Genomic DNA, 57,671 nt, shown 5'->3' on the forward strand with positions numbered 1-57,671 from the left:
GCACTGGCCGCGCAGCGGACAGAGGATTAACACGCGCCGCCGGGGCGGCCGGGGAGCAATTGAGACAATGGCTCTACAGACGCAGTGTAGAACCGCTGTCCCAGCTGTTCGCACTGGCCGCGTAGCGGACAGAGGGTTAACACGCGCCGCCGGGGCGGCCGGGGAGCAATTGAGACAATGGCTCTACAATCGCAGTGTAGAACCGCTGTCCCAGCTGTTCGCACTGGCAGCGTAGCGGACAGAAGATCAACACGCGCCGCCGGGGCGGCCGGGGAGCAATTGAGACAATGGCTCTACAGACGCGTCCTGGAACACCATCGCTCGACGGAATCAACGATGCTCGACGCCGAGATTCCTTCGAATTCGAGTAGGTCTTCGGGCGACCCGCTGATCGGTCGCTTGCGAACGGCCAGGCAATTGACCGGCGTCGAATGATCGGAAAGGCTAGTTAGAATCGCTTCGCCGAGTCCGCCTTCGGGGAAATGATCCTCGACAGTGAAGATGACGTTTGTTTCGTCGGCCGCCCGCCGGATGGTGGCATGGTCCAGGGGTTTGATGCTGTACAAGTCGATCACCCGCGCGCAGACTCCTCGGTCAGCCAGCGTGGCTTCCGCGGTCAAACACTCATGCAACGTGATCCCTGCCCCGATCAAGGTGACTTGGTCGTCGTCGCTGTGGCGGAGCACCTTGCTGCCGCCGATGCAAAACGATTCGTCGTTACCATAGATCACCGGGGTTTTGCCACGTGTGGTTCGCAGGTAAGCGATGCCTTCATGCTCGGCCATGGCATCGACGAGGGCTTCGGTCGAGACGGCGTCGCAGGGGTAGAGCACGACGCCGTTTTGAATCGTTCGAAACATGGCGATGTCTTCGAGCCCCATTTGTGAGGGGCCGTCTTGGCCGATCGAAACGCCGCAGTGTGAGCCGACGAATTTGACGGCGGCATCCGAGTAGGGGCACATTCGGATTTGGTCGAAGGCCCGCGTCAGGAAGGCGGCAAAGGTGGAAACAAAGGGCGTCTTGCCGCGCAACGCCATTCCCGTGGCCACTCCGACCATATTCTGTTCGGCAACAAACATCTCGAAGAAGCGTGCGGGAAACTCGTCACGGAACCGTTTTGTGCGCGTCGAATTACAGACTTCGCCGTCCAGTGCGACCATCCGCGGAAACTTCGCCGCCAATCGCGACAACGCATTCCCATAGGCGTCTCGTGTCGCAACGTTGTCGTCGATTTTGTAATCGATGCGTTCGGCTTGCCGGGACGCGGGCGGATCCGGCTGATACAAGTTCGGCGGCGCGATCGTCCCACGGATCTGCTCGTTCGCCGTTCCGAAACCGGCCAGGATTTGATCGACGTCGTCTTCATCGACGGGCTTGCCATGGTGCCCGCCTTCGTCCTCCAAGGATGAGATCCCTTGACCCTTGATCGTGCGTGCGATGAACATCGTCGGCCGATCGGAGTTCCCATGATCGGCGTTCAATTCGTCAAAGGCACGCAAGATTTGGTCGTTGTCGTGGCCGTCGTCGATCAGAACGCACCGCCAGCCGAACGCCTCGATCCGCTTTCGGTAGGCATCCAGGTCGTGTCCATGCATCGTCGCACCGCGCTGGCCCAATCGATTGACATCCAGGATTCCGACCAGATTGTCCAGCTTGTAATGCGAGCCGATCTGGATCGCTTCCCACTGCGCCCCTTCGGCCATCTCGCTGTCGCCCAGGAGTACAAAGGTGCGGCTGGGAGATTTGTCCAGGTAGCGTGCGGCCATCGCCATGCCGAGCCCGATCGACAGGCCTTGGCCGAGTGATCCCGTAGCGGCCTCGGTGAGCGAAAACCGCGCAGTCGGGTGGCCTTCCAGCCGACTGCCGAACTCGCGATAGCTCAACAAATCATTGGGATCAATTTTTCCGGCGGCAGCCCACAACGCGTAAAAGAGAGGTGACGCATGCCCCTTGGAAAAGATCAATCGATCGTTGGCAGGATGATCGGGCTGGTCGAGGTTGAACCGGAAAGCCCCGCCAAAGACCAGGTCCACCATCAACTCAACCGCCGATAACGAGGACGTCGGATGCCCCGATCCCGCCTCGGACGTGCAGCGGACGATCCACCGACGGACTTGTTGACAAATTTGCTCCAGGTGTGAAGTGTCGCGTTGCATTGCCGTTGACATCAAAATCCCCCTCGCGCTCAGCTGCGATTCGTCGTGTGAAAAAGATGTCAATCTCGGCTGCAAATGACGCGCCCGGCGAGTGACAAACGCTCGCACAGAATCAACTCGGCATCCTCAGCACAGAATCGGTGGACGTGGAATGCAACTTGCACCTCATCCGATCGTTTTTGCAAGCCTCGAATCAACGACTTCCTCGGAGCTTTTTTAAGGATTAGGACGATGAAAACGGTGACCACAGAACGACTAAAAACGCTGAAAGCGGAAGGCAAAGATTTCTTGCTCGTTAACACGCTTGATGCGAATCATTTCGGGCAGACGCAGATCCCCGACTCGATCAATATTCCCCTGAGCCAAGACAATTTCACCGGCAAGGTCTTGGACGCCGCGGGGTCCAAGCAAAAACTGGTCGTGGTCTACTGTGCCAGCGCCGACTGTGACTCATCAACCAAGGCCGCGAAAGAACTCGAAGAAGCCGGGTTCAATGTTGCGGACTACGAAGGTGGTGCGGCAGCCTGGAAAGCGTCCGGTGAGCCACTCGCGGTCTAAGGGGGAAATCCGATGTTTGTCAAAGAAAAAAAGTCAGGTCACCTGATCCGGGTCACGCAAGCCGACCAGCTTGAAAGCCCCTTGGAAGCAGAGGTCACCGGGCGGATCCAGGCCGGCGAAGAGGAGCAAGATGAAGCTCGGTTCGCCAAATCGGACCTCATCTTCCCCTCCGGCGAATCATTGCCGAAGTGCTGGACCGACGCGAACTACCAGCTTTGTCGGTGAATCGCCGTTGGCACGAAGCAGCCGTGCTCGGGCGGTCTCGCATCTAGGGCGGTCTCGCATCTAGGCCAGTGCGATCCCACTCGGGACGGCGATTGGTTGAGTGCAACTTTGGGCCACATCCAGATTCTCTCCCTCTGGGAGAGACGGCGTTTGCGCAGCAAGCAAACGCCAGAGAGGGCCCGCGCTAGCAGAGTCGCTTCTGCCTCCGGAACACGAAAGTCTTGGCGACTTCCGCTACGAACAAATCCGTCACGCATACCGTCGACGTCTCCCATGGCAGCCCACGTCATCGGACAAGACGCGATCGGTCGCGTCTGCGATCACTGGGATTCATCAAGTGTAAATCCGATCTTGACCGTCACCTGCCAATGCTCGATCTTTCCGTCGCTGATGTTGCCGCGCGTTTCAGCGACTTCGAACCAGCGCATGCCATGCACACTTTTGGCGGCGCGTGCGACCGCGTTCTCGACGGCATCTTCGATCGACTTCGTCGATGAACCAACAATTTCAATCTTCTTGTAGACGTGATCGGACATGATCAGGGCTCCCGAGGTGGAAGAATTGGATTCGTTACTGCTCGTGAAATCGGCCGCAAACGCCATGCCATTGTAGCGGACGTTTTTGGGGAGGAGCGACGCCGCGTTTTAGGGTGTGCGCGCAAACGCGGCCCAGGGTGTGTATCATTGGGTGCCGCGTTCGTTGTCCAGCATGGAGTTGAAAGCATGAATGATTCTTCAGTCCCGGTTGTCGTCGAGCAATCGTTTGACGCGTCCCGAGAATCGGTCTGGAAGGCCATCACCGAGCGGGAGCAAATGGTTGAGTGGTTCTTTGAGAACATTCCCGAATTCCGCGCCGAGTCCGGCTTCGAAACCCAGTTCGATATCGACGCCGGCAGCCGAGTCTTTCGGCATCAGTGGAGAATCACCGAAGTCGTCCCGGAGCAGAAGATTGTCTACGATTGGCGCTACGAAGGATTTCCAGGCACGGGCAAAGTGACCTTCGAAGTTTTTGAGGAGGCCGAAGGATCGAAGCTGCGGGTGACGAATGAAGGCGTCGAATCGTTCCCCGATGACATTCCCGAATTCACGCGTGAGAGCTGCCAAGACGGCTGGACGTACTTGCTGCAAACCAGTTTGAAGCAATACCTGGACGGCTGAGGCCCACAACGTGCTGCAACAGCCAACAGGTGGTGAAACATGATTCGCAACGTCGTCGCCATCGTCGCGGGCCTGATCGCCGGCAGCATCTTCAACATGGCCCTGGTCAGTGTTTCCCACGTCGTGTACCCCTTGCCCGATGGGATTGACCCGAACGATTTCGAAGCGTTCCGGACCCATGTCGAAACCAACGGGATGCCGACCGGGGCATTACTGATCGTGCTGGCGGCCCATGCCGGTGGCAGCTTTGTCAGCGGTCTGGTGTGCGGGTTGGTTGCAAAACGAGCCTGGTACATCGCCGCTGGCATACTCGGGATCCTGTGGATGTGCGGCGGCATCAGCATGTTGATGATGCTTCCGGCCCCGATCTGGTTTGCGGTGGTGGACATTGTTTTGTACGTGCCCGCGGCGCTGCTGGGCGTGCGACTTGGCGGCGTAGGGACGGGCACGGTACCGCAACCTTCCGCGGCGGCCTCGAGTTAAACTGGTTTCGGCTGCTGAATGGACAGGCCGGAAGCCTGTCTCACATCGCGGGGCCTGGCGCCCTGCATTGCCGCCCAGGTCATTTGCGATTCCCCAAAGGTTCCTTGAGATGAAATCCTGCGTTCTATTCGCCTTGTTTGTCCCGGTCGCGACGCTACTGGCTGCCCAATCACCTTCCGGCGGCGGGTATTTTGGGCCGGCCGATGGCGATGGATTTCGCCCCATTTTTAACGGCACGACGCTGACCGGTTGGTCGTGCGTCGACATGAGTTACTGGTCTGTTCGCGACGGCGCCCTTACGGGTGAATCGACCGCGGAGAACCCTTGCACGAAGAACAAGTTTCTGGTCTGGCAGGGAGGCGAGTTGTCGGATTTTGAGTTGAAACTGAAGTTCCGCGTTCAAGGCAACGGTTGCAATTCCGGCGTCCAGTTCCGCAGCGTCTTTCGCCCCGATGGGTTGGCCGTCGGATACCAAGCCGACATTTACAACAGCGGTCCGTATCTGGGCGGGGTTTGCGACGAGATGCATCATCGTGACGGCCCGGAATTGTTGAGCGCCAACGGAAAGAAATCAGTGATCGACAAGAGCGGCAATCGAACCGCCACCGACATTGGGCCCCTGGTTAAAATGAACCTCTGGCCCGAGTGGAACGAATACCACATCATCGCCAAAGGCACTCAAATCACGCTGCGAATCAACGGCCAAACGGCGTCACAGTTGATCGACGAAGAAGAAGCCCACCTTGATTTGAAGGGAATGCTCGGATTGCAATTGAGATCCGGCAAACCCATGACGGTTCAGTTCAAAGAGATCGTCGTTCGCGATTGACGCGATATCCCTACCCTGGATGGATGCCACTCAATTCCCGGAAAAACCGAAATTCTTTTATGATCCGCGTAGCCTGTTTATTTCTATTGGGGCTGTGTATCGCTCAATCCACAATTGCGCAACGAATTGACACCCCGCACGCGATCAACACGCAAGCCGCAGGCGAACACCCTCCATCGGCATCCGAGGCTGCCGATCGGATCGAGGTCCCCGCCGGTTTTGGCGTCACGTTGTTTGCCGGTGAACCCGATGTTCATCAGCCGATCGCGATGGAGATCGATGATCGTGGTCGATTGTGGGTCGCAGAATGTTACACCTACGAAGGCAGCGAGTACGACTTGCAAAAGCGTGATCGTATTTTGATCTTTGATGACACCGATGGTGACGGACGATTCGACCGGCGGAAGATCTTTTGGGACCAAGGCCAACGATTGACCGGGTTGACGCTCGGCTTCGGCGGCGTTTGGGTCACCAGTGCCCCGAACTTGTTATTCTTGCCCGACCGCGATCACGATGATCGCCCCGACGGGCCGCCGCAAGTCATGCTGGAAGGGTTCAGCGTGCTGGCGCGGCACAACATGGTCAACGGTTTGCGTTGGGGACCCGACGGATGGCTGTACGGTCGGCACGGCATCACGGACACCTCCCACGTCGGCACTCCTGATACGCCAGCGGGCAAACGAACGCCGCTGAATTGTTCGATTTGGCGGTTTCACCCCCAGCGGCATGTCTTTCAAGTCGTCACCCATGGCACGACGAATCCTTGGGGGCTGGATTACGATGATCACGGCCAATGGTTTTTTACCAACAACGTGATCAATCACTTGTGGCATGTGATTCCTGGCGCCCACTACGAACGCATGCACGGCGCGGACTTCAATCCGTATCTGTACGGATTGATCGAACCCACCGCGGACCACTTCCATTGGGACACCGCCGGCGGAGTCGGCGATTCCGACAACAAGAACCGCAAACAGTACGACGGGCGTCATGACGACCACGGCGGCGGCCATTCGCATTGCGGTGGGATGATTTATCTGGGCGACAATTGGCCGACGCAGTACCGCGGACGGATGCTGATGTGCAACACGCACGGGCGGCGGGTGAACGTCGACCGATTGGTGCGCCGCGGCAACAGCTACGTCGGCGAGCACGAACCCGATTTCCTGATTGCCAACAACCCGTGGTTTCGCGGTGTCGAATTAAAGTACGGCCCCGACGGTGGCGTTTTTTTGACCGATTGGTCGGATCTGGGCGAATGCCACGACCGCGACGGTGTGCATCGGACGAGCGGTCGGATTTACAAGATCACCTACGGGGAACCGCAGCGGCAACGTCCCGATCTAAGTCAGTCATCCGACATGGATTTGGTGCACTACCAGCTTCATCGCAACGACTGGTTCGTCCGACATGCTCGGCGCCGGCTGCAGGAGCGCCACCTGGCGGGTGAAGATCTGTCGCGAGCAGCGGACGCGTTGCGTGCGATCTTTGCGGATAATCCCGACGTCACGCGACGACTGCGCGCGATGTGGGCCTTGTACAGCATCGACGCGGTGGATTCTGATTGGTTGACCCGGCAGTTGCACGATCCCTCCGAACACGTCCGTGGCTGGGCGGTCCGATTGCTGGTCGATCGCGGTCAGCCCGGGGGCGACACCGCGACACAGTTGGCCGAATTGAGCGAGCATGAAACCTCCGGCTTGGTACGACTCTCGTTGGCGTCGGCCCTGCAACAGCTGGATCTTGCCGATCGTTGGCCGATCGCCATTCATCTCAGTCAATTTGCGGAAGATGCCAACGATCGAGTTCAACCGCTGATGATTTGGTACGGAATCGAACCGGCGATCACGGGCGATCCGGAACGAGCACTCCGATTGGCGTTGGCGACGAAAATTCCGTTGCTCCGGGAATACGTCGCACGTCGTTTGAGTTCGTCGATCGACCACCAGTCGTTGATCGTCGACGCGTTGATCGATCAGGCTTCAACGTCCGACGCGGCGCACGCGTCGGACTATCTATCCGGGCTGGCCGCGGCATTGAAAGGTCGGAATCGCGTCACGCCGCCGGCGAACTGGCAGGAAGCATCGAGGGTTTGGGCAGGGATGAACGAAGCTTCGGTAACGGAGCTCGTGCGTGAGTTGTCGGTCGTGTTCGGTGACGGACGAGCGGTGGACGAATTGCTGCTGATCGCCAAGGACACCGGCGCCGGTCCGGCGGCGCGGCGTGACGCGTTGGCGATTGTCTTGGACAGTCAGCCGAAGGGATTGTCACCCACGTTGTTGAAATTAAAAACAGACCGGGTCGTCGGAGCCTTGGCGATCCAGGCTTTGGCGCGCTACGAGCAGCCTGAGATTGGGAAACAGTTACTCAGCTACTACCGCAACGCGAAACACGAGCACCGCCCCGCGATCATCCGCACATTGGCCTCACGTGCTAGTTACGCGGCGATGCTGCTTGCCGCCGTCGAAGCAGGCACGATCGATCGAAGCGACATTTCTGCCGCGGCCGCCGGCAACATCGCGGGGCATGGCGACCAGGCATTGACCGAGAAGTTGGAAGAGCTTTGGGGGGCAGTGCAAACCAGTCCCAAGGAAAAGGTTCAGCTGATCGAGTCGTACCGTGCTCGCTTGACACCCGAACGATTGGCCGAAGCCGATCTGGATGCCGGACGATTGGTGTTCGCAAAGGTCTGCGGCACTTGCCACAAAATGTTTGGGGAAGGTAAATCCGTCGGACCTGATTTGACGGGATCCAATCGCGACAACTTAAGCTACTTGCTGGAAAACATCATCGACCCCAGTCGCATTGTCCCCGCCGACCTACGGCAGTCGGCGGTCTTGTTGTCCGATGGCCGCGTGATCAACGGATGTATCACCCGGCAAGACGAACATACCGTGACGATCCAGACCATTGACGACGTGCAGCGAGTGCCGCGCGAGGAGATCGAGCGGATCCACAAGTTGACACAAAGCTTGATGCCCGACGGAATCCTGCAACCGCTGTCAGAGGCTCAAGTCCGCGATCTCTTCGCATTTCTGCAATCCACCTCCGACCATCCGACACGACACAGGATTCCACAATGAAACCGGTCCTCCACGCCGCCTTGCTCGCCCCGCTGCTGTTGCTGACGCATGCTTGGTCTGTGACGCCCTGTAACGCCGCCGACCCGCCGAACGTTATCGTTTTCCTGGCCGACGACCTCGGTTGGGGCGACCTGGGATGCTACGGGCACCCGAAAATCCAGACACCCAACCTGGATCGATTTGCGTCCGAAGGGGTGCGCTTCACACAAGCCTATGCCGCATGCGGAGTTTGCTCGCCGAGCCGTTCATCGATTTTAACCGGCCGCACGCCCTATCGAAACGGCGTTTGGCGTTGGCTGCCGGTGGGCAATGAGGCGCATTTGCGGGAGAGTGAAATCACGATCCCGGAGACCCTGCGTCCGCTGGGTTATCAAACGATGCACAGCGGCAAGTGGCACTTGAACGGGTATTTCAATAGCGACGAACAACCACAACCGGATGATCACGGATACGACTGGTGGTTCGCGACGCAGAACAACGCTTCGCCGTCGCATAAGGATCCGATCAACTTCGTTCGCAACCGAAAGGCGGTCGGCCCGCTCGAAGGCTTTTCGGCTCCACTGGTTGCCGAAGAAGCGTCGTCGTGGTTGAAGCAACAACGCGATCCGAACCGGCCGTTTTTCATCACCGTTTGGACACATGAACCGCACCTGCCGATCGAAAGCGATCCGAAATTTCAGCAACTGTACAGCGAGATCGACAATCCCGGCATTCGCCAGCACCACGGCAACGTCACTCAACTGGACCATGCGTTCGGCAACTTGATGAAGACGGTCGATGAACTCGGATTGCGCGATAACACGTTCGTGATCTTCACCAGCGACAACGGGCCGGAAGGATCTGGCAAAGGCAACCTGAAGAACCCACAATCACAACAAAACCGCACCTGGGGTTCCACGGGAGGCTTGCGTGGTCGCAAGCGCGACAGCCACGAAGGCGGCATCCGTGTTCCGGGGATCGTCCGATGGCCTGGAAAGATCCGGCCGGGCACGGTCAGCGACGTTCCCATCATCGGTTCGGACATCTTTACCACCGTGCTGGAGATCGCCGGCGCGCCGGTGCCGAGTGACCGCACGATCGATGGCGTGAATCTGTTGCCGGCTTGCGAGGGCAAAGAACTTGAGCGATCCGTGCCGCTGTTCTGGCGCACCCACATCGCTCCGCCGGCCAGTCACGCGGCGATGCGGATCGGCGACTGGAAAATTGTTGCCGATCAAAAACTGGAGCGGTTCCAGCTGTACCAAATCGCCAAGGACTGGAAAGAAGAAAATGATTTGGCTGATGAGATGCCCGAAAAGTTGGCGGAGATGAAAGCGAAGTTCATGGAAGTCTGGGAAGGCGTCGAGAACGAAGGGCCAAAAGAATGGTGGGTCAACCAGCCCGAGGGCGGCAAACGCAAGAAAGGCCCCAAGTTGTCCGACGGCACCGACAAGACCGGAGACTTTGACGTGGTCAAGGGCGCGACGGTTTCCCGCAGCGAGCTCGGTTACCTGTTGGACAGCGGCCAAAGCGAAGGGTTTGCGCTGCAAAAGCTGGACGTTCCGGTTCAGGAATCTGCGACCTTTCGAATCCAATATCGCTCGGTGATCGACGACGTGACGAAAAACGCGTGCTTCTGCTTTGGGGCGGAACCGGTGAACGATCGCTTGCACAAAGCCGGCACGTTGATCGGGATGGGCCGCCACGGGGCGTTTGACGGCAGCTGGGCCAACGTCAAAATCGGCGCCAGCAAGCTGGGTAACTTTGCCCCCACGGACATGTTTGATGCCACCGTGACGATCGATTTGGACCACGGCAAGTTGATCTTGAAGGTCAACGAGACACGGATCGAACATCAATTGCCCAGCAATTTGGAAAGTGTCGACTATGTCGGCATCTACGCCAAAAACACCAAATCGGAGTTCTCCAAGATCACGCGGGTGAAGTGATCACCATGAGAACGTCAGCAACGATCTGTCCCATCATTCGAGCGTCACTGGCACTTGCATTGGCCGTCTTCACGACCATCGCGGTCGCGCGGGACGTGGATCGACCGAACATCCTGTTCATCGGGATCGATGACCTGAGACCCGAATTGGGATGTTACGGAGCGGACTATATCCATAGTCCCAATATCGACCGGCTGTCGCGCCAGGGTGTGCGGTTTGAACGAGCCTATTGCCAATGGGCCGTTTGCATGCCGTCACGGGCAAGTCTGTTGAGCGGTTTGCGGCCGGATGCGTTTCAGGGAAAGTCGAATCAGTTTCGCAAATTGGTGCCAGACGTTGTCACGCTGCCCCAGCATTTCAAGAACCACGGCTACTTCACGCAATCGTTCGGCAAAATCTATCACGGGGCTTGGGAAACCGCATACGTCGGCAACAGCTATCAAGACCCGGTGTCGTGGTCCGCGCCGCGTTTCGCATCCAGTCCCCGCTATTACTTCAGTGACGAAGGGGTTCGCATCGCCCGGGAAATCTTTCAGCGATCCAGAGACAAATTCCTGGCCGGCGTCGCAAAAGACCCCAGTGATCCAGACCAATGGACCAGACACTTCGTTCGGGGGTTGGCGACCGAAGCGCCGGATGTCTCGGATGACCTGCCCGGCGACGGACAAATCGCCGTCGCGGCGCTGCGAGCACTGCGAACGAGACACGATGCACCCGAGCCGTTTTTTCTGGCGGTCGGCTTCATGAAACCGCACCTGCCCTTTGTCGCGCCCCGACGCTATTGGGATCTTTACGACCCCGACACCATACCGCCGGTGAGTGTTCCCGAACGTCCGGTCGGTGCCCCCGAGTTTGCGGTCCAGTCTGGCGCCGGCGAAGTCAATCAATATGTCGACCGGTCGCGGGGGTTGGTCAGCCCGGAAAGGACGCGTCATCTGCGTCACGGGTATGCCGCCTGTGTCAGCTACATCGATGCCTTGGTCGGTCGGTTGCTGGATGAACTGGACGGGTTGGGGATTCGCGACAACACGCTGGTCGTTCTGTGGTCCGACCACGGTTACAAGTTGGGCGAGTTCGGGGCCTGGGCGAAGCACACAAATTTTGAATTGGACACGCGAGTTCCGTTGATCATCAGTGGGCCCGGATTGCCGCAAGATCGACGCTGTGACGCCCTGGTCGAACTGGTCGATTTGCATCCGACGCTCAGCGAACTGGCGGGGTTACCGATTCACGCCGGTGTGCAAGGGGAAAGCTTTGCCGCCAACGTCCGCGCCCCAGCCGCCCCGGGCCAGGAGATCGCCGTCAGCCAATATCCCAAAGCCGGCTACATGGGCTATACGATTCGGACCAAGAGCCACCGCTACACCGAATGGCGACCGGTAAACGCGACCGACGAAGACGCGGCGTATCGCGAGTTGTACGCTTATGGAAGCGACGGGATTGAGCGCGAAAACCTCGCCGACCGACCGGAGCATCACGCGGTCCAGAAAGCGCTCAAGCAGCGGTTGAATGAAGCAATCGCCTCGGCAACCGAGAATCGGAGCTTGTCCAGCCTCTCCTGTCAGGGCTTACGTGGGGCGAAGGAATGATCGGAGTCCTGCGGTGGCGTCGTGATCGAGCAAAAGCGTTGGACGCCAACTATGCTAAGCTGCCCAGCTTGGTCTCGCAGTTCTTCCGGATTCCGTTTTCGATTCTTATCGCATGATTTACAAGCCACGTCGTCACCCCGGCAATCGAAATGCTGTAGCTACGAAACACCGTTATCAAGTTCCACTGAAGCTTGAATTGCTCGAACCGCGACGTTTGCTTGCTCAATTGTTGTTGTCCACGCCGGATGCAATGGAAAGCGACGACCATGTGACGGTCAATGTCTCCTTGGCGGAAGCTCAAGCGGAACCGGTGGAAGTCCTCTTTGACACGATCGATTCCGACGCGATCGGGGGGCGGGACTTTGTTGCGGTGACGGGGCAGCGACTGACGTTTTCACCGGGGCAAACCGTCCAGTCGGTCGACGTCGCTTTGCTGGACAATGCACTGCGCGACGGGGATCTCAGCTTCGGCGTGCGTGTCTCGATCGTCGACGACGACGGGAGACGCGTGTTGGCCGACCTGCAATGGTTTGCGCCTCCTGGGGATTTGTTTGTCGATTGGCTGGAAACAAGCCCGGACGGATCCACCATCGCTTATGGCGCCCGGCGACTGAAATCCAGCGTGATTCTTTCGGTACCGACCGATGGTTCAAGGGCGCCGATCGAGCTGGCACGCTACGATGGCGATTTTTACAAAACCGTTCAGACACACAAATTTTCTGCTGACGGCAAGTGGCTGATCTACTCCGGTGATCTTGAGACCGATGGTAAAACGGATGTCTACATCGTCCCCGCCGACGGATCGATGAATCCGATCCGAGTGCCAAACGATCTCAGTACGGGTGTCCTCTCAAGCTTTACCGTGGCCCCCGATGGGCAACGTTTCGTGTACACCTGGAAGGGCGACGGTGAAGATGCTTCGGTGATGTATTCCGCCCGGCTGGACGATTCCTCACCGGCAATCCCGATCAGCAACTTATCCCCTTTCTATAACTTGGTTGATTTCACGCCCGATGGCAATTCGATCGTGTTCCAGAACCGCGACGGGGACGACGTGCAGCATTATGTCGCTGCGATGGATGGATCGTTCGAGCCGATGCAGGTCGCGACCGATGTACCGGGAAGCACCTGGGGGCTCGCGGGGAAGATCAGTCCCGATGGCCAGACGCTGGCGTTCACCAAACGAGACCCGAATGCTTCCAGGATCACCAATCTTTTCACTTCCCGACTGGACGGCAAAGGGGAATCGAAACGAGTCGCATTCGATATCGGAAGCTCGTCTTATCAGTTTTCGTCGGACGGAAAACACCTCGTCTACCGCGTGGACAAGGGGATCGTGGCTCCGCACGAGATGTTCACCGTTCCCGTCGACGGTTCCGCAGAGCCCAAGATCTTGCATCCCGAACTGACCGGTTCGCAATGGGTGGAACACGGTTTTCGGGTGATCGGCGAAGACGTGTTGTTCCGTTCCAATTTTGAAGATGAGTCGGCCGGGTATTCGACATACCTGGTGCCGAGCGACGGTTCCCAGCCGCCACGCAAATTGCTCGCCCCGATCGAAGACAGGACCGTTGACAAGATCACTCCGTCACCGGACGAAAAGCACATCGTGTTCCAGGCCATCGATTTTCGTGATCCGGAAGACGATCTTGTGGAGATCTACAGCATCCCACTCGATGGATCCCGGCCGCCCAAGAAGCTTAACGGCGACTTTGTCGACGGCGGAACGATTCCTCGTTTTGCACCGATCTTATTTAGCAAGGATGGACAAGATCTATACTATTTTGCGGATCAATTGGTCGACGATCAGCTGGAATTGTTTGTCGTCCCGGTCGACGGCCGTTCGAAAGCTTCGCGAGCCAGCGTGCCGCTACCGACAGTCTTTGATGTCAGCTGGTCATCCGTCGGAGCCACCGAGACGGGCATTGCCTACGGCGTCCGGGAAGGCTCGTTTGCGCCCCATGCCATCTACAGCAGCCAGCTCCATCAATCCGGCAACGTCCGGATTCTCGACGACGAAGGCGATGTCGCGGACTTCGGCGATGCTCCAGAACGATTACCCGACGGGCTCGGTCAATCCTATCCGGTGACGTTGTCACAAAATGGTGCTCGGCACAACGTCACGGAACTCTTCTTGGGTGCGGGCGTTGACGTCGATTCCGATGGGCACCCGGCCGCAGCCGCCGACCATGATGACCAGGACGAGTCAGACGAAAACCAGGGCGTGCGGTGGTTGAGCAATTTGCTGATCACACAGACGGACACGCTGACGACCATGCAAGTGACGGCATCACAAGCAGGAAAAGTCAGCATCTGGATCGATTTTGATCGCGACGGCGACTGGGGGGATCGAATCGATGAAGTCGTGATCGCACACGACGTCCATGCCGGCGACAACTTGATCCCCTTCGTCGTCCCGGCCGGAGCCATCGCGGGGCCGACCGCGGCCCGGGTTCGGCTCAGCACCTCCGGGGAGACTGCACCAACGGGGGCGGCAGCGGATGGCGAAGTCGAAGATTTTTGGCTGGATTTGGTCGATGCCAAATCCGATCCGGTGCCGTTGGTCGTCAATCTGTTGCAGCCTGGCGGTTTCCTGAGACTGATCGCCGACCACGTCATCGTTGGAAACGGTTTGGAACCGCCGATGTTTCATGCCGAGGGCGATTTCTCCAAAGTCAACGTCTCGCTGTCCCCTGCTGACGATTCGTTGGCCATTGAACTTGGACAACGCCCCAAAAACAAGATTGCCATCCAGGGTAACGACGAAACCAATCGACTGGCGTTTCACGATCTTGACCGAAACAACCTGCAGCCATTGGTCTTGGACTTTGGCGAATCGGGTGATTTCCAAACCGACAACGTTGAAATCGTGGACGTTGCCGACTCTGAAAGGTTCCGTCTTCCCGTCGATGATCTGACCTCCATCGCAGCGGCACAGGGCGTGACCATCGTCGCTGCCTCCCGGGAACAATTGCAGTTTAATGATCGGTCGGCTTGGCGGATGGGAGACACGTTCGAGCAACAGGGCAAGTTCTATCGTCAACTCGTTGCCCCGGGGACGCTTTCGCCTCCCATCGTGATCGATCTCCCCAACCCGTGGCAGAACGTTGTAACGACGACCGATGTAAATAACGACGGTTCCACGTCGGAGATCGATGCACTGATCGTGATCAACCAGATTGCCAAACAAGTTGACGTATCGGGCGTCACGTTGCCCGATCCGCTGAGCCTGGCCCAATGGCCCGGCAATTACTATGATTCCAACGGAGATCTGGAGCTCTCTCCCATCGACGCCTTGGTCGTGATCAATGCTTTGGCAAGACAAGCCGAGGGGGAGCGTGCTGCCGAACCGGAACAAGTGACGCCGGCCGTTAGCCAAGAATTCGACCCGATCACCGATCATCGTTTTCTCGCACCGGTTGCATCGACCGTGAAGAGAGACGAGGTCCCTGAGACGCCATGGTGGGGAAACCTCTACCCAGACACCACCGCTGGATCACCATTGCCACCGCTCGATGCCGGTCGAGACCAGCAGGTTCTGCCGGCCGGCGATCGAGCGATCTCCGCAGGGATCCGCGCAACATCGGGCACCGACCATCTGGACCAGGCGAGACTGACCCGGACCTGGTCACAGTCCGTCGATCGCCTGCTCGCCACGAGCCTGCTGGACGAAACCTGAACCCGAACATCGATTGAGAGCGGCGCACTCGATCCTCGGCCAAACACTCTCCTTTAGAGAGGTCGTGCGATTTGGGAAATCACCCTCCTGGCAGGAGGGTCGAGCGCAGCGAGGGGACGTCGAACGGTAAATTGCCGAACAAGCTTTCGTCCTTTGGTCACATCGAATCGCGGATCAACCCTCCCCGCTCCGAGCGCTCACTCCTCCGCGACCCTCCCTGCCAGGGAGGGTAAAGTCGTCAACGCCTGTTAAATCAGGGTTCAAAAACCGCACGACCTCTAGATGCGGCGTCAAGGGTTTTGCTAGGTTCGCGACAAAACGACCAGAATCAAGCGTCTCCCGCACGTCCCGGGAGGATTTCGCGTCTGCGGGCAAAGGATTGCAATGAGCGACTACGATCAACATCCCGGTGGCGGATTCAGTAGCGTCGATGGCTACAACGACCCGGCGGGATCGCAAGCCGAAGAAATGCGGCGGATGCAGGAAGACGAACTCAATCGGCAGCAGCAGGCGCAGGCCGCCGCCGATGCCGCCGCCGCCGATGCCGCCGCAGCAGAGCAGGCCGCAGCAGAGCAGGCCGCAGCCGAGCAAGCGGCGGCACAGCAGGCCGCCGGGCAACGATCGCGCGGCCGAACGGATCTCGGTGCGCGTCAAAACGCCGCCGGTCGGCAGGCGAAAAGGTCTGCTGGCCACAAGGGGAACAATTCTCGCGGGGCCCGAGCATCTCGTCCGGCAGGCCCGAGCGACTGGAACCCGGCGTTTGCAACCTTGGGGTTCATCGCGGCCGGGCTTTGGGGAATGGGGCTGTTGGAAGGAGACGGTCGATTGTTCAGCGGCGTGGTCACGGGGCTGGTCGGCGGCTACATCGCCGGGCACTACTACAAGATGCTGATCGCGGCGACGCTGGTCGGGGGTGGTTGGTGGTTCATCAGCCAACACGAGGCCACGAAATCGCGCTCCGAAAAAACGTTGGTGACCGCAGCCGACGTCACATCCACACCGCGCCCCGCGTCGGATACACCCGCACGGCCTGCGACGAGCCCTCGCAAATCGTTCGACGCTCGGTTCGCAAAGTCGACGCTGAAGACTCCGCGACAAGCACCAGCAGCTCGATCTTTCTCGACCGACACGTCCGAGTTGCTCCAGCGCCCGCGTCAAGAGTTGGTCACCGATCCGTCGCGGATGCGAGCGTTTCGGAAAGCGATGCTTGACTTTGAAACGCGAACCGGCAAATCGTTTTTGAGTGATCATCGATCGATGAAGCCGGCAATGCGAACGCACTTTGACTACTTCGCACGCTACGCCGACGGCGAACTTCAAGAAGGCCAAGAAGCGATTCCCGAACTGCAACCGATCCAAGGGGTCTGGGATTATCGCAGTCCCCAGTTGTGGGAACTGGATCTGATCGCCACGATCGATCAACACTTTCTATTCAAATCGACGCGGGCCAACGGGACCACGCGTGACGGCGTGTTTCGGACGTACAGTGGCGACGGACTGTGTTATCAACCGATGACGCGCCCGCTTCGTCGCTCCGGGGCCACGTACGCTGACTTTCAATTGCCGGTCCGCGGCGGTCGCGTTTGGCGGGAGTTTGCCCGGGCAGTCTATCAGGCAAACACTGACGCAGAGCTGCTGGCCCTGGACCCGATCAACCAGGCGATCACCCAAACGCATCAAAGGATCGCCGAGGCGACGGCCCGTGAAACATCCCCCGGACGCGCGACGTCGCCGGGCAAGGTCTCTCGCTGATTTGATACGACGGCCACGCCTTCGGCTACGAGTACGCCTTGATTGCCGGGCAACGTTCGCACCCTGAAATCGTTTTGCCCCCATTGTTTTACCACCTTTTCTACAAATGGTCCCAACAAACGCAGCATGACTCCCAGGATCCGGTCCGTTCCGCGCTGATCTGGATTATGATTTCTCGTTCAAGATTGCGATTCGTTCACGAGGGACAGCGAGGAAGTGGAGATGCGTGGTTTAATGATGTGCCGCCGATGGGGCGCGCTGGCGGTCGTGTTGGTGGCGGTCATTGCACGGGCCGGCGAACGGCCGAACGTTCTATTGATCACCGCGGATGACCTGGGGCTGCAACTGTCGTGCTATGGCGACCCGATCGCCGACACGCCGAACATCGACCGTCTGGCCGACCGATCGGTTCGCTTTCGCACGGCTTACGTCAGCCAGGCGTCGTGCAGCCCCTCGCGTTCGTCGATGTTCACCGGTTTGTACCCCCACGGAAACGGACAGTACGGGTTGCTGAACGCCAATGTCGGGTTTCGCGTCCACGAGCATCTGGTCGACTCGCTGTTGCCCAATGTCTTGAAAGACCACGGCTATCGGACCGGCATCATCGGCAAGCTTCACGTCGGGCCGGAAAAGGCATTCGCGTTTGACATGCGACACGGCGAAGGGTTTGGCAGCCGCGACGTCCGGTTGCAAGTCGATTTTGCACGCCAGTTTCTGCAGCAAGACGACGACACGCCGTGGTTCCTGATGTTCAATTTGTTCGATCCGCACGTGGCGCGACAGCGAATGCCCGGCGGTCGGCGCGGACCGCAATTCTTTCCCGATACGGTCAAGGGGTTGCCGAAAAACGTGCTCGGCCCTCAGGACATTGCTCCTTGGCCCTGGCAACAGATCGACACGCCGGAACAGCGAACCAAGATCGCCGGCTATTACAACTGTGTCCATCGCATCGACGCGGCGATCGGGATGCTCAGCGACGTCCTGCGGCAAACCGGCAACTGGGACAACACACTGGTGGTGTTTCTCGGCGATCACGGTCCGCCGTTCACACGCGGCAAAACCAGTTGTTACGAATCCGGGCTGCGAGTCCCATTCTTGGTCCGCTGGCCCGGCGTTTCCCAGCCGCATGTTTCCGATCGTTTGGTCAGCAGCGTGGACATCTATCCGACGATCCTGGACGCGGTCGGAATCGAACTGCCCTCGCCCCGTCATGGTCGTTCGCTGCGAAAGGTGTTGGCACCGTCAAACGACGCGTCTGATTGGCGGCAAACGTTGGTCGGAGAATTTCATTACCACGGCGCGACACCGTTCTTCCCACGCCGGGCCATCACCGACGGACGCTACAAGCTGATTGAAAACCTACGAGCCGGTGAAGCGTCCGCGATCGACTCGGTTGACGGCGATCGAGCGTATGCCCAAGCGCAAAAACTGCCCAATGACCATCCGGCACGGATCGCGATGGAAAGGCTCAAAAATCCGCCCCAGTGGGAGTTCTACGATCTGGAAAATGATCCGATCGAATTCCACAATTTGGCCGGAAACGCTGACGTTGCCGACGCCCAATCGCGACTTCAGCGTGCCTTGGAGCAATGGCAAGAAGCGACCAGCGACCCCTTCGTCAACGCCGAGTTTCGAACCAGGGTCCAGCAGCGCTACCAGGCGAAACCATAGACCAGCAGCGATATGCCAGCGGGAAGCGTCAGCGAGCGGCGCACGTGGACCAGAACACAAATAGGACCTATGGGACAAATAGGACTTATACGTCGCATGAGTCCGATACGTCCTATCTCCCCCTGGCCAGCAGTCGCGGGGCTTTGCGATTCACTGTCGCTCTACTTTTCAGCCTTCAGCTGCGACCCAGCCGTCGCCCGCAGTCGCCGGACGGCTTGGTCACCTTCGGCGGGGACGATTTCCAGCACGGTTTCGTGCGGCAGGTGACGCGCGTCGATGACTTGATTCGATCCCGTTCGGATCCGCCACTGTCCGTCGAACAGACTGATCTGGTTTCGAATGCCGCCGGTGATCCATTCTCGCGACGACTGTGGTTTTCCATGCAGACGCGATGCAAACGAAACGCCGTCGAGTTCGACGTCCGGTGGCAGTGTGATACCGGTCAGATCACAGATCGTCGGAAACCAGTCGGCCATGTCGACAAGATCGTCGGCGACCGTCCCGGCCGTGATGGTGCCCGGCCGCCGCACGATCAGTGGGATGTGCGTTCCGGCGTCGTTGAGATCGCGTTTGCCGCCGGAAACCGGACCGGCGATCGTTCGGCGAGCTGCTCGCGTATCGGTCCCGTTATCACCCATAAAAATGATGTAGGTCTGGTCGGCGATACCCAATTCATCCACCGCGGCGATGATGCGACCGCACAGTGAGTCCATGTAATGGATCATCCGTCCCAGGCTGGCCGGCTGGCCGCTGGCGCGTTCGGCGGGCGTGTCGATGATCGGAACGTGCGGCAGCATCATGTTGTGGTGAATGTAAAACGGCCGTCCGGCATCGACCGCGGACTTCATCTGGTCGATCACGTAATCGGCCAGCACGTCGGGGCCGAAACGATCGGCAAGACGTGCGCGAATCCGGCCGTCGTGGTTCAGGCATGGATTCCAGTAACGCGTCGTCTTGGCGCCTCGACGCCAGATTTGCCAGACGCACCACGAATCGAAACCGGCATCACGACAATGATCGGGATGAAACTCCAGCGCCGCGAGTTGCCACTTGCCGGTGACCGATGTCGCATATCCGGCGTCACGCAACAACTGGGGGAACGTTGAAAATCGACGGCGGAAATCCACCGCCTGTTTGGTCCCGACATGCACCGGCAGCACGTTGAAATAGCCATGCGTCGATGCATACGTTCCCGTGTAAAGACTCATCCGCGACGGCGTGCAGACGGGACTCGTATACGCCCGCGTGAACCGGATGCCGTCGGCGGCCAGACGATCCAAATGCGGCGTCTCGAAATCCCGTCCGCCGTAACAGCCCAGCGTTTCGTAACCGAGGTCATCTGCAAACAGCAGCAGAATGTTCGGTGCGTTGGGCCGGCCCTTCCCGACCGTCCGCGGAGATGATTCGGTCTGAGCGTGCAGTGGTACAGAAAAAAGCAGGACAAGGACCAAGGTCCAGATGGTTGAATTCATTGTTTTGCCAGCCGCTTCGTCCAGGCGGCAATTTGGTCGCGGACTTGGGTCGGGGCGGTGGAACCGTAGCTGGTGAAGGCGGCGATCGCGTTTTTTGTGCCCAGGACTTCCAGGATGGACGCATCAACTTCCGGGGCGTGCTGCTGCATCGTCTCCAGCGGCAACTCGGCCAGCGGGACGTCGGCGGCCATCGCGGCGCCGACGATCGCGCCGACCGCGTGATGTGCCGTCCGCTGCGGCATGCCTTTTTTGATCAGCCATTCCATCAGCGTCGTCGCGTCCAAGTAACCCTCTTCGATCCGCGCGGCGATCCGCTCACGCTGCAACTCGCTGCCGGCGACGATCGGGATCGCCAGTTCCAGCATCGCGATGACGGTGTCGAAGGAATCGAACAGCGGCGGCTTGTCTTCTTGCAGGTCGCGGTTGTAGGCCAGCGGCAGATTCTTGACCAGCAACATCAACGTTTGCAGATTGCCCATCACCCGCGCCGACTTGCCGCGCGTCAATTCCAACGTGTCCGGGTTGACCTTCTGCGGCATGATGCTGCTGCCGGTGCAGAACTGTTGCGGGATCTTGATGAAGTTGTATTCGACGGTGCTCCATAAGATCCACTCTTCGGCCCAGCCGCTCAGGTGAGAGGCGATCATGGACAGCACGAAGGCGGATTCGAGGATGAAGTCGCGGTCGCTGCTGGTGTCCAAGCTGTTGGCGGTGACGCCGTCGAACTGGAGTGCCGCGGCGGTTTGCCGGCGATCGATCGGCAGCGTCGTTCCGGCGACGGCGGCCACGCCGAGCGGCGATTGATTGACGCGGCGGCGGCAATCGGCGATCCGATCGCGGTCGCGTTGGAATTTTTCGATGTAGGCCAACCAGTAGTGCGGCGCCAGCACCGGCTGGGCGCGTTGCAGGTGCGTGTAGGCCGGCAGGATCACGTCCATGTCGCCCTCGCATCGGCCCAGGAAGGACTGTTGCAAGGATTCCAGCAGGGCGTCGACCTGGTCGAGCGATTCGCGGATCCACATCCGAGCGTCCGTGCTGACCTGGTCGTTACGGCTGCGGGCGGTGTGCAGTTTTCGCCCCACGTCGCCGATGCGTTCGATCAGCGCCGATTCGATGTGCATATGGACATCTTCCAATTCCAATCGGATCGGAAAGTCGCCGGATTCGAATTCGGTTTCGATTTCTTTCAAAGTGTCGCGGATGGCGGTGAAATCATCGTCGCTGATCAGCCCGACGCTGCGGAGCATGTCGGCATGGGCGATCGAGCCGCGGATATCTTGGCGGAACAGCCGGCGGTCGAAACTGATGGATTCGGCGAACGATTCGAGTCGGGCGTCGGTGCTGGCCTCGAAAACACCGCTGCGGGAGGGGCTATCCACGGGTCTGGCTATCCAAAAAGGGGCTTGGGGGAGATACTATCGGGAACGGACGTCGGGCTTGCCGATGGCGACCGATCCGTCGAATCATGCTGCCCGACAGTATCGCGAAGTCCGCCAGCGGTGACGACCCGGCGGACCGAGGCGAATGTTCGGCCCGAGTTTTCCCCCTAGGATGTTCTGATGCGTTGTCTGCGATTTACCTTCGCGCTGCTGTGTGTCCTGCTCCCCCAGGCGTTTGCGTCGCCGGCGGCCCGAGCGGTCGATGTGCTGGCCGCGGCGGTGTTGGGGCCGGGCGACCAACCCTACGGCATCGCGACGATCGAGCTGCCGCTGGCCAACCCGATCATCGGTGAAGCACCGCGACCGCTGACGGTCAGCAGCGATTCGGGCCGGGTTTTTTATCCGGTCAGCGAAGACGTGGAGGTGCGAATCATTCCTCCGTCGGAGCGACCGGTGCCACCGCCGGGCAACGGTCGATTGTTGGGACGGCTGGGGAAATTGCTGCGTGAGATCACCGACACCGACGCTCCGACCAGCCAGATCGTCGCCAGGCGGGCGACGTTCTTGTTCAAGGGCGCGACGCCGTTTCGGGTCCGGCTGGCCGACGGCCTGGGGGATGTCGGCGTTTATGAATTAAAACCGACTCGCGACGCTGCCGTGTTCGGCGCGTCGATGGCCCGCTGGTGGCAGACCTATGCCGACAACGCGAAACAGCAAATCGACGCCGGCGATTATCCGCCTTGGGTGGAAAGCTATTTGGTGGCGATGCTGAGCGGACGGACGGGGAATCCCTTGCCGACCTGGTTCACCGAGACCAAGGACCAGGGCGATCCGTTATTGGCGACGTTGAAATACTTGGGCGGCGCCGAAGCGGTCACCCAGGAAGTGTTTCGCCGCACCGCGGCGGGGCTGACCGATGTCAATCTGCCGGCCGAGCAGCAATACGACGCTTCCGAATTGGTCGGATTGCCTGAAGGCCCCAAGTGGCAGAACGCCGTGTTGGGGCCGATCGACGAGGATGTGGTCACCGAACCGATCGCGTCGCGTGTCCCGCCGGAGTGTTTCTATCTGCGGTTCGGAGAGTTCAATAATTACCTGTGGTTCCTGGATCTGGCCCAGGAGTACGGCGGGGATGTAGGCCGGATGGTCAAGCTGCGCGGAACCGAGGTGCAAGCGACGGCGCGATTCCAGCGGCAGATTTCGGTCAAGATCAATCAATTGTCGCGATCGCTGGGGCCGACCGTCGTGTTGGACCAAGCGGTGATCGGCCGCGACCTGTTCACGTCCGACGGGGCGACGATGGGCGTGATCATGAAATCCGCCAACGCGTTTCTGTTGCGTTCCTCGCTTTCGTCAGATCGTTCCAATCGGGCCCGCAGTGACGACGCGGTGTCATTGAAGACGGTCACGATCGCCGGGCGTGAGGTTTCGTTTTTGTCCAGCGCGGATAACTCGGTGCGTTCGTTCCTGGCCGAAGACGACGGCTACTTCTTGATCACCAACAGCGAGACCCTGGTGCGGCGCTTCTTTGAAGTCGGCCAGAGCGGCGAGTCGCTGGCGGCCACCGATTCGTTTCGACTGTCCCGGTCACTGGTGCCGACGTCCCGTGACGACACGATCTTTGCCTACTTTTCGCCCGAGATGTTGCAGCGGTTGGTGTCGCCGGAATACCTGATCGAACTGCGGCGGCGATCGAGCGCCCAAAGCGACGTCGCGTTGGTCCACTTGGCCCGTCTGGCTGCGACGGCCGAAGGCGTGGTCGCGGAAAACGGTGACAGCCTGGGGGTGGACGAGTTGATCGAAAAAGGGTTCTTGCCACTCTCGTTCGGCAACCGCAGCGACGGCAGCGGCGTGATCTCTGTCGGCGACCGGGTGATCGACACCCTGCGCGGGGTCCGCGGAACATTCTTGCCGATCGCCGACGTGAATATCGAATCGGTCACCCGCGAAGAGTATGACTGGTACACGCGGATCGCCAGGGAATACAGCGAACGGTTCCCGCAACTTGATCCGATCATCGTCGCACTGCGTCGCGACGACGTGCCGGGTGACGACACGATGGAGCGGATTTCGATCCACGCCGAGATCGCTCCGCTGACGCCGGAAAAGTATGGCAAGTGGGCCAAACAGCTCGGCCCTCCCACCTCGGTCGCGATGCGTTTTGCGCCCGACGATATCGTCGCCGTCCAAGCGCACGTGGCCAGCGCCCAGATCGGTCCGCCGACGCATCTGTTCGCCGGCATCAAAGACACGTATCCGCCGGCGCCGGACCAGTTCGAAGGGATTTTGAAAACCTACTGGGCGCTGCGGGAGTTGCCCGCTTACCTGGGTGCCTGGCCGCAACCGGGGGCGCTGGACCGATTGCCGCTGGGGCTGGGACGCGGACGTCCGGTCGGCCCCGGGATGTCCAAACTGATCGGCGGGCTATACCGATACACCGGCGGCGGTTTCAGTGTGCTGTCGTTTCAGCCGGAGATTCTCAACAGCACGCTGCCGTTTCTGGAAGCCACCGACGTCGGGCAACCGGCGACCGTTCGCGGCCGCATCGGCAGTCTGCTGGGCAGCCAATTGGAGGGCTGGGTGAACAATGAACTGTATCAGAACGCCGCCCAGGCCAGCCGCGCGGGCGCGGAATTTTTGAATCAGTTTTCCGAGCAACTGCACGTCGGTCCGGAACAGGCGATCGAGAACGTCACCCAGGTGCTGGGGGTTCCGCTGCAATGCCCGCTGGGCGGCCAGTATGAATACGACCAGGTCGAGAAACGCTGGCGAAGCACGGCTTGGAACGGCAACGAGCCGCTGGCGGTGCCGCCGGCCGATTACGTCGCCCCGTTGTTGAACTGGTTCCGTGGCGGCACGTTCACGATGACCCAGTACAGCGACCGATTGGTGGCCGACGTGGAGATCACCGTCGCGCGGGGTGCGGTGCCGTAGCGGAACTCGCCAAGGGTTTCGCTCTCGTCGGCGAAGCCGGCGAGTAGAAGGCCGAAAGCCTTGTCGGCTTCCGGCTACCACAGACACCCGCTTATTGGCTGAGCATGTTGCGGTACATGCTGATGCCGGCCGGGCCGACCAGGACGACGAAGATGCCGGGGAAGATGAACAGGACCAGCGGGAAGATCATCTTGACGGCGGTCTTGGCCGCTTTCTCTTCGGCGATCTGACGACGGCGGGTTCGCATGGCGTCACTTTGGACCCGCAGGGCCGCGGCGATCGAGGAACCGAATTTGTCGGCTTGGATCAAGATCGATGCGAGTTGTTTCAGATCATCGACGCCGCTGCGGAAACCAAGCGCCTGCAGCACTTCGCTGCGTGTACGTCCGAGTTGAAGCTGCTTGTTGGCGATGCCGAACTCTTCGCCGATCTCCTTGTGGCTCTTTTCCATTTCCTCGGCGACCTTTCGCAGCGCCTGGTCCATCCCCAGACCGGCTTCGACACAGACGACCATCAAGTCGAGTGCATCGGGCAGGCCCAGGAAGATTTTTTCCATCCGCTTTTTGGCCATCATGCCGAGCGCGAATTTGGGGATCATGAATCCGACGATCAATCCGCCGCCGACTTTGATGATCATGTCTTGGCCGAATCCGTTGGCGAAGAACCCGTACGTGCTGCCGATGAACAATCCGAGCGCCGAAGCACCGAGTTGGATGGTCTTGTAGACGACCGGTGCGGCTTCGCGTCGGAAGCCGGCGTTCATCAGGATCTCTCGCAGCTGGCCCATCTCCTTTTCGTTTCCGCTGACCTTGTCGGCAAGCGGTGTCGCGGCCTTTTCCAAGTACGCGGTCAGGGCTTCGTTCTTTTTGTTGGATTTGTCGTTGCCCTCGGCGGCGGACGCCTGGCCGGCACGACGCTTTCGCATCATGTCCAAACGCGCTTCGGCACGGGGCTTGTCGTCTCCGGAGACGCGTGCCAGCACGAACCACATGCCGAGGGTCACGAACATGAAGATCGCGCCAGCGGTGACGTAAATCGGATTGATCGAAAGGGCGAGCAGAAGGGTCATCGTTGGGATCCGGTTGGCCGGTGAAAGACGGGTCTGGCGTTCGGTGTTGCGGTGTGGGTTAGACTTTGATCGTGATGATCTTTTTGATCACCAAGGCTCCGATGATCTGGGTGATCAATCCGAAGCCGAGCATGTAGCGCCCGAGTTCATCGGTGAACAGCATCATCACGTATTCGTAATTCAGTTTCAGCATGACCAGGAACAACACCGGCGGCAGGGCCAACAGCACGGCACCACTCATCCGGCCTTCTCCGGTCAACGCTTGAATCTGGCCCAGGATCTGCAATCGTTCGCGGATCAGGTGTCCGATCTTGTCCAAGATTTCGGCCAAGTCACCCCCGGTTTGTCGCTGCAGGACGACGGCGGTGGCGAAGAACCGAAGGTCCATGTTGGGGACGCGATCGGCCATGTCCTCGATCGCCTCGTCCAACGGGATGCCCAGGTTTTGTTCTTCGAACGCGCGTCCGAACTCGCGGGCCAAGGGGTCTTCCATCTCCTTGGACACCAGGCCGAATCCGGCGTTCAGCGAGTGGCCGGCACGCAGCGAACGGCCGAGCAATTCGAGTGCCTCGGGCATCTGGTTACCGAACTTGGACAGCCGCCGTTTGCGTTTGACCATCAGCCAACCGAACGGAACCATGGCAAAGATCGGGCCGACAAAGATGGCCAGCAATTTAAAGGGGCTGGCAAGACACAGGGCGACGCCGGCGGCGAAGGCCCCCATGCAAATCATCGCGAACTGGGCCGGCGGCATCCGCACGTCGGCCTGATCGAGGTATTCCCCCAGACCCGGCAAGCTTTTCATGATGCTGCCGATGACTCCGGACGCGTCTTCGAACCCGCCCTCCATCAGCAACGAACCGGATTCTTCGGTTTGCTTGCCACCGCTGACGCGACGACGCGAAGCCATTTGCGCCAGCCGGTCTTCGGTGGCGGTATTGTCACCGCCGGGGACGAGCATGTTGGCAGCCAATGCCACCAGGGAGGCGACAAAGATGCCGACGGCAATGATGATGACGGTACCGGTCATGTCAGGTCAGGTCGTTGGGGGTTGCGGAGAGCGAAGGGATCGAAAAGTCGGAGTCGGGGCGTTAGCCCGGGGAAAGCTCGGGCGTTAGCCCGGGGAAAGCCCGGGCGTTCGTCGGCCGGCGGTTAGGCCTGCATCATCGTTCGCTCGCGGAACGCGCTCGAAGGCAAGCGGACGCCGGCGGCTTCCAGTTTGTCCATGAACGTGGGGCGGACGCCGGAGCATTCGAAGGCCCCGTAGGCTTTGCCGTCTTCCCCGATGCCCTTTTGGTTGAACTTGTAAATGTCTTGCAGCACGATCGTTTCCTGTTCCATGCCGACGACTTCGGTGATCGCGGTGACGCGTCGCGGACCGCCTTGCAAACGGTTGGCTTGGATCAGCACGTCGACCGCACCGGCGATCTGTTGGCGGATCGCTTTGACGGGCAATTCGAATCCCGCCATCATGACCATCGTCTCCAGACGCGCGATGGCGTCCCGCGGGGTGTTGGCGTGTAGCGTCGTCAACGAACCGTCGTGACCGGTGTTCATGGCCTGCAACATGTCCAGCGTTTCACCGCCACGACATTCCCCGATGATGATCCGCTCGGGACGCATCCGCAGGGCGTTCTTGACCAAGTCGGTTGCCGTCACCGCACCGTTGCCTTCGATGTTCGGCGGACGCGTTTCCAGCCGTACGACGTGGTCTTGCTGCAACTGCAATTCCGCCGCGTCTTCGATCGTCACGATCCGGTCGGAGTGACCGATGAAGGACGACAGGGTGTTCAGCAAGGTCGTTTTACCCGAACCGGTACCGCCGGCGATGATGCAGTTGAGTCGAGCTTTGATACAGCCCTCCAGCAACATCACCATTTCCGGCGTGAAGGCTTTGTAGTTGAGCAGGTCCTCGAGTTTCAGCGGGTTGCTGCCGAAACGTCGAATACTGACCGCGGCGCCGTCCAAGGCCAGCGGCGGGATGATCGCGTTGACCCGCGAGCCGTCTTCCAGACGCGCGTCGACCATCGGGCAGGTTTCATCGACGCGGCGTCCGACCTTGCTGACGATCCGGTCGATGATCTGCAGCAAGTGCTTGCCGTCGCGGAACTCCACGTCGGTCTTCTGCATCTGGCCGCCCTTTTCGACATAAATGCTCTTGGGCCCGTTGATCAGAATATCGCTGACCTTGGGGTCTTTGAGGATCAATTCCAACGGCCCCAAGCCGAAGGTTTCGTCCAACACCTCGTCGACGATGCGTTCGCGCTCTTGACGGTTTAGCAGCGCGTCGTCGGCGTCACAAAGGTGTTCGATGACGACACGGATCTCGCGACGTAACGCGTCGCCCTTCATGTCGCCGACGCGGGACAGGTCGAGCTTGTCGACCAATTTGCCATGGATTCGAGTCTTGATTTCTTCGAATTGATCTTGGCGACTGTCCGCTTTGCCGGGCATTGTTCGAGCTGCCATATCTGTGTTCTCGTCCTTTAAAGTGCGCGACTGCGAGGTGCAGGGTGGGTGAAATTCGTGTTGCCTCGCCGTGTTGGCATCTTGGAAGGCCAACTGCTGCGTGCGAGTCGTTCGGTTTGTAAGGATCGTCCGGGCATCAGGTCCGGCGGAGACTGCGGAATGCTGGATTCGGGAGTCGACCCTGCGAAAACATAGGATGCAAAACCGCGACGCTCGCACACGGAATCGATTTTCTTGCCGGTTGCCGAAATGCTCGGTCGACGCGTTTTCGGCCGACCCGGACAGACCAAACGTGTCCGGGGCCGTCAAAGAATTCGCGCATGAGCCCAGCCACCCACCCGCCCCGACCGCAGCCCTCTGAAACACTGCCCGCGACGCCGTCGATCGAAGCCAGTGACGCGCTGATGATCTCACTCGCCTCGCAGCGAATCGTGATCGTCCGCCGCGATGAAAGGCCATCGGTTCGGTCCGCCGAACAACTCTGCCGCCCCGCCACCGCCCTGCGACCGGGCGAGCGGGTGTATTACAAGGGACGCCCCGATACCGTGCGGGCGATGCGGGTGTATTGAGCGCGAGCCCGGAAAAGGTCTGTCGCGGCGGGGAACGGGGTTCGATCGGGGCGGCGAAGGGCGTCGCGATGCGAGAGGCCCCATAGGACCGATGCGTCAAACCGATCGCGAAGCAGATGAGTTCCCCTCACCTTCACTGCCAACTGCCAACCCTTCAGACCGGAAGCTGGACGCGTTGGCCGGATTCGTGGCTTTGACGGGCCGCTTGGACGACGGCGGCGGCTTCGTAGGCATCGACCAGACCGCCCAGATCGCGGACCAGGCTGGTCACGCTGCGATGGAATTGACGCAGCATGCGTTCGCCCACCGGTGATTCGGTTTCCAACGACTCGACGTGGCGGCCGGCATCGTCAAACCAGACCAGACTGCTGGGCAGATCGATAAACGCAACGCCGTTTTCGCATTGGATCTTCATCGCCGCGGGCGAGCGAAAACTGGCCGCTTCTTTCCAACGCGTCGGCAGCGTGCCGTCGGTGGCGATCTCGGCGATCACACCTTGATGGGGATCGCAGTCGTACTGCAGCATCAGCGACTGAAACGTGTTTTCCTGGCAGACCGAGGTGACACATTGCGGCGATTTCCCGACGACGTAGCGGCACCAGTCGACCAGTTCGACCAGTTCCGAATCGTCGGGGCGGCAGGCCGAGGGGCCGGCCTGTTCGGGCGTCTGATCGTTGATCGATTGGCGGTGCACACGGATCAACCGTGGCGCGCCCAGGCGTGTCGCGATCAGTTCTTTCAGCCGCAGCGTCGCCGGGGCGAACCGACGCGGCAATTCGGCCATGAACGAAACCCCGCTTTGTTCGATCGCCTGGAGCACCGCGTTTTGATGGTGCGGATCGAAGTCCAGTCCGGCGGCCCAATACACCGCCTTTCCGGCCTGACAGGCGGCCAGGGCCGGCAGCCAGCCGAGCCAGCATTGTTTGAGGATCAGGACGGCGTCGATGTCGCAACGATAAACCAAGCTGCGATAACCGTCGATCGGATCGGCCTGGAACTCCGCGGCGGTGGATTCGGCCAGTTTCGAGATCGTGCTGTAGACCGCGCGGACATCGAAGCGATCATCCAGCATGCGGAGGGCGGGGCGATAACGGGTCTGCCACAGATCCCCGAGTCCGATCAGACCAATTCGAAGCTTCATCAGGTCGACATCTCAAACTCGGCGGAATGCGAGCGAAAACCACGGTCGCCGCAGGTCGGTCCGGGCAGCCCGGGCGGCGACGACAGGATTTCCAAACAGGTTTGCGGTGGCAGAAATTCGAACAAGGGCGTGAATCGTTCCATTCTCGCGACATGTGAACCTTTGTCCAGTTTCCAGATTGGTTCGGCCGTCCGCCGATTGGCACGCCCCAACTTGTTGTCTCTGGGCAGCTTAGCGACCGCTGGGCCGTTTCGCTGGAGGGTGCTTCAATTTAGCACGTGATTCCACAATTTGATAATCACAGAAATCTAACCAGCACGGCTTGAAGCCGACCGGACCACCCATATACTCCGCCCATTCTTCCTGAGCCGTATTTCCGGGACCGTTTAACCAAGCGTCCCAGAATGGTTCCAGGAAGGAAGAAGGCGAGATTTCGTTAAAGAAAGACGATCTCACCTTAGGGACGATTGTTGGCCGTTTCGACGTCAAACCGCTTGATGCGGGCCGGACAACAACGGGATGACTAGCCCTCGGCGGTTCCTCGTCTGAATGAATCGGCGTCTTTTCGTAACCGGTCCATCCATTTACCGACATTGTGTCGCCATCGCCGAACGGTATTCATGCTTGAAAATAGGAGCTAGGAATGGTTTCGTTGCTGTTAGCTGTTGTACTTGGTAGTGTCACGTCGGCATCGTTGAAGACCGATTACGCCGAGGCCTACCGGGAATCGGTCGCACAGGACAAGCCGTTGATGGTGGTCGTGGGTGCCCCCTGGTGTCCGGCCTGCAACGTGTTGAAACAAACCACGCTGGAGCCGATGGCCCAGACCGGCGAGCTGGACGACGTGAGTGTCGCGGTTTTGGATCGCGATTCCAACCCCGAGCTGGTCAAGCAGCTGACCAAGGGCGAGCGGATGCTGCCCCAGATCATCATGTTCACCCGCACCAACGGGGGACAGTGGAAGCGTCATCAATTGAAAGGCTACCAGACCCAGCAACCGGTCCGGAATCTGATTCGTTCGGCGGTTTCGCTCGGCCGCGGCTGAAGAACGGTCGACTCCGGCTACCTGGAACGTCACACAGACGGTTATGATTTCGCTCGGCCCATGAGCGTTGTCATGGGCGACCGCTTTTGAATTTGACGCGCGAATTTGACGTGCCAGCCAACCATGACGATTCCAGAACACCTCCAGCATCTGATCCGCTCCGACGAGCCGCTTGCCCCCTTGGTATGGCTCGGGATCGGCGGTCCGGCTCATTTTTTTGCCGAACCGGTCGATTCTGAGCAGATTGTCCAGGTCGTGACCTGGGCGGCCGAGAATGACCTGCCGACACGGGTGTTGGGGTCGGGCAGCAATCTGCTGGTCCGCGAATCAGGCTTTGACGGCCTGGTGATCACGCTATCGGCGGCGGCGACAAGTTCGTTGTCGATCGACGGGGATCGGCTAACCGCCGGTGCGGGCGGGAAACTGTCCCATGCGGTGGTCAAAGCGGTCGGCGGCGGGCTAGGAGGATTGGAGCATTTGGTGGGCATCCCCGGCACCGTGGGCGCCGCCGTTCTGGGCAATGTTTCCAGCGGTGGCCGCGACATCGGCTCGGCGGTCGAGCGGGTCCGGGTGCTGCAATCCGACGGTTCGATCAAGCAGTTCGAACAAGAGGAGGTCGGGTTCACCTATCGCAAATCGGCGTTGGACGGTTTGACGATCGTGGAAGTCGATTTCAAGCTCGAGCCGGGCGATCCGATCGCGCTGACCAAACGGATGCAGAAGCTGTGGATCGCCCGGAATGCCTCGCGGCCGGCGGAAGTCGAACGGATCGCGATGCCGTTTATCGACCCCGACACCATGCCGGCCCGAGAATTGATCCAAAGCGTGGGCTTGGCGGGGATCCGCGAAGGCGACGTGGCACTCGATTCGGCGCGCCCGCACTACTTGGTGGCCCACCCCGGGGCGACCAGCGACCAATGCTTGAAATTGATCGACCGGGTTCGTGAACAAGTGTTGCTGCAAACCGGGATCGACTTGCAGCTGAATCTGCAGATTTGGTAAGTCTGACGCAACAGGGGATTCGGTCGAGAGGAATCGACTGACAAGCGGCGGGCATTATCCAGGGAAGGTGTGGCCGGATGGCCAAGCAAAGCGAGCAAACCGATCATCGCCCGATCCGCCGAATCCTGCGCCGATTGATCGCGGCGCCGGCGGCGTGGTCGCTGGTCTGGCCGATGCTCCTGCTGGTCGGTTCCTACGTCGCCTATTCACGCTGGTATGCCGACCATTTCGCCGCGCACTACCGCAGCCTGGATCGGCAATCGATCACGATTTCCCCGCCCCACGAGTTCGTGCGAACCGATCTGGTGGCCGAGGTTTATGATTCGACGCGGCTGATGGAGTTGTCGCCGGCCGATCGCAGCGTGACGGCGAAATTGGCGTCGGCCTTCGCCAGCCATCCGTGGGTTCAACACGTCCATCGCGTGCGCAAGCTGCCGGCGGGCAAGTTCGAGCTGGATTTGGATTATCGCCGGCCGGTCGCCGCGTTTCATGTCACCGGGGGCGAGGCCTGGAAACAGATGATCGCCGAGCACCTCAAGAGCCTGGGTTACCCGGTTTCGGACGTCAACGGTTACCTGCCGCTCGATGGCGAAGGGATGCTGTTGCCCACGGCCGGGCTGACCTATGACGACGCGATGGAATTGATTCACATCGAGGTTTGGGAGCTGTACCCGACCGGTAACGAGGGGACCCCGTTCGGGGACCGTCGTGTCGAATCAGCGGCATTGTTGGCCAAGCTGCTCGCCGCGGTCCGCGATCAAATTCGGATCGCCAAAATCACCGTCAGCGGCGACCCGCGTTTGAATCTGGTGCCCAAGCTGGAAATCATCACCGGTGACAACACGCACCTGTTTTGGGGCAGCCCGCCGGGGATGGAACAACCGCGGGAGCGTGACGCGCGGGCCAAGCTGAAGGATTTGTTGAGTGGGAATTATGTCCCCGGTGGTGATCTAAGCATCGCCCGCGAAACCTCGCCGCGGTTGCGGTAGGCTCACGATCGCCGGCCGTCCCAATCCGTCGTCCCGGTACGACGGCGTGGTACGACGGCGCGGCACGACAGCCCTTCCGGGCGGTCGTCGTACACGACTCCCGACGACGACCTGGAAAGGACGTCGTGCGATCAGAGTGTCCTCAGCAATCGTTTCCCGAGTTGAGCATAGTCCTGTCCGTCGACGTCGCCGTCGCCATCGAAGTCAAAGTGTCGGTTGAAGTGGGGCGAGGTGGCGGGACGCAGGAAGGTCGATCCGAATTGCCCGTAGTCTTGGCCGTCCACATCACCATCCCCATCGCTGTCGCCGAAGAAGCGGAAGAACGCGTCGGTCTGGTCGATGGTGCCGGTTGGGCCGGTGCCGAATAGGTAGTCATTGCGCATCGGATAGGGTTCGTCGCCCAGCGACATCGCTGCCCCCGAATGGACGCGGAGTTCGTAATACCCGTCATCCAGAATGACGGGGACCGCGTTGGGGGTTTCAAACGTCAGCAGGACCTCGGTTCGGTCGTCGATCTCCGAGGGCGTGGTCTTGATCGAACGCACCGACTGCCCGGTCGATACGTTGCGGATCTCGAACATACCGGCCAGCGTCAGGAAATCGACCGGTTGGTTGTAGATGACATTGACCGATTCGATCTGGCTGCGGGAGCTGTCGCCTTGGTTGACCAACACCTGTTCGACCCTCAGGTCGGTCGCCAGCCCCGACACGGTGAAGGTAAACGTGGACTCGTCGGGATCGTTGTTAACAATTTCGACGTTAGCGGTTCGTCGTCCGGCGACACTGGGATCAAACGTGATTTCGAAGTTGATCGATCCGCCGGATGCGACCACGGCGGGCGGTGGCTGGGTGAGAAAGAAATCACCGTGTTGGGCTCCGGTAATGGCAACCGAGGACAAGTCCAAGTCCACCAAACCGTCGTTGTCGATCGTAAAGGTTTGCGAGCGGGTGTCCGCCTCGACTTCGACCACGCCCATGTCCGTCCCGTTTCCGGTCATCGCCGGATCCCCGTTCTGGATCGGTTGATCGTTGCTGCCGCGGACGTTGATTTCGGCGAGCTCAAAATCATCATTGACCAAGATGCCGCTGAGCACGGAATGGTTGATGATCCCGGCACTGCTGGAGGAGATCATCAGCTGGAACGTTTCATCGTCTTCGACATCGCGATCACCTTGGACATCAACGTCGATGGAAACGGTTTTCTGGCCTGGGGCGAAGGTTGCAACACCGGAGGCAAAGCCGCCGACAAAATCATCCACATCGACGGGGTTCGGCCCGCCGGGTTGGATCCACCAGTCCACCGAGACCGCCTTGTCAAGAAATCCGGTTCGGAAGATCGTGACCGATCGCGGGACCGGTCCCGAGTTGCCTTCTTCAACGGCGGTGGGCAAGAAAGTCGCCTCGACCGGAAGCACGACACTGACGTCGGTCCACGCAGGATACTGTGATTCGCGGAACCGCCGAATCTCTCTCCACCCGACGCCGTCGTACGAGTATTCCAGCACGACATCGTCGCCGTCTTCCGTTGCATCAAGACCACCGCCATCGGAATTGGCGAAGACGATCGAAAATTCCACGCGGGCACCCGATGGTGGCGCCACCGGGTGCGTCGTCGCGGCCCGCTGGCCTGTGCCGGAGAAGAACAGTGCGCTGCCGTCGGTACCGGGGAACGTCGCGTTGGTGGTCGCGTTCTCGATGGCATTCCAGACCGCGGGGGCAATCCCTGAATCGAAATCGTCCTCGATCGACGTGCCGGTGATCACGAAGTTGTCGATCGCCCAGTTGTCGCTCGCATCATCGTCGTGGTTGACTTGTCGGATGCGGTACCGGGCGCTCGTTTCCAGTGACAGGATCGATTCGTCGTTCAGGATCGATCCTTGGGCGGTCGACTTGCCCGGGTCGATCAAAAACGCGCCGTCGGTCGGAACCAACAACTCGATCGTGTAGCTTTCGTCGCCTTCGATGTCGAAGTCACCGCGAACATGGATGTCCAGCGTTTGCGTCATCTGGCCGGCGTCAAAGAACAGGGTTCCCGAGGGTGGCGTGGTGAAATCCAGGTCCTCTGCCGGCGCGGTTCCGGTGTAGACACGTTGCCAGCCGACGGCATTGGCGACGTCGGACGGACCGGTGCGACGGATCGTGAACTGGTGCGTCGAGCCGCCGGGAGGATCGCCCTCGTACGACACCGTCTCGCTCGCTTCGATCGCGTAGGTCGGCAGGACCTCGACGATTTCCATTCCGGCGACGCGATCGGCAACGTCGTACCCGCCTGAATCAATGATGTGTGCTTCAAAGGATTCGCCGCCTTCGGGAAGTCCGTCAAAGCTGGTGAGGAACCGGGCCACGCCGACTCCGTTGACGATCGAAACCGACTGACTAAGCGGCCCGACGAAGTCTGGGTTTTCGGTCGAGTTGGGGGCGGGCAACCCGGGGGCGGTTTGACGCACGCCTCGGACACCGACGGTGACCACGGCGTCGCCCAGGTCACTGGCGGTGATCGTGAATTCCGCATCGCCTCCTTCACCGACAGTCGCTGAATTGGCCGCGATCGACACCGTCGGATTGCCGGTGTCGACGATCGTGCCGCTGATGCGATACTGTCCCAGACTGCCATAGTCGCTGAAGCCACTGGGCGGATCTTCGCTGTACGGAGCCGGATCGGGTTCGTTGTAAACGACTCCGTCGTACACCCCATCCTGGGCCACGCCGTCGACCCGGATCAGGTAGTCGCCCGCGACCAGGTTGGCCTGCAGCGAGGCGGAGGTCGATGTCTTCGGATCGGACGCCAGGATCAGTTCGCGATCGGCATCGAACAAACCGGCCCAAACGTTCAGATTCGGTTTCACGTCCAAGACATCGATGTCGATCGAGACGTCGCCGCCACCGGTGGAGAACTTGAACCAGTCCTCGTCGGTATTCCTTTCGATCATTCCGAACGCTTCGACGTTCACGCCGCCGGACTCCTGCAGCGGTGCAGCCAATGTAAAACTGTTGCCGTAGTCGTCGGGAAGATAGGGAAAATTCACCGCGCGGGTGATCACGGCCAAGTCGTCCTGGTCGGGGTTGCTGGCGTTGAAATAGTCTCCGTTGTTCCAAACCGTGATCTCCTTGCCGAACGGAGCGCCCATGATCGGTCCCCAGTCGGAGTGGCCACGGTAATACTGCGTCGTGCCGGCGCCGTCGTGTCGGAGTCCGAGTTGGTGGCCGACTTCATGGCTGACCGTTTCGCTGCCGGCATACAAGCCGCCGTTGTAGACCAGGGCCGGTTCGTCTTGCGGGTCATCAAACGCACCGATAAACGCGTGCCCGCCACAACCGCAATCGGCAAACGTGTCTTTGGTCAACACCGCCCGCGTCCCCCAGCGCAAATCGCCGGGACCGCTGTATCGAAGGTCGTCCAGATCGGCGGGTTCTTCGGTGGTGACGTTGAGATCGAACGGCGCGAAGTCTTCGGCAACGACGCGCCAGATGTCCTGAATCAATTCCAGTCGCGAGTCGGAAAACGTTGTTTCATTCCCACCCCAATAATTCGGGTGCTCAATGCTCTCGATCCCGTAGCTGGAATTCCAACTCGTCCCCGTCGTCGTGTGCCCGTCAAAGTCCAGGTAGAGCGTGAAGTTGGAATCCGGGCGACTGTGCAAGTTGAACGTTTGGTCGAGCGAGACAAGCGGAGCACCGCTTGGTCCACTGTCGGCCTGCTCCGATCCGGTCGGGAAATCACTGTCAGGCACGCCGTCGGGCACTTCGTCCGCCCGGGCTGCGATCCCCTGAACCGGCGGAACCGGGCGTCCGGGCAGAATCGGCCCGTGGAACATCGCCAGCACCAAGGGATCGGTTTCGTAGTCGACCTCGATTCCCACCGTGCCGGAATTGAGACTCGCCGCGAGCAGACGGCGCGATTCAAGTGTCTCGATCCGAAAACGGTTTCTCGAACGTTTTTTGTTGCGACGTGATGGTGCAGGGGGATGCATAGCAAACGCGGGAAACGGAGGCCAATCCTCTCTCGAACCGGAGACGCCCATTGAACAGCCGCTCACTGGCGGGGCTCGCCGGCAATGCGTTTGGAAAATGGCCGATGCCCTTTCAATTAGAACCGCATTCGGGCCACGACTTCTCCCACCGAGTGGCTCTCCGTATGCTAAGAAGACCAAGAATTTATCCATCCCGACAGACTGCCACCCCCTTACCCTGGGGGCGAAGAGATGACATTCGGCCGCGTCAAACCGTCGTGCCGCCTTGCGTTCGCGACGCGATTGCCAAACGATGCGAGCTGTTCGGTTTCCGTTTCGTCCCCCTTGCCCACTGCGTTGCTGCCCCATGTCGCTCTCTGTCGCCCTGATCGGCGCCACCGGTTACACCGGACTGGAAGTCGCCCGTCTGCTGACCCAACACCCACACGCCGAGCTGACCGTGGCGACGGCGCGTGCCGAAGCGGGCAATCCGATCGCCTCGGTGCATCCCTCGCTGGCCGGGCGATTGGACCTACGGTTGGAAGAACTCGATCCGACTGAAATCGGCAAACGCTGTGACGTGGCGATGTGTTGTCTGCCCCACGCGGCGTCGGCGAAAACGGTCCGGCAGCTGGTCGACGCGGGGGTGCGGGTGATCGATTTCAGTGCCGATTTTCGGCTCTCTTCACTGGAGGTTTACGAGTCGTGGTACGACGTCAAGCATCCCTGGCCGGAACGGGTCGGCAAGACCGTGTACGGATTGCCCGAGTTCTATGCCGATGAAATCGCGGCGGCCGACGTCGTGGCCAACCCGGGATGTTATCCGACCAGTGCGATCTTGCCGCTGGCGCCGTTGATTCGTGCCGGTTTGATCCGCAGCGAGGACATCATCATCGACAGCAAGAGCGGGGTCAGCGGCGCGGGCCGCAGCGCGAAGGTGGGGACGCTGTACTGTGAAACCAACGAATCGATCGCGGCCTACGCGGTCGGTTGCCACCGCCACCAGCCGGAAATCGAAGATTTGCTGGGGCGGATTTCGGGCCGGGCCGCCGAGGTCTTGTTCACGCCACACCTGACGCCGATGAGCCGGGGGATTTTGTCGACGATCTACGCCCGCCCCGCAGAGGGGTTGGCCGGCGAAGGGAGCGGCGTAGGATCGGCCCAGGCGGTGATTGAAGGGGTCATGCAGTGTTGGCGCGATTGTTACGCCGCCAGTCCCTTCGTCAACCCGGTCGATCACTTGCCGGCGACCGCACATGTAGCCGGGACAAACTATGTTCAGATGGCGGTGCGCCGCAGCGGAGAGCGATTGGTGCTGTTGTCGGCGATCGATAATCTGGCCAAAGGTGCCAGCGGCGCGGCGATACAGAATATGAACGTGATGTTCGGATACGACCAAAACGCCGGACTAGGCTAAAACGAGTGATGCAAGAACCCTTCGGCGAACCGCCGCACGAACCAGACGCCGTCAATCCGTTTTCGGTATCGAGTGTCACCGAACCGGGGACGAGCGTCACGTCGCCGCCGCCGGAAGATGGCGAGGATGGACCGCAGCGTTTGATGCGACCGGACCGCCCGCGGATCTGGCCGTCGTTGGTGTTGCCGTTGATTTCGCTGGCGACGTTTTTGCTGTCCAGCCTGGTGATGATGGTGGTGGCGTTCTTCGTCGTCCACGGCGAGTTCAGCCCGCGGATGATGGTCAGCGCCGAAGCGATGAAGACGGTTTCCTCCTCGCGTGTCGGTCTGCTGTTATTGGTCGTCGCGCCGCAAGTGGCTTTGGTGATGCCGACGTTGATCGCCGCCTGGTTGTCTCCGGTCGGGTTCAGCCGGCGATTGTCGCTGATCCGCGGGCATTGGCCGTATTGGGCGTGGGTGGCCGCCGCCTTGACCACCCCGCTGATCGGTTGGATCTCGTCGATCGCGGTCGGTTCGCTGATGGAGGAAAGCGAAAGCCTGAAGATGATGTCCGACATCTTTCGCGGCCACGGTGAATCGGGTTTTCTGATCCCGTTGGCGCTGTTGATCGGTGCGACGCCGGCGTTTTGTGAGGAATTCTTGTTTCGCGGCTATGTGCAAACTCGCCTGAACCGACGCATCGGACCGGCGTTGGGGATTCTGCTGTCTTCGGCCTTGTTCGCCGTCTTCCACATGGACTTGATCCACATCATCGCCGTGTTCCCGCTGGGGCTGTACTTGGGGGTGATCGCTTGGCGCAGCGGGTCATTGTTTCCGGCGATGCTGGGGCATTTCGTCAACAATTCGATCAGCGTGTTTGCCGTCGTGCTGGGGCCGGAAACCCAGGACCAGGATCCGACGCCCGAGATGGCCCTCTTTTTACTGGTCGTCATCGCCTTGGGGTTGTTCGGAGCGATGTTGACCGCGGTCGCGATGTGGCGTCTGCCCGTGCCGCAGGCGGTGACGCTGAGGGCGAAGCCGGCGGTTTAGCAGCCTGTTGGTTTACTAGCCCACGGCGTTTCATCATTCAGGCGGTGAATCGATCTGCCATCCCTCTCCTGCTCCCCTCCGACTTGTCAGGTGGAGAGGTAGGAAGATTTTGGAGGCAGGAAGATTGGTGAGACTCAGTGGAGGGTGCGATTCACCATTTTCTTACCCACGAAATTTTCTTACCCAATTCCCGCAGGCGGCTAAGGAACGGGACCGCGTGCGTGAAACGGTCAATGTTGCTTCGTCGTTTCCCCGGGCAGGAAATGGTAAGCTGGTGGCTGTGACCGACGGAACCGGCCCGCGCGCCGCTATTCTCCACCTACCAAACCGCCATGTTGCCCTATCGTCTCAGTTTTGAGCATCCGATTTACTTGTGGTTGATGCTCGCGCTGCCCGTCTTGTGGTACCTGGGCTATCGGTCGTTGGGTGTGCTGGGCAAGACCCGGCGGGCGTTGGCGTTGATGCTCAGGACGCTGGTTTGGACGATTCTGGTGTTTGCCTTGGCCGGCGTGCAACTGGTGCGCGTCAGTGACGTGATCACGGTGATGTATGTGCTGGATCAATCCGAGAGCATTCCCAGCGCGAAACGCCAGGTGATGTTGGACTTTGTCGTCCGCAACGTCAAACGTCACCGCGACGGCCGACGCGGTGACAAAGCCGGCATCATCGTGTTCGGCCGCGACGCGTCGATCGAAATCCCGCCGTTTGACGACGAGATTCGATTGCGACGCCTGGAAAGCTTGATGGATCGCGGCGACGCGACGAATTTGGAATCGGCGTTGAACCTGGCCCAAGCCACGATGCCGGAGGACACCGCGCGGCGGATCGTGGTGGTCACCGACGGCAACGAAAACCTGGGCCAGGCGCGGAAGCTGGTCGCGCGCGTTGCCGCCGCGGGGATCGGAATCGATGTGGTTCCCGTCATGCTGGACGCCAAGAGCGAAGTGTTGGTCGAGAAGATCGATTTGCCCAGCGACATCCGCAAGGGACAGCCATTCGAGGCTCGGATTGTCGTGAACAACTACACCGATGCGCCGAGCGAAGGTGGCGAACCGACCCAGGGCAAGATTCGCGTCAAGCAAAAGGTGGGCGACAACGAATCGATCCTGTTGGAACAAGACATCACGCTGGGCCCGGGCAAGAACGTCTTTCCGCTGCGGCACACCATCGAACAACCCGCACCGTACATCTATCAAGCGGAATTCGTTCCCGACAGCAAGGACGACGATGGGCTGCGTCAAAACAACAGCGCCACCGCTTACACGCACGTCCGTGGCAAGGGCCGTGTGCTGTTGATCGAAGATCGAACCCGGTTGGGTGACTTCGATCTTCTGGTCGGTCGGCTGAGAGACAACAACATCGAAGTCGTCACCCAAGCCAACGACAACCTGTTCGGTTCGCTTGCCGAACTGCAAGCCTATGACGCGGTGATCCTGGCGGGCGTCCCGCGCGTCTCGGGCAGCAACGAGAATGAGATCGTTTCCTTCACCGACCCGCAAATCGAAATGCTGGTCCGCAACACGCAGCAGCTCGGGGCGGGATTGTTGATGATCGGCGGCCCCGAAGCGTTCGGCGCCGGCGGCTGGACCGGGTCGGAAATTGAAAAGGCGATGCCGGTCGATTTCAAAATCAAGAACGCCAAGGTCCAAGCGGTCGGTGCCCTGGCGCTGATCATGCACGCCAGCGAGATGGCCGACGGGAACCACTGGCAAAAAGTGATCTGCAAGTCGGCGATCGAACAACTCGGCCCCTCGGACCTGGCCGGCGTCCTGCACTGGAACTTTAGCGGCGACGCCTGGCTGTGGGGCGGGTATCCGTCGTCACCGGGACTGTTAGAAGTCGGGCCGAATCGCCGCAACATGCTGGCCCGGATCAGCAAGATGACGCCCGGCGACATGCCGCAATTCGATCCGGCGATGAAGATGGCGGCGAAGTCACTTTCCGGAGCCCCGGCGTCGGTCAAGCACTGCATCATCATTTCCGATGGCGACCCGAGCGACCCGACGCCCGGCACGATCGCCGCCTTCAAAAACAATAACATCACCATCAGCACCGTCGCGGTCGCCTCGCACGGGCTGGCTGGCAGCCAGCGGTTGCAGCGGATCGCGACGCAAACCGGCGGCAAGTACTACAGCGTCAAATCGGGCCGGGCTTTGCCGCGGATCTTTCAACGCGAAGCACGTCGCGTGTCCAAGCCCCTGGTGTATGAACCGCCCGGTGGGGCCGTCCCCGAAGTGATCTTCCCGCACGCGATGCTCGATGGGATCGATCGCGTGTTGCCTCCGATCACCGGGTTTGTGATGACGCAAACCAAAGACAGCGCGCTGGCGCAAGTGCTGATTCAATCGCCCAAGCCGGATCAACCGGAAAACGCCACGATCCTGGCCGCATGGACGTATGGACTCGGCCGCACCGCGGTGTTGACGACCGACGCCGGGGCGCGCTGGGCCAGCGCCTGGAACGACTGGGGCGACTACGACAAATTCTACAGCCAGCTGGTGCGCTGGCTGATGCGGCCGACCGGTGACACGGGAAAGTTCACGATCGCCACCAGTGTCAAAGACGGCCAGGTTCAAGTCGTCGTCAACGCACTGGCCAGCGATGATTCGTTTCTGGATTTTCTGGAGATGAACGCCACCGCGCTCGATGCCGACTTGAACCCGATTCCGCTGTCCATGCGACAGGCGGCCCCGGGGCGCTACGTCGGGTCGTTCCCGGCCACCACCGCGGGAAGCTATTTCGTCAACGTCGTCCCCGGCCCCGGAGCGGCGCCGCTGACGACCGGCGTCACGGTTCCCTACAGCGACGAGTACCGCGTCCGCGAGACCAATTTGGCGCTGATCGAATCTCTGGCCGCGACCGAACCACGTGGCGGGACGGCCGGCGAAGTCACCGCGCCACTGGAGAATCGTGCCAGCGAAGAGCTGGTCCAGACCGACGCCTTCCGCGGCGGCTTGGCACTCGCCCGCAGCATCCGTGATGCCTGGCCCTGGTTCGTGCTCGGCGGCTGCTGTCTGTTCCTCGGCGACGTCATGGTCCGCCGCATCGCGTTTGATTTCAGCTGGATCGGCCGGACGATCAAAAAGATGCGTGGCGAAAAGGACACCGCCGCCGAAGTCGTCACGCGACTCGACGCGCTACGAAAGAACAAATCACAAATCGACGAAGGTTTGGAGAAACGCCGGGCGGCCGTTCGCTTTGACCCGACTCGCGTGGAACCGTCCGACGAGGCGGTCGAGTTGTCCGACATCGGGCAAGCGAAATCAACGCCGGCGGAAACCAAGTCCGTCGAAGCGCCCAAACAATCCAGCTACACCGAACGCTTGCTGGAAGCCAAACGCCGCGCCCGCAAAGACAAGGGCGAGTAGTGGCCGCGCCAATCGCTGGTGTTCAGGCTTTAGCCGCCCACTTTCGCTGCTCCGCAGCGACCAAGAATCGCCTAAAGGCTAGACACCAACGCAGATGCCCGAGGAACGTTTTTTTGATCGCGTCGCTTGTTGTAGGCCGTGGAGACAAGGCGAGGGTCAAAACATGGGTTGGTCAAAAAATGGCGTCTCCTCGCCAGCAATCTCTCCAAGAGTCGCCATGATTGCCGTGATTGTCGCGGTCTGACGGAAGAAATGCGTTGTAATTGGCGACAAAACACTTAGGATCGTCGCTCGTTACCCAGTGTCCGTGACCAGAGCCTTCTCTCCAGATCACCGGGATGGACGGCGAGACCTTTTGGGGAGAATCAGTTCGATGCTTCAGTTGACGAGCCCTCTTTTCACGCTTCGTATCCTTCTGCTCTCGGCTTTCGTCGCTTCGGCCGCCCATGCCGATGTGTTCACGGCGATCAACTATGGCGCCGCCGATGCCAACGAGCAAAGCGCATTCGATTCCATCAACGACTTTCGCGCCGATCCGCGAAATGGACTGTACAAGGCGTTTCAGACGCTCGGCTACGGCGGCACTAAGGCCGCGTTCGACTCGCTGTTGTCTGGCCAGACCTCGCACACTTCCGGCTGGTGGACCAGCAACTTTGGCAACAACCTTGTGACCGGAAGCATGGACTTCTTCCAAACCGTTCCCTCGACGATCAAGTCTCAGTTTGACAGTCTACCGACCGCGGGTTCACTGAGCGCCTACCAGTGGAGCGATAACATCGGATGGTCGGCTCATCAGTATGCGACATGGGTTGAGAACGACGCCGGGATGACCTCCAATCCGCACGCGGTTGCCGGTGCGCCGGGGCTTGCCGATCGGTTCACCGATGCGGGCGTGAACTGGTTATCGGCCGGCGAAAATATCGCTGCCGATTGGCCGCTCAGTCCGGATCTGATGCACATGGGTTTTGCGATCGACTGGGGAAATGGCGTCGATGGAATCCAGAGCCCTCCGGGGCACCGCAACTCGATGCTCAGCAGTGACTTTACCCACGTCGGCATCGGGATCGTTGACGAGGGCTGGACGCCGGGTGATGTCACTCAAGTTCAGCATCTGGCCCGAACGTTCTCGGCGGACGACGCAATTTTCTTCGGTTACGTCACCGATGGATTGACGGGGGATGCGCTGGTGGGCGTCTCGGTTGACTTATTCGATGCCTCGAATGTCTTGCTTGGCACGACGACCACCGACGCGCAAGGCGCCTACACCATTAAATACGATGATGGCTTCGGTTCGCCCGACCGGGTCGATATCTTTGCCTTTGGCCGCACGGCAAGCAGCACCGGACTAGGCGTTTCCGGTTCCAACTACTTCTTGGATGCGGCGATCACGGCGGTTCCCGAACCGTCCTCCTTCTTTGCTTTGACGACCTTCGCGATCCCGGCGGTTCTGCGACGGCGCAGAAAATAAGGTTGGTCAAACGATGGGGTGATCAAAAAAATGCGGGCACTCGGCTCGGATTCCGTCGCAGCTTGGTTTTCCGGTAGTGGAACTCGCCAAGAGTTTCGCACTGGCGCGGCGACGCCGCACCGGGGGGCGAAAGCCTTGGCGGCTTCCGCTACGACACGCAACCCGGAAACGAATCTGCGGCAGATCACTAGGGCACCACCCAAAACGCATCGATTCCGCCCGACGCATCGTAGTTGATCGCCGATCGCACGTGCCCTTGGCGGCGGAGGTATAACCAGTCGGCGTGCCGAACGGTTGTCCGCACGATTCGAAAGTTCTGCCGACCGCGTTCGGACTCTTCTGCAGTCACGAAGCGGTCGGCGGTCGATGGCGGTTGGGGATCGTTGACTCGCTCGCCCGGCGGACGGATGGAGAGATAAGACGCTCGGCTATCCGCTGTCGTTTGTTGCCACACGTCGTCGGCTTGTTGCCCATCGATCACTTCAGCCATTCCATCGAGCCGAAGCTGGATTCTGGACGCCGGATCGTAAAACAGCCAACACGCCGGTGCGGGGGAACCCGCGGCACTGAGCTGGCGAACCTTGTCCGACCGCACGTCGGTGTAAAAGTCGACCGCATGGCGACTCGGATCCGCGTGACGCAGCACGACGGTGCGACACTTCGGATGCGGGCTCGACGCATCACGGGGATCGATCGTTGAAAACGCGCCCAGATTCCATGGATGTTGCGAAGACTCCGCACCGCCGCGCAAGGTTGTCCAGATCAGAGCGTCCAATTCCGCCAGGGGCTGGTCGGATTGGAGCAGACGGTCGAACGCCGAAGAGAGTGTCACGCCGGAGACTCGTGGTGGGAGGCTGGGAAAAATGCCGATGGTATCAGTTTTTGTAAAATCCGATCACTCCCTTGCCTCGTCTGTCTTATCGGACAACGCATTTTCCGCCACGAGTCGCCTCGCATGACCGACGATCCGGAATCGATCGAAGACACCACGAAAGACGCCCAATGCCGGCGTTTGGAGGTGTTTTTCGATTCCTGTCCGGATGAAATTCTGGGCACGCTGTATTACGTCGTCGGGAACATGGAAGACGCGCGGGATGCGTTGCAGGAAACATTTTTGAAGTGTTGGCATCGCCGACACCAGATCGATGACATCCAAAACCTGAGGGCCTGGGTCTTTCGGATCGCCCTGAACACCGGTCGCGACTTTCGAAAAACCGCCTGGAATCGTCGTCGAACCTCCCTGCACGAGGACCATCCGATGGCTTCGACCGCTGACAGCCCGCCGAATGGGCTGATGAAGAATGAAGAACTCGCGCGGCTCCGGCGGGCCGTCGCGACGCTGCCGCCGGAACAGCAAGAGGTGTTCTTGCTGCGCCAAAACGGCGAATTGACCTATTCCCAAATCGCCGACGCGATGTCGTTGCCGCTGGGGACCGTCAAAACCCGGATGCGTTCTGCCATCCGTCAGCTTCGCCAATGCGTGGGAGACCTGTCATGAACCACGATCAAAACACAAAACCGTCGGGCGCCGACGAGGACGAATTGCGCCAATCTCTGTTGGAATTGCACTACGGATTGCTGGACGACGATGAAGCCGCGGCGCTGAAGCAGCGGATCGACACCGATCCGACCGTCGCACAGCAATGGGCCGAAACGCTGTTGGTCGCATCGAAGCTGGCCGCCGCGGCCAAAGTCAGTGCACCCGCTAACGCCAGTGCACCCGCCAAGCCGAAGCGTGCCCTCGATCCATCGATCCGTCCGGCGGCTGTGGCGCCGATCACACCGCCACTTGCGGTCCACGACGTCTCCTCCGATGATGCGACCGTCGACGTTGCCGATTCCCCCAACGATTCGGCGGTGGTTGCGGCGCCGGATCGCTTTCTGCGTCTGTGGATCGGATCCTTGGCGACCGCGGCGACGCTCGCCATCGCGATCAGCGCCGTTCGCTACTGGGATGAACGTCCCCCGACACCCCAGGCCGATTTGCATGTTGCGGTCCAGCCGGTCAGCGGAATCGATGCGGGGGCTCGCAATGAATTCCTGGTCGCCGTCGGTCCCCAGCCCGCCGATCCGGGCGACCGTGGGACGCTCGATCCGTCGATGCCCGTGGTGCCGGCGACGATCTCCTTCAAAGTGCTCTCCAAGGGTGCCGTGTTGTTCTTCGGAACATCCCAGACGTCGGGGCAAGGCCCGGCTCGAATTCGCGTGCCCGACGACATCGCGATTCCTGGTGATGCCGTGCTGCACGTCGATGCCAATCCGACCGGGCGGGAGGGCTTGGTCCGTTTGACCGTGCCGCTGGAACCGACACGCTGCCTGACATTCGTCTCAACCGATCGGCCGGTTTATCGTCCGGGCGAAACGGTGTTCTTCCGCTCGGTCACGCTGAACCGCCGAACGTTGGCGGCACACATCGATGTTCCGATTCGCTATGAGTTGACCGATGCCAGCGGTGCGGCGGTTCAAGGGGCAATCCTGGAAGGGGTCACCGAGCGAGGCGTCGGCAACGGTGCCTTTGTGATTCCCGAATCGGCTGCCGGCGGAACGTACCACTTGGTCGCGAAAAGCCTGGACGGTTTTTTCCCGGATCAGGTTTGTGAGTTGGAGGTCCGTCGCTATCGCGCGGTCCGGTTGAAGACCGAGTTGGAGTTTTCCAAGCGATCCTACAGCGCATCGGACCGCGTCGAAGCAACGTTGTCGGTCCGCCGCGCCGATGATTCGATTCCCGTCGCCGCGCCGGTCCGCATTCGAGCGATCGTCGATGGCGAGGTCGTCCACCAAGCGACCGGATCGCTCGGTTTGAACGGTGACCTTCATGTGGCGTTCGAAATGCCCAAGGTGATCCGAGAGGGCGAGGGTACGCTGACGATCGCGATCGATGATGGATCGGTGACCGAAACGGCCGCCCGTCCGATCCCGATTCACACCGGGCGGGCCGAAGTCGACTTTTATCCCGAAGGCGGCTATCTGGTCGGCGGCGTGACCAACCGGGTCTACTTTGCCGCCCATGATTCCGATGGCAATCCGATCGAAATTGCCGGCGAAATCCTGTCGCAAGCCGGTCGCATGGTCGCAAGCATCCGAACCGTGCGTGACGGGATGGGACGCTTCGAATTCAAACCCGAATCGGGACAGCGTTACTCCCTGCGAATCACATCTCCCTTGGACATCACCGAAACGCCTTGGTTGCCGTCGGTCGTCGATGCATTGCCGGTCTTGGACACCGGTGACGGCGTGTTTGCCCCTGGTGAGCCGATTTCGATGACGATCCGCAGCACCAAGCGTCGATCGTGCATCGTTCGCATCGTGTGTCGTGGCGAGCTGGTGGGCGTCTCGACGACGGAAATCGGCATCGGGGACACGGCCGTGACGGTGCCGATTCAAGATCGCGCCGCCGGCGTGATTCGTGTCACGGTGTTGGACGCCGAAGGCGAGACGGCGACGCCGCTGGTCGAACGATTGGTCTATCGCAAGGGCGTGAAGAAATTAAACGTGACCGCCAGCGTGGACGATGATCGACGCGTCCACTCGCCCGGCGAGTCGGTGCGGATGACGATCGAAGTGACTGACGAGAACGATCAACGCGTCCCCGGTGCAGTGCTCGGTGTCCGTGTCGTCGACGACGCGGCGCTCAGCTTGCGGCAACACGACGTGCCCTCGATCGCGACACACTTTTTGTTGACCAGCGAGATCCAATCGCCGGAGGACTTGGAGCACGCCGATTTCTATCTGGACGACTCGCCCGAAGCGGCGGAGAGCTTGGATCTGTTGCTGGGCACCCAAGGATGGCGGCGATTCGTGAGCGGATCACCGAATCAATTCAACGAGACGTTCCGTGAGGCGTTGACGCGTTTGTTGGAACTCGACGGACGACGATCTGAACTGGTCGCCGGTACGCAGACAAACGACGCGACCCTCGCAGCTCAGATGCGTCAGTATCGCATTCGCATTGCCATGGCGTGGCGTGGCTTTGTGGCGGAGGTCCGCATCGCATTGATCCTGATCGGTGTCTTTTGGCTACTTGGTCTGTTGCTGCGTCCCAAAAAGTCAGCTGCCGTCGCGGCCGGGTTGCTGTTATTCGCAGCGGCCATGGTTTCCCAATCCGGTTGTGGCAGCCAGGGGAATTATCGCGTCGAAGCGACGTCCGAAGCGGTCGATGAGATGGCCGCCGGCGACGCCGCACCCATGATGGATGCACCCTCGGACAGCAGCCAACCCAACCCGACACAAGTCGAGTCGCAGGAAGAAGCCGAGCAAGCCGGGGCGCCCGCCGAAGCCCCCTTTGTTCAACGCGTCGTCCAGGTGTTCTTGGGAAAGAACGGAGCCAAGGTTTCGACGGAAACGTCCTCCTCACGACTCTCCGAAGAACAGCTGCGGCGCTGGGCACAGTCGCGTGACCTGGATGCGAAAGCACTGGCCGATCAATTGATGGACGAGCTGCGATTTCCGATCCGTCAGTACGCCCACTTGCATCGCCCCGCCGAGGCGAACGTACGCAGCGATTTTACCGAGACGCTGTATTGGAACCCGATGATGGTGACCGATTCGACGGGGACCGCGACCATCCGCTTTGATCTGTCGGATTCGCTGACGATGTTCCGTGTTGATGTCGACGCACACAGCAGCGACGGTCGCTTGGGCAGCGGAGGCGGTGCGGTGGTGACCGAGCTTCCGATTCAAGTCGAACCGAAATTGCCCTTGGAAGTCACCGGGGGTGATCGCATCGACCTGCCCGTCGGTCTGGTCAATGCCACCGACCAGGACGGTGCCCTGGATGTGCGGGTGGCCCTGGACGAATCGCTGAGTGCCGCACGCGATTCCGCGCTGACGTCCATCGTCGCGGGCGAGCGCAGGACCGAAGTCTTTTCCATCGATGTCTCCAATGCGGCCAAGCCAACCGATGCCAAGATCCGCGTCTCGGCGACACTCCAGGGCGGAACGCTCGCCGACCAGGTCGAACGCTCCGTCCGCATCGTTCCCGAAGGATTCCCCTTCGAAGTCACCGCGTCCGGTTCGCTGACCAAGTCCGCCTCCTTGTCAGCCGAACTGCCTGAATCGATCGTCGCCGGATCGTTATCGGCCCGGTTGGAATTCTTTCCCAGCACGCGGTCGCAATTGAGTGCGGGGCTGGAGAGCATCTTGCGTGAACCGCACGGATGCTTTGAGCAGGCGTCGGCGTCGAATTACCCCAACGTGATGGCGTTCCAATTGTTGCAACTGGAGGGCGCGGTTGATGAGGCCGCCAAGCGACGAACGGTGTCGCTGCTGCGTCGCGGCTATCGCAAACTGACCAGCTATGAGTGTTCGACGCTGGGATATGAATGGTTCGGGAACGATCCCGGTCATGAAGCGTTGTCGGCATTCGGGTTGATGCAATTTTCCGAGATGGCTCGTGTCATCGACATCGATCGTGACATGCTGGATCGCACTCGAGAATGGTTGTTGTCGCGGCGTGACGGCAAGGGCGGGTTCCAACGCAACCCGCGTCACCTGCACGTCTGGTCGGTGCAACAAGAGGTCGTCAACGCGTACCTGCTGTGGGCGCTGTCGCAATCCGACGTGGCCGCCGGTGATGCGTCGCGGACCGAGCAGCAGTTGTCGGACGAATTGGATGCGATACAGCGCATGGCCGCAGCGACCGACGACGCTTACCTGATCGCCTTGTCCGCGATCACGTTGGCCAATGTCGACCGGACCGACGCGGCGAACACGCTGTTGGACCGGTTGGCGGAGTTGCAAAATGACGACGGCAGCTTTGTGGGTCGGACGACGATCACGCAAAGCGGCGGGATCTCGCGCACCGTCGAGACGACGTCTCTGGCGATCCTGGCACTCACTCGCAGTGAGGACCACCAAGACCGCGCCAGAAAAGCGGCCGCGTGGTTGATCGATCACCGCCAAGGCGGCGGATTCGGATCGACTCAAGCCACCGTGCTCGCGCTCAAAGCGTTGATCGCCGTGCACGACCAAATGGTCGCGGGCGAAGGCGGCAGCGTCGACGTGCTGATCGATGGCGAAGTGATCGAAACGGTGCGTTGGGAAGGACGTCCCGAGAAGGGCGTGCGGTGGGAAATGACGCCGGAGCTGATCGACGCGTTCGTCAAGGATCCTGCCACACGTTTGACGCTCCGCAGCGCCGCCGCCGCAAGCTTGCCCTTCAGTGTTCACTTCGCCGGACACACCACGTCGCCCGCCAGTGATCCCGAGTGTCCGATTCAGATGCAGATTTCATTCACGGGGAAAACCCGAACCACCGGCGCCACCCAAGGTGACTCGATCGACATCATTGCAGAAGTGAACAACGCGACCGAGGTCGGGCGTCCGATGACAGTGGCCGTCGTGGGGATTCCCGGCGGGCTGGAACCGGTCATCGAAAACTTGGACAAGCTTCGGGATGCCGGCCAGCTGGACTATTACGAACTGCGGGGACGCGACGTCGTGCTGTACTGGCGGACTTTCGCACCGGGTGAATCCAAACGCATTCCAATCTCATGCGTGGCCGAGATCCCCGGCAAGTACACCGGGCCACCCAGCCGGGCGTACTTGTATTACACCGCCGAATCAAAGACCTGGCACAAGCCCTTGGTCGTCGAGATCCAGTAACGTGGGTGTCTCGCTGAGAAGCAGCGAGCGTGCGATTCTTGGGAATTCACCCTCCCTGGCAGGGAGGGTCGAGCGCAGCGAGGGGAGAGGCGATTCGCAGTGTGCGAGTGCATCCAAGCCACAGGCAACCCTCCCCGCGTCGTCGTATACTCCTCCGCGACCCTCCCAGAGGGAGGGTGACGGCGTAAACGCCTGTTATACAAGACGTTAAAGTCCGCTCGCCGTCGCGAAGTAGCGCGGGCGGCGAAAACCTGCACCCCAACGCGGGTCGATCACGCGAACGGGTCGTATTGTCCCGGGACGGGGATCGGGTACTTGCCGTCGGCGTCGGGCCTTGCCGATTCGGGGACCGGGCTGTCGATGGTGTAGTCATCGATCCCCGGGGCCAGTTCGCGTCCCTTGTTCAGCAGGTCATCCCACTTGATGATCTTGCCGCTGTAACACGCTTCACGACCCAGGATGGCGGTGAAGGTCGACAGCGCGCCGTATTCGCCTTCGTTGTAGATCTCGCCCCGGCCGAGTGCGGCGATCAGATCGTTTTGCTCTTGCTGGTGGCCTTGTTGACGCTGGCCGCTGAATTGCCAGTCGCCGCCCACGCCGGAGATTTGTGAACCGGAGACGTTGGCGGTTCCTTTGGTTCCGTGCGCGAATTCTGCGACTTGCGTCCAAGACCCCTTCAGGTGGCGACCTTGGCTGAACATCTTGCTGCCGTCGGCGAAGGTGTATTCGCAGAACGTGTGGTCAAAGATCTGACTCTTGGTCGGGTCTCCATCCATCCGTTGCTCACGTCCACCCATCCCGTTGCACTCGACGGGGTATTCTCCCTTGAGCCAGCAACCGACGTCCAGGTTGTGGATGTGTTGCTCGCAGATCTGGTCTCCGGAGAGCCAGTTGAAGTGGTACCAGTTGTTGGTCTGGAACGCCATTTCCGATTGCTCTTCGGTTCGGTTGCGATACCAGATCCCGCCGCCGTTCCAATAGACGCGGCTGGCGATCACGTCACCGATCGCGCCGTCGTGGATGCGCCCGATGGTCTCCAGGTACTGCGCTTCGTGGCGGCGTTGCAGGCCAATGCCGACCATCAAGTTCTTCTTCTTGGATTCTTCGACGCTGGCCAAGACACGTCGAACCCCGGTGGCGTCCGAGGCGACGGGTTTTTCCATGAAGATGTGTTTGCCGGCGTTGACGGCGGCTTCGAACTGTTGCGGTTTGAATCCCGGCGGGGTCGCGATGATGACCAGATCGGCGTCAACTTCCAGCAACTTCTTGTAGGCGTCCAGGCCGACAAACTTGTGCTCGGCGGGAACGTCGACTTGGTCCTTGAATCGCTTGGACAAGGAATTGATTGTTGCGGAGGCCTTGCCGTCGAACGCATCGGCGACGGCGACCAATTTCACGTTGCCGCCGGACTTAAAAATATTGACCGATGCTCCGTTTCCGCGTCCGCCACAGCCGATCAGGGCGAATTTGATTTGATCGTCCCCTTGCGCGTGGGCGGTCCGGGCGATGGTGCTCGACAGGGTCGCGCCGGCGGCGGCAGCAGTGGAAGTCTTCAAGAAGTTACGTCGGCTCGGTTGATTTTCCATCTGTTGATCCTTGCTAAATCATTCACTCATCGGCAGCGGCGACGCGACCAGTGCGTCGTCGGCCGGCGAGCTTTATTTGGGAATGGGAGTTGGTGGGCAGAACTAGCACGAGGTTGTATTGTAAAGGGAATCGCGTCCCCGTTGACTTTGCGGGGGCCGATTTCTGACAAGGTTTTTTCACCCCGCCTGTCTTCGCGGTACCCCGCCGGCGGCAGCCATTTCGATCATAAACTGAGCCGTCGGCTCATTGAGTTGGTGGCATTGGGCGGCGGCCCCCCGACGCCGCGGTCGCCAGACTGGAACACACGCAGGAGCAATCGACGTTGAACCCCGACGCCCCCAGATCCTCAGCCCAGCCGGACCCGCCCGCGCGGCCGGGATTGCCGATCGGAACCGACCCTGCCAGCGTGCCGGCGTTTGGTTGCATCGTCTATTTTGCCCGCGAAGGTGACGTCTTCCGCGGCCGAGTGGCCAACTTAGCCGGAATTGAAGTCACCGCGGCCAGCCAGCGAGAGCTGCTCGGTCAAATCGTCGCACAATTCAAATCCGCCGTCTCGGACTGTCTGGGCAGGGGCGAAACCCCCGCCTGGATCGACCCACCGGCAGAGAAGCAGGCCGGCGAGAGCAAGTTGTTTCTGCCGGTGCATTTGTAGCTACCTTCGCCAGAAGGTGGATCTCCGGCGGATCCCACGACGATGTCACGCGCATGACAGCCTAGGCGTCTACCGCAGCTTCGTGTCCGATCGGGCGGAACAGTCGCCGTCCTCTCCGAGGTCGGCGCGGGGCAAAGCTTCGCTTTTTCGGGGGCGCCGAGTTCGGAGAACACGGCGACTTTTAGACAGAGGCTAGAAGGCTATCCAACTTTGCTGTCGCTACCGCAACCGAACTGCAAAGCAGACTTCACAGCGGTTGCGGGCCAATTGGCGGACTTGGACGTCGATCGGGTTCCAGGTCTGGATCTGCTGCAACCAGTTCGAAATCCGTCCGGCGGCGTCGTAGTCACCCAGCTTCATCGTCAACAACATGCCCGACAGCGAACACTCGCGGTGCGTCACGATGTTCTCGATCGTCGTCAGGGTCTTTTCGGGTTTGACGTTGGAATCGGCCAACAACCACTTCACGTTTCGAAATTCCCGTCGCGGAAGGTCTCCGGCGCGGGCGCGGAGATGCTTGAATCGGGGATGGTTGGCGATCCGATCGTCCATTTCGGCCGGGTCGATCCCGATCACCTGCAATCCCAGTTCCAGCAATCGCCCACAGGCACCGCCGGGGGCGCTGCCGATTTCCACCGCCACGTCACCGGGGGCGAAATCAAAACCGCTCCAGGTGATCGACTCGGCGGCTTTGAAATACGCCCGCGAGATCGGTTCATACTGCGGCTCGATCGGCTGCACGCCGCCGGGCCATCGCGAATGCCATTGGGCAGCGGTGTGCCAACCGATAAACCAATCATCCGGATCGACCAACACGACATCCAACACTCGTTCACCGGGTTGGGCGATTCGATTCGGTTGATCGCAGCGGACCCAGTTGCCGCCGAGCGACTGGTGCACCCGCTGGGCAACCAATTTGGCGACTTCATCGACACCGGGTTCGAAACCGAACTTGCCGATCGGAAGCCGGTCCCGCGGCCACAGGTGAAGCTGATCGAAGGGCCGACCGGGGACGATTTTTTCGGTCAATAGGCCGACCAGCCCGGCCACCTGAGCTTCACCGTCGGCGTTTTTCAAATGACCGATCGAATAGGCCGCGGTGCGGATGAATGTCCCGCCGGGCAACTCGACTTGACTGTCGTGTTTGGCGGTGACGAATCCGGGCCGGGAAAACGCCAAACGCCATCCCTCCGCGGCGATCGATTGTTTGACCTGCTTCTCCGCACCGTTGGCGCAGCACAGCATCGCGAACGTCGGTTGGGAGGTGGGTGGGTCGGTGGAAGTCATGGTCAAAGGTTTGTGATCGAAAGAAACTACTTCTCCAGTCGCTGGCGAATCCCCGGGATCAGCTTGCTGGCGTTTTCGAAATACAGCTTGCGCAACACTTCATCGGGCAGATCGACTCCATAGATCTGCCACATTCCTTGCGGCGGTGGTACTTTTTCGCTGTAGGGGAAGGACTCGTCGCGGGTTTCGAAGAACCGCCAATACAGTCGAACGCGTGTCTCGGGCCAGGGGCCGTCGGTGCCGAACAGCAAACGGTCTTGATAGCGGATCAGAAAATCGCGCGCCGTGAAAGGCTGGCGACCCAATTCAGCGATCCGCGAGGCCGGTTCGATCCACAAATTCGGGTATTCGTCCAGCCACTCGGCGACGACCTTCAAATCCTCGGGGTTGTTGGCGACGTGGGCACCGATGAACTGTGTCTCGGGGTGGCGTTTGATCACCCGGTTGCGGGCGTCCAGCAATTCCTGGCGCGAGGGAAACTGGTCGCCGAAAAAGCTCCAATCGGGATGTCGACTCAGCTCTTCCCAGCGTTCGTTGGTTTCGTCGACGGGATCGAAAAAGGCGGCCGGGTCGGCGGTGTGAATGATGATCGGCAGTCCAAGCTCCCCGCACTTGGCCCAGATCGGATCCCATCGCGGGTCGTCGATTTTCATCCAGGTCCCGTCGGGGTTCTTGTACCCCAGCCCGAACCGCTTGAACAGTTTCAGGCCGCTGACACCGCGTTTTGCCGCCTGTTCCAGTTCGGCCGCCGTCCGCTCGGCGAACCCCGGTCGATGGCAAGGCCAGAGTGCCGGTCGGTCTCGGGGTGCGTTGCCCTGCCAATCGATGTTGGCAAAGATGGCGAATCGATCACGATAGTCCGTCCACAGATACCGCATGTGATGCTCAAGTTGGTCGCCCAGCTTGCCATCCAGGGAAACGCAGACCGCGATGTTGTTGCGGTCCATCAAACCGACGAAGTCATCGAGGGCTTCTTTGCTGTCACGCAGCCGATAGTGAAAGTGGGTGTGCACGTCCACCACGGGCATCGCGGCAGAGTGTCTTGGGTGCTGTGGCACAACCAATTTTTGTTCGGGGCGAAAATTCCGCAACAACAATTCGCGTCCGTCGCGTCCATCAAGCGGAAGCTCAAGCGGTGGCGGATCGTTGGCCGTCGGATCGCGGGTTTCCGCCGGACTCGCTTTTTGCGGGTCGGGACGTTGCGCGAGGATCGTTTTCGGGGCGATCGAAACGACGATCAGGGCCGCCAGCAGCCTCGCTGGACAGCGCCACTTTGACGTAGCGACGCGCGCCAGAGCGTGGAATACGCCCAGGATCCACCTTCTGGCGAAGGTAGCGACGTCTGACCGACGATTCGCAATGTTTCTTGTGCAACGTGGCGTTGTCCAGCGAGCGAACACTTCGGTCGCCGCTGGACGAACGCGGCGGCCGATGGCAAGCTTTGCCGCCACCGTGGATTCCCTCGGTGCCTCGGTCGCTACAATAAAGCATGGTGATCGCAGAACGTGAAAATGCATCGAAGACGGACGGTGGGGAAGACGGATGGTGGGCTCGAAGAGGGCGAGAGTGACGGAGTGAGCAACGAAGACCAAACGCAGTATCAAACCGAGGGTGGCCGATCGACCAGCAAACGGCTGTCGATGCAGGCGACGACGCCCCCGGCCGATGTCCCAGGGTATCGGCTGGAGCGGTTTTTGGGCAGCGGCGCTTTCGGACAGGTCTGGGTCGGGCGGGATCTGAACACCGGCCGACCGGTCGCGATCAAATTTTTCTTGCACCGTGGCGGTGTCAATTGGTCGCTGCTCAGCCACGAGGTCAAAAACCTGGTGCAATTATCCTCCGATCGCCACATCGTCCAAGTGCTGGAAGTCGGCTGGGACAGCGATCCGCCGTATTATGTGATGGAACTGGTCACCGGGGGCTCGCTGGAGGAGGAACTGACCCAGCGGGGGGCGATGCCGGTCGCCGAGTCGGTTCTGATGTTTCGCAAAATCTGTATCGGGCTCAACCACAGCCACAGCAAGGGGGTGCTGCACTGCGATCTCAAACCGGCCAACATCCTGTTGGGCGAGGACCACGAACCGCGATTGGCTGACTTCGGCCAAAGCCGGATGACACACGACCAGTCGCCGTCGTTGGGAACGTTGTTCTACATGGCACCCGAACAGGCCGATCTGGAATCGACCCCCAGCAGTGCCTGGGACGTGTATGCCGTCGGCGCGATCATGTATCGGATGCTGACCGGCGGCCCGCCGTATCGCGAAGATTCGATCATCGAACAACTCGACACCGCCGGTTCACTGCCCAAGCGGTTGCAGCGCTACCGCGAATCGATCCAAAAGGCCTCACCGCCGACCCGCCACATCCAACGCTCCGGTGTGGACCGCGAACTGTCGCGGATCGTTAGCTGCTGTCTGGCCGCCAACCCCGAGGACCGTTTCACCAACGTTCAAGAAATCCTGGACCGCTTGGATCGCCGCGAGGAAATGCGTGCCAAGCGGCCGTTGATGTTGCTGGGGATTCTCGGGCCGTTGTTGTTGTTGGTTGCAACCAGCATCTTCGCGGCACGGACGATCAACCGAGCCAGCGAGGGAACGAAGCAAGCGCTGCGAAAAGAAGCCTTTAGCAGCAACCAGCTGGCGGCGAAGTTTGCCGCGCGGACACTCGAAAGCGAACTGGAACGCTACTTTCGATTGTGCCGCGACGAAATCGACGAGCCCGGTTTTCGAGCCTCCTTGGCCGCCGCACTCAACGACCCGGCGGTCAGTCGCAATTTAAACATCATCGCCGACCAGCGCACCAGCGAGCAGGCGTTGAAAATGGTCGACACTCGCGACACGCTGTTGGATCTGCCGGCGCGCGTCGCGATGGATCAATACTTGGACGGACGCTTGAAACAGTACACGCGGGAGAGCGAGGATTCGCGGATCCCGCGGTTGGCGACGATGTTTGTCACCGACCGCTCGGGAACGATCTTCGCCATCGCCTATGACCACCCGGTCGCCCGTGACCAAAACAGCGCCGGGCGAAACTATGCGTACCGGACGTACTACCACGCCCAGAAAAACGATCTGCCCAGGAACACCCCGATCGACTCGATCCAGCCGCTCGATCACATGCATCTGTCGGCCG

The 57,671-nt window shown here is 60.4% G+C and carries 38 protein-coding genes (1 of these 38 running past the window's edge); 24 read left to right on the forward strand and 14 right to left on the reverse strand.

Annotation, left to right across the window (positions count from 1 at the left end):
- Nucleotides 1–293: 293 nt before the first annotated feature.
- Nucleotides 294–2,168, reverse strand: a complete 1,875-nt coding sequence (locus tag H1B37_RS22840; protein WP_220498331.1) for a transketolase — start codon at nucleotides 2,166–2,168, stop codon at nucleotides 294–296.
- Nucleotides 2,169–2,387: 219 nt separating this feature from the next.
- On the opposite strand from H1B37_RS22840, the gene H1B37_RS22845 reads away from it, so the two are divergent.
- Together H1B37_RS22845 and H1B37_RS22850 are read left to right on the forward strand one after the other, a co-directional pair.
- Nucleotides 2,388–2,714 carry a rhodanese-like domain-containing protein gene (locus tag H1B37_RS22845; RefSeq protein ID WP_182869132.1) on the forward strand — a complete coding sequence of 109 codons (327 nt, stop codon included), beginning with the start codon at nucleotides 2,388–2,390 and terminating at the stop codon, nucleotides 2,712–2,714.
- 12 nt (nucleotides 2,715–2,726) lie between these two features.
- Nucleotides 2,727–2,939: an acetyltransferase gene (locus H1B37_RS22850; protein WP_182869134.1), complete on the forward strand. Its 213-nt coding sequence runs from the start codon at nucleotides 2,727–2,729 to the stop codon at nucleotides 2,937–2,939.
- 320 nt (nucleotides 2,940–3,259) lie between these two features.
- On the opposite strand, the gene H1B37_RS22855 is transcribed toward H1B37_RS22850, so the two are convergent.
- Nucleotides 3,260–3,475 carry a dodecin gene (locus H1B37_RS22855; protein ID WP_182869136.1) on the reverse strand — a complete coding sequence of 72 codons (216 nt, stop codon included), beginning with the start codon at nucleotides 3,473–3,475 and terminating at the stop codon, nucleotides 3,260–3,262.
- Between the two features lie 186 nt (nucleotides 3,476–3,661).
- Here H1B37_RS22855 and H1B37_RS22860 point away from each other — a divergent pair, with 186 nt between their 5' ends.
- The 9 genes from H1B37_RS22860 to H1B37_RS22900 all read left to right on the forward strand — a co-directional run bounded on the left by H1B37_RS22860 (nucleotide 3,662) and on the right by H1B37_RS22900 (nucleotide 19,110).
- Nucleotides 3,662–4,096 (forward strand): SRPBCC family protein, encoded by a 435-nt coding sequence (locus H1B37_RS22860; RefSeq protein WP_182869138.1) that lies wholly within the window; start codon nucleotides 3,662–3,664, stop codon nucleotides 4,094–4,096.
- A gap of 39 nt (nucleotides 4,097–4,135) precedes the next feature.
- Nucleotides 4,136–4,579: a hypothetical protein gene (locus H1B37_RS22865; protein ID WP_182869140.1), complete on the forward strand. Its 444-nt coding sequence runs from the start codon at nucleotides 4,136–4,138 to the stop codon at nucleotides 4,577–4,579.
- 109 nt (nucleotides 4,580–4,688) lie between these two features.
- Nucleotides 4,689–5,408, forward strand: a complete 720-nt coding sequence (locus tag H1B37_RS22870) for a 3-keto-disaccharide hydrolase (RefSeq protein WP_182869142.1) — start codon at nucleotides 4,689–4,691, stop codon at nucleotides 5,406–5,408.
- A 59-nt stretch (nucleotides 5,409–5,467) separates the two neighbouring features.
- Complete coding sequence (locus H1B37_RS22875) at nucleotides 5,468–8,491, forward strand: PVC-type heme-binding CxxCH protein (protein ID WP_182869144.1); 3,024 nt, start codon at nucleotides 5,468–5,470, stop codon at nucleotides 8,489–8,491.
- Complete coding sequence (locus H1B37_RS22880) at nucleotides 8,488–10,419, forward strand: sulfatase-like hydrolase/transferase (protein ID WP_182869146.1); 1,932 nt, start codon at nucleotides 8,488–8,490, stop codon at nucleotides 10,417–10,419. Before H1B37_RS22875 ends, H1B37_RS22880 begins: the two co-directional genes overlap by 4 nt.
- A gap of 5 nt (nucleotides 10,420–10,424) precedes the next feature.
- Nucleotides 10,425–12,008: a sulfatase gene (locus tag H1B37_RS22885; RefSeq protein ID WP_182869148.1), complete on the forward strand. Its 1,584-nt coding sequence runs from the start codon at nucleotides 10,425–10,427 to the stop codon at nucleotides 12,006–12,008.
- A 112-nt stretch (nucleotides 12,009–12,120) separates the two neighbouring features.
- Nucleotides 12,121–15,687 (forward strand): GEVED domain-containing protein, encoded by a 3,567-nt coding sequence (locus H1B37_RS22890; RefSeq protein WP_182869150.1) that lies wholly within the window; start codon nucleotides 12,121–12,123, stop codon nucleotides 15,685–15,687.
- A gap of 384 nt (nucleotides 15,688–16,071) precedes the next feature.
- On the forward strand, nucleotides 16,072–17,439 hold the full coding sequence (locus H1B37_RS22895; protein ID WP_182869152.1) for a hypothetical protein: 1,368 nt from the start codon (nucleotides 16,072–16,074) through the stop codon (nucleotides 17,437–17,439).
- Between the two features lie 222 nt (nucleotides 17,440–17,661).
- Nucleotides 17,662–19,110, forward strand: a complete 1,449-nt coding sequence (locus H1B37_RS22900; RefSeq protein ID WP_182869154.1) for a sulfatase family protein — start codon at nucleotides 17,662–17,664, stop codon at nucleotides 19,108–19,110.
- A gap of 161 nt (nucleotides 19,111–19,271) precedes the next feature.
- Here the strand turns inward: H1B37_RS22900 and H1B37_RS22905 are convergent, their stop codons facing one another.
- Both H1B37_RS22905 and argH read right to left on the reverse strand, forming a co-directional pair.
- Nucleotides 19,272–20,582 (reverse strand): sulfatase-like hydrolase/transferase, encoded by a 1,311-nt coding sequence (locus H1B37_RS22905; protein WP_182869156.1) that lies wholly within the window; start codon nucleotides 20,580–20,582, stop codon nucleotides 19,272–19,274.
- Nucleotides 20,579–21,961, reverse strand: a complete 1,383-nt coding sequence (gene argH, locus H1B37_RS22910) for an argininosuccinate lyase (RefSeq protein ID WP_182869158.1) — start codon at nucleotides 21,959–21,961, stop codon at nucleotides 20,579–20,581. Before argH ends, H1B37_RS22905 begins: the two co-directional genes overlap by 4 nt.
- A 180-nt stretch (nucleotides 21,962–22,141) precedes the next feature.
- On the opposite strand from argH, the gene H1B37_RS22915 reads away from it, so the two are divergent.
- On the forward strand, nucleotides 22,142–24,895 hold the full coding sequence (locus H1B37_RS22915; protein WP_182869160.1) for a hypothetical protein: 2,754 nt from the start codon (nucleotides 22,142–22,144) through the stop codon (nucleotides 24,893–24,895).
- 91 nt (nucleotides 24,896–24,986) lie between these two features.
- Here the strand turns inward: H1B37_RS22915 and H1B37_RS22920 are convergent, their stop codons facing one another.
- From H1B37_RS22920 to H1B37_RS22930, 3 genes are all read right to left on the reverse strand, one after another.
- Nucleotides 24,987–25,964, reverse strand: coding sequence for a type II secretion system F family protein (locus tag H1B37_RS22920; protein ID WP_182869162.1), 978 nt, complete (start codon nucleotides 25,962–25,964; stop codon nucleotides 24,987–24,989).
- 58 nt (nucleotides 25,965–26,022) lie between these two features.
- Nucleotides 26,023–26,994: a type II secretion system F family protein gene (locus H1B37_RS22925; protein ID WP_182869164.1), complete on the reverse strand. Its 972-nt coding sequence runs from the start codon at nucleotides 26,992–26,994 to the stop codon at nucleotides 26,023–26,025.
- 122 nt (nucleotides 26,995–27,116) lie between these two features.
- A complete protein-coding gene (locus tag H1B37_RS22930) occupies nucleotides 27,117–28,433 on the reverse strand; it encodes a TadA family conjugal transfer-associated ATPase (RefSeq protein WP_182869166.1) in 1,317 nt (438 codons plus the stop codon).
- A 320-nt stretch (nucleotides 28,434–28,753) separates the two neighbouring features.
- Here H1B37_RS22930 and H1B37_RS22935 point away from each other — a divergent pair, with 320 nt between their 5' ends.
- The gene (locus H1B37_RS22935; RefSeq protein ID WP_182869167.1) at nucleotides 28,754–29,002 is read left to right on the forward strand and encodes a hypothetical protein; all 249 of its coding nucleotides are present in this window, start codon (nucleotides 28,754–28,756) and stop codon (nucleotides 29,000–29,002) included.
- Between the two features lie 154 nt (nucleotides 29,003–29,156).
- Here the strand turns inward: H1B37_RS22935 and H1B37_RS22940 are convergent, their stop codons facing one another.
- Together H1B37_RS22940 and H1B37_RS22945 are read right to left on the reverse strand one after the other, a co-directional pair.
- Nucleotides 29,157–30,143, reverse strand: a complete 987-nt coding sequence (locus H1B37_RS22940; RefSeq protein WP_182869169.1) for a Gfo/Idh/MocA family protein — start codon at nucleotides 30,141–30,143, stop codon at nucleotides 29,157–29,159.
- Nucleotides 30,143–30,286 carry a hypothetical protein gene (locus H1B37_RS22945; RefSeq protein WP_182869171.1) on the reverse strand — a complete coding sequence of 48 codons (144 nt, stop codon included), beginning with the start codon at nucleotides 30,284–30,286 and terminating at the stop codon, nucleotides 30,143–30,145. Before H1B37_RS22945 ends, H1B37_RS22940 begins: the two co-directional genes overlap by 1 nt.
- Nucleotides 30,287–30,795: 509 nt before the next feature.
- Between H1B37_RS22945 and H1B37_RS22950 the strand changes: the two genes are divergently transcribed.
- From H1B37_RS22950 to H1B37_RS22960, 3 genes are all read left to right on the forward strand, one after another.
- The gene (locus tag H1B37_RS22950) at nucleotides 30,796–31,188 is read left to right on the forward strand and encodes a thioredoxin family protein (protein ID WP_286178062.1); all 393 of its coding nucleotides are present in this window, start codon (nucleotides 30,796–30,798) and stop codon (nucleotides 31,186–31,188) included.
- 123 nt (nucleotides 31,189–31,311) lie between these two features.
- Nucleotides 31,312–32,190 carry a UDP-N-acetylmuramate dehydrogenase gene (locus tag H1B37_RS22955; protein WP_182869173.1) on the forward strand — a complete coding sequence of 293 codons (879 nt, stop codon included), beginning with the start codon at nucleotides 31,312–31,314 and terminating at the stop codon, nucleotides 32,188–32,190.
- A 77-nt stretch (nucleotides 32,191–32,267) separates the two neighbouring features.
- Nucleotides 32,268–33,179 (forward strand): cell division protein FtsQ/DivIB, encoded by a 912-nt coding sequence (locus H1B37_RS22960; RefSeq protein WP_182869175.1) that lies wholly within the window; start codon nucleotides 32,268–32,270, stop codon nucleotides 33,177–33,179.
- A gap of 131 nt (nucleotides 33,180–33,310) precedes the next feature.
- On the opposite strand, the gene H1B37_RS22965 is transcribed toward H1B37_RS22960, so the two are convergent.
- Nucleotides 33,311–37,039, reverse strand: coding sequence for a choice-of-anchor D domain-containing protein (locus H1B37_RS22965; RefSeq protein WP_182869177.1), 3,729 nt, complete (start codon nucleotides 37,037–37,039; stop codon nucleotides 33,311–33,313).
- Between the two features lie 457 nt (nucleotides 37,040–37,496).
- Here H1B37_RS22965 and argC point away from each other — a divergent pair, with 457 nt between their 5' ends.
- The 4 genes from argC (at nucleotide 37,497) to H1B37_RS22985 (ending at nucleotide 44,410) form a co-directional block, all read left to right on the forward strand.
- Nucleotides 37,497–38,546, forward strand: a complete 1,050-nt coding sequence (argC, locus tag H1B37_RS22970; RefSeq protein ID WP_182869179.1) for an N-acetyl-gamma-glutamyl-phosphate reductase — start codon at nucleotides 37,497–37,499, stop codon at nucleotides 38,544–38,546.
- A gap of 8 nt (nucleotides 38,547–38,554) precedes the next feature.
- On the forward strand, nucleotides 38,555–39,574 hold the full coding sequence (locus tag H1B37_RS22975) for a type II CAAX endopeptidase family protein (protein WP_182869181.1): 1,020 nt from the start codon (nucleotides 38,555–38,557) through the stop codon (nucleotides 39,572–39,574).
- A gap of 332 nt (nucleotides 39,575–39,906) precedes the next feature.
- On the forward strand, nucleotides 39,907–42,942 hold the full coding sequence (locus H1B37_RS22980) for a VWA domain-containing protein (protein ID WP_182869183.1): 3,036 nt from the start codon (nucleotides 39,907–39,909) through the stop codon (nucleotides 42,940–42,942).
- A gap of 373 nt (nucleotides 42,943–43,315) precedes the next feature.
- On the forward strand, nucleotides 43,316–44,410 hold the full coding sequence (locus tag H1B37_RS22985) for a CAP domain-containing protein (RefSeq protein WP_182869185.1): 1,095 nt from the start codon (nucleotides 43,316–43,318) through the stop codon (nucleotides 44,408–44,410).
- Nucleotides 44,411–44,597: 187 nt separating this feature from the next.
- On the opposite strand, the gene H1B37_RS22990 is transcribed toward H1B37_RS22985, so the two are convergent.
- Nucleotides 44,598–45,242, reverse strand: a complete 645-nt coding sequence (locus H1B37_RS22990) for a pyridoxamine 5'-phosphate oxidase family protein (protein ID WP_182869187.1) — start codon at nucleotides 45,240–45,242, stop codon at nucleotides 44,598–44,600.
- Nucleotides 45,243–45,365: 123 nt separating this feature from the next.
- Here H1B37_RS22990 and H1B37_RS22995 point away from each other — a divergent pair, with 123 nt between their 5' ends.
- Both H1B37_RS22995 and H1B37_RS23000 read left to right on the forward strand, forming a co-directional pair.
- Nucleotides 45,366–45,908: an RNA polymerase sigma factor gene (locus H1B37_RS22995; RefSeq protein ID WP_182869189.1), complete on the forward strand. Its 543-nt coding sequence runs from the start codon at nucleotides 45,366–45,368 to the stop codon at nucleotides 45,906–45,908.
- A complete protein-coding gene (locus H1B37_RS23000; RefSeq protein WP_182869191.1) occupies nucleotides 45,905–51,013 on the forward strand; it encodes an MG2 domain-containing protein in 5,109 nt (1,702 codons plus the stop codon). Before H1B37_RS22995 ends, H1B37_RS23000 begins: the two co-directional genes overlap by 4 nt.
- A 272-nt stretch (nucleotides 51,014–51,285) precedes the next feature.
- Here H1B37_RS23000 and H1B37_RS23005 read toward each other — a convergent pair whose 3' ends face one another.
- Nucleotides 51,286–52,599 (reverse strand): Gfo/Idh/MocA family protein, encoded by a 1,314-nt coding sequence (locus tag H1B37_RS23005; protein ID WP_182869193.1) that lies wholly within the window; start codon nucleotides 52,597–52,599, stop codon nucleotides 51,286–51,288.
- A gap of 323 nt (nucleotides 52,600–52,922) precedes the next feature.
- On the opposite strand from H1B37_RS23005, the gene H1B37_RS23010 reads away from it, so the two are divergent.
- Nucleotides 52,923–53,252, forward strand: coding sequence for a hypothetical protein (locus tag H1B37_RS23010; RefSeq protein ID WP_286178065.1), 330 nt, complete (start codon nucleotides 52,923–52,925; stop codon nucleotides 53,250–53,252).
- Between the two features lie 219 nt (nucleotides 53,253–53,471).
- On the opposite strand, the gene H1B37_RS23015 is transcribed toward H1B37_RS23010, so the two are convergent.
- Entirely contained in the window at nucleotides 53,472–54,539 is a 1,068-nt protein-coding gene (locus H1B37_RS23015) for a class I SAM-dependent methyltransferase (protein WP_182869195.1), read from the reverse strand.
- A 26-nt stretch (nucleotides 54,540–54,565) separates the two neighbouring features.
- Nucleotides 54,566–55,990 (reverse strand): amidohydrolase family protein, encoded by a 1,425-nt coding sequence (locus H1B37_RS23020; protein WP_353620901.1) that lies wholly within the window; start codon nucleotides 55,988–55,990, stop codon nucleotides 54,566–54,568.
- A gap of 123 nt (nucleotides 55,991–56,113) precedes the next feature.
- Here H1B37_RS23020 and H1B37_RS23025 point away from each other — a divergent pair, with 123 nt between their 5' ends.
- Nucleotides 56,114–57,671 carry the 5' portion of a serine/threonine protein kinase gene (locus H1B37_RS23025; protein ID WP_353620902.1) on the forward strand. 740 nt of this gene lie beyond the right edge of the window, so the window shows 1,558 of its 2,298 coding nt (coding positions 1–1,558); its start codon is at nucleotides 56,114–56,116; its stop codon lies beyond the right edge, outside the window.

It is taken from the genome of Stieleria mannarensis (genome assembly GCF_014154935.1).
In the GTDB taxonomy this organism is placed as follows: Bacteria; Planctomycetota; Planctomycetia; order Pirellulales; family Pirellulaceae; genus Stieleria; species Stieleria mannarensis.

Bases quoted from the DNA above. Each gene is read 5' to 3' on its own strand.
- H1B37_RS22840 (WP_220498331.1), bottom strand. From the start codon at position 2,168: ATGTCAACGGCAATGCAACGCGACACTTCACACCTGGAGCAAATTTGT.
- H1B37_RS22845 (WP_182869132.1), top strand. From the start codon at position 2,388: ATGAAAACGGTGACCACAGAACGACTAAAAACGCTGAAAGCGGAAGGC.
- H1B37_RS22850 (WP_182869134.1), top strand. From the start codon at position 2,727: ATGTTTGTCAAAGAAAAAAAGTCAGGTCACCTGATCCGGGTCACGCAA.
- H1B37_RS22855 (WP_182869136.1), bottom strand. From the start codon at position 3,475: ATGTCCGATCACGTCTACAAGAAGATTGAAATTGTTGGTTCATCGACG.
- H1B37_RS22860 (WP_182869138.1), top strand. From the start codon at position 3,662: ATGAATGATTCTTCAGTCCCGGTTGTCGTCGAGCAATCGTTTGACGCG.
- H1B37_RS22865 (WP_182869140.1), top strand. From the start codon at position 4,136: ATGATTCGCAACGTCGTCGCCATCGTCGCGGGCCTGATCGCCGGCAGC.
- H1B37_RS22870 (WP_182869142.1), top strand. From the start codon at position 4,689: ATGAAATCCTGCGTTCTATTCGCCTTGTTTGTCCCGGTCGCGACGCTA.
- H1B37_RS22875 (WP_182869144.1), top strand. From the start codon at position 5,468: ATGATCCGCGTAGCCTGTTTATTTCTATTGGGGCTGTGTATCGCTCAA.
- H1B37_RS22880 (WP_182869146.1), top strand. From the start codon at position 8,488: ATGAAACCGGTCCTCCACGCCGCCTTGCTCGCCCCGCTGCTGTTGCTG.
- H1B37_RS22885 (WP_182869148.1), top strand. From the start codon at position 10,425: ATGAGAACGTCAGCAACGATCTGTCCCATCATTCGAGCGTCACTGGCA.
- H1B37_RS22890 (WP_182869150.1), top strand. From the start codon at position 12,121: ATGATTTACAAGCCACGTCGTCACCCCGGCAATCGAAATGCTGTAGCT.
- H1B37_RS22895 (WP_182869152.1), top strand. From the start codon at position 16,072: ATGAGCGACTACGATCAACATCCCGGTGGCGGATTCAGTAGCGTCGAT.
- H1B37_RS22900 (WP_182869154.1), top strand. From the start codon at position 17,662: ATGCGTGGTTTAATGATGTGCCGCCGATGGGGCGCGCTGGCGGTCGTG.
- H1B37_RS22905 (WP_182869156.1), bottom strand. From the start codon at position 20,582: ATGAATTCAACCATCTGGACCTTGGTCCTTGTCCTGCTTTTTTCTGTA.
- H1B37_RS22915 (WP_182869160.1), top strand. From the start codon at position 22,142: ATGCGTTGTCTGCGATTTACCTTCGCGCTGCTGTGTGTCCTGCTCCCC.
- H1B37_RS22920 (WP_182869162.1), bottom strand. From the start codon at position 25,964: ATGACCCTTCTGCTCGCCCTTTCGATCAATCCGATTTACGTCACCGCT.
- H1B37_RS22925 (WP_182869164.1), bottom strand. From the start codon at position 26,994: ATGACCGGTACCGTCATCATCATTGCCGTCGGCATCTTTGTCGCCTCC.
- H1B37_RS22930 (WP_182869166.1), bottom strand. From the start codon at position 28,433: ATGGCAGCTCGAACAATGCCCGGCAAAGCGGACAGTCGCCAAGATCAA.
- H1B37_RS22935 (WP_182869167.1), top strand. From the start codon at position 28,754: ATGAGCCCAGCCACCCACCCGCCCCGACCGCAGCCCTCTGAAACACTG.
- H1B37_RS22940 (WP_182869169.1), bottom strand. From the start codon at position 30,143: ATGAAGCTTCGAATTGGTCTGATCGGACTCGGGGATCTGTGGCAGACC.
- H1B37_RS22945 (WP_182869171.1), bottom strand. From the start codon at position 30,286: ATGGAACGATTCACGCCCTTGTTCGAATTTCTGCCACCGCAAACCTGT.
- H1B37_RS22955 (WP_182869173.1), top strand. From the start codon at position 31,312: ATGACGATTCCAGAACACCTCCAGCATCTGATCCGCTCCGACGAGCCG.
- H1B37_RS22960 (WP_182869175.1), top strand. From the start codon at position 32,268: ATGGCCAAGCAAAGCGAGCAAACCGATCATCGCCCGATCCGCCGAATC.
- argC (WP_182869179.1), top strand. From the start codon at position 37,497: ATGTCGCTCTCTGTCGCCCTGATCGGCGCCACCGGTTACACCGGACTG.
- H1B37_RS22975 (WP_182869181.1), top strand. From the start codon at position 38,555: ATGCAAGAACCCTTCGGCGAACCGCCGCACGAACCAGACGCCGTCAAT.
- H1B37_RS22980 (WP_182869183.1), top strand. From the start codon at position 39,907: ATGTTGCCCTATCGTCTCAGTTTTGAGCATCCGATTTACTTGTGGTTG.
- H1B37_RS22985 (WP_182869185.1), top strand. From the start codon at position 43,316: ATGCTTCAGTTGACGAGCCCTCTTTTCACGCTTCGTATCCTTCTGCTC.
- H1B37_RS22995 (WP_182869189.1), top strand. From the start codon at position 45,366: ATGACCGACGATCCGGAATCGATCGAAGACACCACGAAAGACGCCCAA.
- H1B37_RS23000 (WP_182869191.1), top strand. From the start codon at position 45,905: ATGAACCACGATCAAAACACAAAACCGTCGGGCGCCGACGAGGACGAA.
- H1B37_RS23005 (WP_182869193.1), bottom strand. From the start codon at position 52,599: ATGGAAAATCAACCGAGCCGACGTAACTTCTTGAAGACTTCCACTGCT.
- H1B37_RS23015 (WP_182869195.1), bottom strand. From the start codon at position 54,539: ATGACTTCCACCGACCCACCCACCTCCCAACCGACGTTCGCGATGCTG.